Annotated in this window: 55 protein-coding genes and 1 riboswitch (1 of these 56 only partly in view); of the genes, 25 read left to right on the forward strand and 30 right to left on the reverse strand. The window is 67.7% G+C overall.

All coding sequences use genetic code 11. The features are described from left to right. Positions 1–205, reverse strand: a 205-nt coding sequence (locus tag ACAG26_RS12945; protein WP_370482760.1) for a hypothetical protein, incomplete at its 3' end; no start/stop codon positions are given. Positions 206–837: 632 nt separating this feature from the next. Then, positions 838–901, forward strand: a riboswitch (Fluoride riboswitch). A 683-nt stretch (positions 902–1,584) separates the two neighbouring features. Between ACAG26_RS12945 and usfY the strand changes: the two genes are divergently transcribed. Continuing rightward, positions 1,585–1,884, forward strand: coding sequence for a protein UsfY (usfY, locus tag ACAG26_RS12950; protein ID WP_370482763.1), 300 nt, complete (start codon positions 1,585–1,587; stop codon positions 1,882–1,884). A 138-nt stretch (positions 1,885–2,022) separates the two neighbouring features. Here the strand turns inward: usfY and ACAG26_RS12955 are convergent, their stop codons facing one another. The 3 genes from ACAG26_RS12955 to ACAG26_RS12965 form a co-directional block, all read right to left on the reverse strand. Then, entirely contained in the window at positions 2,023–2,205 is a 183-nt protein-coding gene (locus ACAG26_RS12955) for a hypothetical protein (protein WP_370482764.1), read from the reverse strand. 124 nt (positions 2,206–2,329) lie between these two features. Then, positions 2,330–2,614, reverse strand: coding sequence for a WXG100 family type VII secretion target (locus ACAG26_RS12960; RefSeq protein WP_071025891.1), 285 nt, complete (start codon positions 2,612–2,614; stop codon positions 2,330–2,332). Between the two features lie 11 nt (positions 2,615–2,625). Further along, positions 2,626–2,922: a WXG100 family type VII secretion target gene (locus tag ACAG26_RS12965; RefSeq protein ID WP_071023654.1), complete on the reverse strand. Its 297-nt coding sequence runs from the start codon at positions 2,920–2,922 to the stop codon at positions 2,626–2,628. 1,324 nt (positions 2,923–4,246) lie between these two features. Here ACAG26_RS12965 and ACAG26_RS12970 point away from each other — a divergent pair. From ACAG26_RS12970 to ACAG26_RS12995, 6 genes are all read left to right on the forward strand, one after another. Next, positions 4,247–4,615 (forward strand): YraN family protein, encoded by a 369-nt coding sequence (locus ACAG26_RS12970; protein ID WP_370482767.1) that lies wholly within the window; start codon positions 4,247–4,249, stop codon positions 4,613–4,615. Further along, the gene (locus tag ACAG26_RS12975; protein ID WP_370482768.1) at positions 4,615–6,123 is read left to right on the forward strand and encodes a YifB family Mg chelatase-like AAA ATPase; all 1,509 of its coding nucleotides are present in this window, start codon (positions 4,615–4,617) and stop codon (positions 6,121–6,123) included. Before ACAG26_RS12970 ends, ACAG26_RS12975 begins: the two co-directional genes overlap by 1 nt. Further along, the gene (gene dprA / locus ACAG26_RS12980) at positions 6,123–7,256 is read left to right on the forward strand and encodes a DNA-processing protein DprA (protein WP_370482770.1); all 1,134 of its coding nucleotides are present in this window, start codon (positions 6,123–6,125) and stop codon (positions 7,254–7,256) included. Before ACAG26_RS12975 ends, dprA begins: the two co-directional genes overlap by 1 nt. A gap of 65 nt (positions 7,257–7,321) precedes the next feature. After that, positions 7,322–8,170 (forward strand): siderophore-interacting protein, encoded by an 849-nt coding sequence (locus tag ACAG26_RS12985; RefSeq protein WP_370482772.1) that lies wholly within the window; start codon positions 7,322–7,324, stop codon positions 8,168–8,170. Positions 8,171–8,173: 3 nt separating this feature from the next. Then, entirely contained in the window at positions 8,174–9,334 is a 1,161-nt protein-coding gene (locus ACAG26_RS12990) for a lactate 2-monooxygenase (RefSeq protein ID WP_370482774.1), read from the forward strand. 32 nt (positions 9,335–9,366) lie between these two features. After that, a complete protein-coding gene (locus ACAG26_RS12995; protein ID WP_370482775.1) occupies positions 9,367–10,269 on the forward strand; it encodes a tyrosine recombinase XerC in 903 nt (300 codons plus the stop codon). Between the two features lie 86 nt (positions 10,270–10,355). Here the strand turns inward: ACAG26_RS12995 and ACAG26_RS13000 are convergent, their stop codons facing one another. Both ACAG26_RS13000 and ACAG26_RS13005 read right to left on the reverse strand, forming a co-directional pair. After that, positions 10,356–10,973, reverse strand: a complete 618-nt coding sequence (locus ACAG26_RS13000; RefSeq protein ID WP_370482779.1) for a Uma2 family endonuclease — start codon at positions 10,971–10,973, stop codon at positions 10,356–10,358. 19 nt (positions 10,974–10,992) lie between these two features. Then, positions 10,993–11,481, reverse strand: coding sequence for a M23 family metallopeptidase (locus tag ACAG26_RS13005; protein WP_370482783.1), 489 nt, complete (start codon positions 11,479–11,481; stop codon positions 10,993–10,995). 235 nt (positions 11,482–11,716) lie between these two features. Here ACAG26_RS13005 and rpsB point away from each other — a divergent pair, with 235 nt between their 5' ends. From rpsB to ACAG26_RS13020, 3 genes are all read left to right on the forward strand, one after another. Further along, positions 11,717–12,541, forward strand: a complete 825-nt coding sequence (gene rpsB / locus ACAG26_RS13010; protein WP_370482789.1) for a 30S ribosomal protein S2 — start codon at positions 11,717–11,719, stop codon at positions 12,539–12,541. Between the two features lie 14 nt (positions 12,542–12,555). Further along, a complete protein-coding gene (gene tsf, locus ACAG26_RS13015) occupies positions 12,556–13,371 on the forward strand; it encodes a translation elongation factor Ts (RefSeq protein WP_370482792.1) in 816 nt (271 codons plus the stop codon). Between the two features lie 101 nt (positions 13,372–13,472). Next, a complete protein-coding gene (locus tag ACAG26_RS13020; RefSeq protein WP_370482794.1) occupies positions 13,473–14,900 on the forward strand; it encodes an amidase in 1,428 nt (475 codons plus the stop codon). On the opposite strand, the gene ACAG26_RS13025 is transcribed toward ACAG26_RS13020, so the two are convergent. Then, positions 14,873–15,316, reverse strand: a complete 444-nt coding sequence (locus tag ACAG26_RS13025; protein WP_370482796.1) for a MarR family winged helix-turn-helix transcriptional regulator — start codon at positions 15,314–15,316, stop codon at positions 14,873–14,875. The genes ACAG26_RS13020 and ACAG26_RS13025 overlap by 28 nt on opposite strands. A 46-nt stretch (positions 15,317–15,362) precedes the next feature. Here ACAG26_RS13025 and ACAG26_RS13030 point away from each other — a divergent pair, with 46 nt between their 5' ends. The 4 genes from ACAG26_RS13030 (at position 15,363) to ACAG26_RS13045 (ending at position 18,474) form a co-directional block, all read left to right on the forward strand. Continuing rightward, positions 15,363–16,061, forward strand: a complete 699-nt coding sequence (locus ACAG26_RS13030; RefSeq protein ID WP_370482798.1) for a class I SAM-dependent methyltransferase — start codon at positions 15,363–15,365, stop codon at positions 16,059–16,061. Positions 16,062–16,146: 85 nt separating this feature from the next. Further along, positions 16,147–16,935, forward strand: a complete 789-nt coding sequence (pyrH, locus tag ACAG26_RS13035) for a UMP kinase (RefSeq protein WP_370482800.1) — start codon at positions 16,147–16,149, stop codon at positions 16,933–16,935. Positions 16,936–16,996: 61 nt separating this feature from the next. Next, on the forward strand, positions 16,997–17,554 hold the full coding sequence (frr, locus tag ACAG26_RS13040) for a ribosome recycling factor (RefSeq protein ID WP_071028093.1): 558 nt from the start codon (positions 16,997–16,999) through the stop codon (positions 17,552–17,554). After that, the gene (locus ACAG26_RS13045; protein ID WP_370482803.1) at positions 17,554–18,474 is read left to right on the forward strand and encodes a phosphatidate cytidylyltransferase; all 921 of its coding nucleotides are present in this window, start codon (positions 17,554–17,556) and stop codon (positions 18,472–18,474) included. The genes frr and ACAG26_RS13045 overlap by 1 nt, the downstream gene beginning before the upstream one ends. On the opposite strand, the gene ACAG26_RS13050 is transcribed toward ACAG26_RS13045, so the two are convergent. After that, positions 18,403–19,827, reverse strand: a complete 1,425-nt coding sequence (locus ACAG26_RS13050) for an FAD-dependent oxidoreductase (protein WP_370482805.1) — start codon at positions 19,825–19,827, stop codon at positions 18,403–18,405. The two genes, ACAG26_RS13045 and ACAG26_RS13050, sit on opposite strands and share 72 nt — an antisense overlap. Positions 19,828–19,943: 116 nt before the next feature. Between ACAG26_RS13050 and rlmN the strand changes: the two genes are divergently transcribed. Then, positions 19,944–21,029, forward strand: coding sequence for a 23S rRNA (adenine(2503)-C(2))-methyltransferase RlmN (rlmN, locus tag ACAG26_RS13055; RefSeq protein WP_370482807.1), 1,086 nt, complete (start codon positions 19,944–19,946; stop codon positions 21,027–21,029). Here the strand turns inward: rlmN and ACAG26_RS13060 are convergent. After that, positions 21,026–21,280, reverse strand: a complete 255-nt coding sequence (locus ACAG26_RS13060) for a DUF2631 domain-containing protein (RefSeq protein WP_370482809.1) — start codon at positions 21,278–21,280, stop codon at positions 21,026–21,028. The two genes, rlmN and ACAG26_RS13060, sit on opposite strands and share 4 nt — an antisense overlap. An 82-nt stretch (positions 21,281–21,362) precedes the next feature. After that, complete coding sequence (locus ACAG26_RS13065) at positions 21,363–21,683, reverse strand: hypothetical protein (RefSeq protein WP_370482811.1); 321 nt, start codon at positions 21,681–21,683, stop codon at positions 21,363–21,365. Between the two features lie 229 nt (positions 21,684–21,912). Between ACAG26_RS13065 and ACAG26_RS13070 the strand changes: the two genes are divergently transcribed. The 6 genes from ACAG26_RS13070 to ACAG26_RS13095 all read left to right on the forward strand — a co-directional run bounded on the left by ACAG26_RS13070 (position 21,913) and on the right by ACAG26_RS13095 (position 27,767). Next, on the forward strand, positions 21,913–22,794 hold the full coding sequence (locus tag ACAG26_RS13070) for a helix-turn-helix domain-containing protein (protein ID WP_370483089.1): 882 nt from the start codon (positions 21,913–21,915) through the stop codon (positions 22,792–22,794). A 73-nt stretch (positions 22,795–22,867) separates the two neighbouring features. Beyond that, on the forward strand, positions 22,868–23,269 hold the full coding sequence (locus ACAG26_RS13075; RefSeq protein ID WP_370482813.1) for a VOC family protein: 402 nt from the start codon (positions 22,868–22,870) through the stop codon (positions 23,267–23,269). A gap of 18 nt (positions 23,270–23,287) precedes the next feature. Further along, positions 23,288–24,445 (forward strand): 1-deoxy-D-xylulose-5-phosphate reductoisomerase, encoded by a 1,158-nt coding sequence (gene dxr / locus ACAG26_RS13080; protein ID WP_370482815.1) that lies wholly within the window; start codon positions 23,288–23,290, stop codon positions 24,443–24,445. Further along, complete coding sequence (locus ACAG26_RS13085) at positions 24,442–25,662, forward strand: RIP metalloprotease (RefSeq protein WP_370482817.1); 1,221 nt, start codon at positions 24,442–24,444, stop codon at positions 25,660–25,662. The genes dxr and ACAG26_RS13085 overlap by 4 nt, the downstream gene beginning before the upstream one ends. Positions 25,663–25,670: 8 nt before the next feature. Continuing rightward, positions 25,671–26,852: a flavodoxin-dependent (E)-4-hydroxy-3-methylbut-2-enyl-diphosphate synthase gene (gene ispG, locus ACAG26_RS13090; RefSeq protein ID WP_370482819.1), complete on the forward strand. Its 1,182-nt coding sequence runs from the start codon at positions 25,671–25,673 to the stop codon at positions 26,850–26,852. Positions 26,853–26,909: 57 nt separating this feature from the next. Next, on the forward strand, positions 26,910–27,767 hold the full coding sequence (locus ACAG26_RS13095) for a GNAT family N-acetyltransferase (protein WP_370482820.1): 858 nt from the start codon (positions 26,910–26,912) through the stop codon (positions 27,765–27,767). 137 nt (positions 27,768–27,904) lie between these two features. Here the strand turns inward: ACAG26_RS13095 and ACAG26_RS13100 are convergent, their stop codons facing one another. Continuing rightward, on the reverse strand, positions 27,905–29,731 hold the full coding sequence (locus ACAG26_RS13100; protein ID WP_370482821.1) for a serine/threonine-protein kinase PknH/PknJ: 1,827 nt from the start codon (positions 29,729–29,731) through the stop codon (positions 27,905–27,907). Positions 29,732–29,897: 166 nt separating this feature from the next. Between ACAG26_RS13100 and ACAG26_RS13105 the strand changes: the two genes are divergently transcribed. Beyond that, on the forward strand, positions 29,898–31,715 hold the full coding sequence (locus tag ACAG26_RS13105) for a penicillin-binding transpeptidase domain-containing protein (protein ID WP_370482822.1): 1,818 nt from the start codon (positions 29,898–29,900) through the stop codon (positions 31,713–31,715). Positions 31,716–31,749: 34 nt separating this feature from the next. Then, the gene (locus tag ACAG26_RS13110) at positions 31,750–32,346 is read left to right on the forward strand and encodes a DUF1707 domain-containing protein (RefSeq protein WP_370482823.1); all 597 of its coding nucleotides are present in this window, start codon (positions 31,750–31,752) and stop codon (positions 32,344–32,346) included. Here ACAG26_RS13110 and ACAG26_RS13115 read toward each other — a convergent pair. Continuing rightward, positions 32,343–32,789 carry a nuclear transport factor 2 family protein gene (locus ACAG26_RS13115; protein ID WP_370482824.1) on the reverse strand — a complete coding sequence of 149 codons (447 nt, stop codon included), beginning with the start codon at positions 32,787–32,789 and terminating at the stop codon, positions 32,343–32,345. The two genes, ACAG26_RS13110 and ACAG26_RS13115, sit on opposite strands and share 4 nt — an antisense overlap. Before the next feature lie 43 nt (positions 32,790–32,832). Here ACAG26_RS13115 and map point away from each other — a divergent pair, with 43 nt between their 5' ends. Both map and ACAG26_RS13125 read left to right on the forward strand, forming a co-directional pair. Beyond that, entirely contained in the window at positions 32,833–33,690 is an 858-nt protein-coding gene (gene map, locus ACAG26_RS13120) for a type I methionyl aminopeptidase (RefSeq protein WP_370482825.1), read from the forward strand. A gap of 79 nt (positions 33,691–33,769) precedes the next feature. Then, positions 33,770–35,275: a cobyric acid synthase gene (locus ACAG26_RS13125; protein ID WP_370482826.1), complete on the forward strand. Its 1,506-nt coding sequence runs from the start codon at positions 33,770–33,772 to the stop codon at positions 35,273–35,275. Between the two features lie 10 nt (positions 35,276–35,285). On the opposite strand, the gene ACAG26_RS13130 is transcribed toward ACAG26_RS13125, so the two are convergent. The 18 genes from ACAG26_RS13130 to ACAG26_RS13215 form a co-directional block, all read right to left on the reverse strand. Then, positions 35,286–36,185, reverse strand: a complete 900-nt coding sequence (locus ACAG26_RS13130) for an ABC transporter substrate-binding protein (RefSeq protein ID WP_370482827.1) — start codon at positions 36,183–36,185, stop codon at positions 35,286–35,288. Between the two features lie 24 nt (positions 36,186–36,209). Beyond that, entirely contained in the window at positions 36,210–36,926 is a 717-nt protein-coding gene (locus tag ACAG26_RS13135; RefSeq protein WP_370482829.1) for a class II aldolase/adducin family protein, read from the reverse strand. A 30-nt stretch (positions 36,927–36,956) separates the two neighbouring features. Beyond that, complete coding sequence (locus ACAG26_RS13140; RefSeq protein WP_370482831.1) at positions 36,957–38,126, reverse strand: LLM class flavin-dependent oxidoreductase; 1,170 nt, start codon at positions 38,124–38,126, stop codon at positions 36,957–36,959. Between the two features lie 20 nt (positions 38,127–38,146). Then, on the reverse strand, positions 38,147–39,235 hold the full coding sequence (locus ACAG26_RS13145; RefSeq protein WP_370482833.1) for an LLM class flavin-dependent oxidoreductase: 1,089 nt from the start codon (positions 39,233–39,235) through the stop codon (positions 38,147–38,149). Next, positions 39,235–40,314, reverse strand: coding sequence for an ABC transporter substrate-binding protein (locus ACAG26_RS13150; RefSeq protein ID WP_370482835.1), 1,080 nt, complete (start codon positions 40,312–40,314; stop codon positions 39,235–39,237). Before ACAG26_RS13150 ends, ACAG26_RS13145 begins: the two co-directional genes overlap by 1 nt. 19 nt (positions 40,315–40,333) lie before the next feature. Continuing rightward, positions 40,334–41,152 carry an ABC transporter ATP-binding protein gene (locus tag ACAG26_RS13155; RefSeq protein ID WP_370482837.1) on the reverse strand — a complete coding sequence of 273 codons (819 nt, stop codon included), beginning with the start codon at positions 41,150–41,152 and terminating at the stop codon, positions 40,334–40,336. Beyond that, entirely contained in the window at positions 41,149–42,009 is an 861-nt protein-coding gene (locus ACAG26_RS13160) for an ABC transporter permease (RefSeq protein ID WP_370482839.1), read from the reverse strand. The genes ACAG26_RS13155 and ACAG26_RS13160 overlap by 4 nt, the downstream gene beginning before the upstream one ends. After that, positions 42,006–43,031, reverse strand: coding sequence for an NrtA/SsuA/CpmA family ABC transporter substrate-binding protein (locus tag ACAG26_RS13165; protein ID WP_370482841.1), 1,026 nt, complete (start codon positions 43,029–43,031; stop codon positions 42,006–42,008). Before ACAG26_RS13165 ends, ACAG26_RS13160 begins: the two co-directional genes overlap by 4 nt. Positions 43,032–43,112: 81 nt before the next feature. Next, complete coding sequence (locus ACAG26_RS13170; RefSeq protein WP_370482843.1) at positions 43,113–46,754, reverse strand: ABC transporter ATP-binding protein; 3,642 nt, start codon at positions 46,752–46,754, stop codon at positions 43,113–43,115. Between the two features lie 111 nt (positions 46,755–46,865). Next, positions 46,866–47,210 carry a DUF732 domain-containing protein gene (locus tag ACAG26_RS13175; protein ID WP_370482845.1) on the reverse strand — a complete coding sequence of 115 codons (345 nt, stop codon included), beginning with the start codon at positions 47,208–47,210 and terminating at the stop codon, positions 46,866–46,868. 32 nt (positions 47,211–47,242) lie between these two features. Then, the gene (locus ACAG26_RS13180) at positions 47,243–48,550 is read right to left on the reverse strand and encodes a PPE family protein (protein WP_370483091.1); all 1,308 of its coding nucleotides are present in this window, start codon (positions 48,548–48,550) and stop codon (positions 47,243–47,245) included. Between the two features lie 85 nt (positions 48,551–48,635). Further along, entirely contained in the window at positions 48,636–49,925 is a 1,290-nt protein-coding gene (locus ACAG26_RS13185) for a PPE family protein (protein ID WP_370482847.1), read from the reverse strand. A gap of 662 nt (positions 49,926–50,587) precedes the next feature. Beyond that, complete coding sequence (locus ACAG26_RS13190; protein ID WP_370482849.1) at positions 50,588–51,607, reverse strand: ABC transporter substrate-binding protein; 1,020 nt, start codon at positions 51,605–51,607, stop codon at positions 50,588–50,590. 10 nt (positions 51,608–51,617) lie between these two features. Then, on the reverse strand, positions 51,618–51,974 hold the full coding sequence (locus tag ACAG26_RS13195) for a 4Fe-4S binding protein (RefSeq protein ID WP_370482852.1): 357 nt from the start codon (positions 51,972–51,974) through the stop codon (positions 51,618–51,620). Next, complete coding sequence (locus ACAG26_RS13200; RefSeq protein ID WP_370482854.1) at positions 51,971–53,575, reverse strand: FAD-binding protein; 1,605 nt, start codon at positions 53,573–53,575, stop codon at positions 51,971–51,973. The genes ACAG26_RS13195 and ACAG26_RS13200 overlap by 4 nt, the downstream gene beginning before the upstream one ends. Positions 53,576–53,600: 25 nt before the next feature. Further along, positions 53,601–54,392 (reverse strand): ABC transporter ATP-binding protein, encoded by a 792-nt coding sequence (locus ACAG26_RS13205; protein ID WP_370482855.1) that lies wholly within the window; start codon positions 54,390–54,392, stop codon positions 53,601–53,603. After that, complete coding sequence (locus ACAG26_RS13210; protein WP_370482857.1) at positions 54,389–55,117, reverse strand: ABC transporter permease; 729 nt, start codon at positions 55,115–55,117, stop codon at positions 54,389–54,391. The genes ACAG26_RS13205 and ACAG26_RS13210 overlap by 4 nt, the downstream gene beginning before the upstream one ends. Before the next feature lie 328 nt (positions 55,118–55,445). Then, positions 55,446–56,280 carry the 3' portion of a LysR family transcriptional regulator gene (locus ACAG26_RS13215; protein ID WP_370482859.1) on the reverse strand. The gene runs 71 nt beyond the window's last position, so 835 of the gene's 906 nt are visible here — the last part of the coding sequence; its start codon lies beyond the right edge, outside the window; the stop codon is at positions 55,446–55,448.

Genomic DNA, 56,280 nt, shown 5'->3' on the forward strand with positions numbered 1-56,280 from the left:
CGTGGGTGGAGCGCACCACCTTGCCGTGCCGCCACCGCTCCCGGTAGAACTCCTCGGCCGCCCGCCCGCCGCGACGGTGTACCTCGCGGTGGTCCGGGGTGGGCGTTCCCGCGGTGAAGAACTGCGCGCCGCGTAGCAGCGACTCAACCGGCTCACCGCCCGGCAGCAGCGGCGCTAACGATCGGGGCGTAGGGGTTTCGGTCATGCCGCCTCGGTTCCGTCGCGGTTCGCGCCACGCCGTGGGCGGCGCCCACGCTTGGGGCGAGAAGAACTCGTTGTCGTCGGCCGCAGGCCGGTTCGGCGTGATTCGAAACGCAGACCGCTGAGACTGTGCATGGACACCCGGGGCACCGGGCGCTTCTCTGCGTCAAGCGGATGAATGGATCGGTAGCGGCCGCATTGAAAATTGAGATCACGTCCGAGTGCTTTCACAGCACCTGTCTCCTACTCGTGACGACATCACCGAGTAGGGACCGTTGGCGGACCTAAGACCGCAATTCGCCGCGGCGGGCCCCACCGCCGCACGGCCATCCATGGTCAACTGGTACCACGGCCAGGATAGCCGCCATCAACCACATTAGCCGATTCGCGACCAGCGAGTCGAGCCCATAAGTCAACGGGTCAGCGGCACTGCAGTTGTCCCGGTATGCGCGTCCAGGACCTTGGCGCTGGCCAAGTACGTGAGGGTGGAAGACCGTACCCCTGGCGCGAGCATCACCAGCACCCGTTGAGCTGTCCGCACAGACTCATTGAGGCGGGCGGCCGGCGTGCACTCCACCATGACACGCCAAAAATTGCGAAAAGCATGCTCGCGGACACGTTTGCCTCAGGTATCATTGCGTTTTAGGCGATGAAGCCCGCCGTAAACCGCTGCACTTGAGCTGATGGCTTCTACCCGAGGAATGGACTCACGGTAGAAGGCAGGTGAGCGGCAGATGGTGGGCGAACTTCAGTTCGATCTCCCCGCGCTACTCCCACGGCAGTGGTACTTCGCGTCGACGTCCGTTGTGCTTCTTGGCGCCAGAGTTCTGCGGCTGAGTTGCGCGTGGCGATTGCCCCACGCGTCGTTAATGACTCGCACGCGTACACAAACCAACGCTGCAAACGCCGCATCGACCAGGTGAGGGGGCGGCATGGATCATGCGATGCATCCAACGATGGGGGCGCCTGCTGCCATGAGGGCAGTGGCTTCGCGGGGCGTTGTGCTTCTGGGATCGTGGGCGGTCGGAATGTTGGTGGGGGCGTGGGTGGTTCCTGGTGTTTCGGTATCGCCGACGGGGCTCGTCGTCGCCCTGGCTGTGTTCACAGGATCGCAGACGGCCCTGTCAGTGTTGGTAACCAAGCTGCCCCACGGATACGCCTCACTGCTGTTGGGAGGCAGCGGATTGGCGTTGACGTTCATCGCGATGGGTGTCGCGTCAGCAGTGACTCACCAACTCAGTATCCACGGCGTGACGTCCTGGATAGCCGCCGCGGTCGTCGTGTGGCTGGTGACGACGATTGGGACAATTTTGCTGCCTGAGGTGGCTTTCCACGATGAGGCTGCCCCGCCTGGCAGTAAGCATCGCGCGAGGGAGAGATGAAATGGGCGACACTCATCACGATCCGACGGATCATTCGCGGACCACCCAGCCCCACGCGGGTATCGCGATCAAAGACAACCTCTCGTGGCCCGGGCTGATTCTGTTCGCCCTCGCTCTGGGTTCGCTGATCACCACTGCGGCGGTGGCTGCCTATCGACATTACGAATGGCTCTCCACGACGGTGCTCGTCGCCGTACTCGCCACGGTCGCCGGAACGCTGTGGTTCGTGGTGGAGGTTCGTCGTATAACCCGCATAGACGAGCAGTGGGCACGTGAACGCGCCCACACGCTTGGGTCCTGACTGACTTTCGGCCATGCCCGCCAGTTCGAATCAGGGTGGTCACCGGCTGTTCGGCAGAGGCGAACGCGGTGTAGGTGTAGGGGTTTTGGCGACCTCGGCATCGCGCGGAGCGTCTCGAAACGCCCTTAGCCCTGCCCGTTACGGCTCATGGGCGATGCGGAACCCGAACAGCGCCACCCCGTTACAGTCGACAAATGCGCCGCGAGCGAGGACCGCGTTTTTGCCCGACTTCCGATACCGCGTGCTGACGGTGAGATGGTCCACGCCAGCAGTTGCCTCGGCGGCCGCGCACGCAGCATCGTAGCTGTCGAAAATCGACACCGTGTCCGCTCGTCCCGTGCCGGTGTCCGCGAAATTTTTGACGGTTAGAACGTACATCGCGGTGCCCTGATCTTCCCAGGATTCTTAGTCGTGTGCATGCCGCTCGTAGTCGCACCGCTCCAGACTAGGCCCAGCTGGCGGAGACGGCGCCGTCGGTGGAGGCCATGTTGCCGCCGGCGGTTTGGACTTTGTTGCCGTGGGTGGCGGCTTGTTCGTAGATGACTTGGAAGTTGCGGCCCAACTGGGTGATGAATTCTTGGCAGGCCACCGAGCCGGAGCCGCCCCAGAAGTCGCCGGCGGCGAGCACGTCGGCGATGATGGCTTGGTGTTCGGCTTCCAGGGAGGCGGCTTGGGCTTTGATCAGTGCGCCGTGGGCGTCGACGTCGCCGAATTGGTAGTTGATGCTCATGTCGTGGCTCCTTAGCTGCTGAGCGCGGTCTGGGAGGCGGCTTCTTGTTGTTCGTAGTTGTTGGCGTCGCGGATTAGGCCGTCGCGTACGCCGTGCAGCATGTTGACGATGTTGCGGAAGGCGGTTTGCATTTGGCCCATGGTGTCGTAGGAGGTGTTGGCGGCGGTCCCGCCCCAGCCGGCTCCGGTGATGTTGGTCGAGGACGCCCACATCTTGCGGGCCTCGTCTTCGACGGTTTGGGCGTGCACATCGAAGCGGCCCGCCATGGCCCGCATCTGGTGCGGATCGGTCATAAAACGCGTAGGCATGATCTCTCCTGGTCTAGCTAGCGGTGTTGTGTTAGTGGCTGAGCAAACGCCGTTTTTCTTCGGCGAATTCGTCGGCGGTCGAGATTCCCTGTGGTAGCGCCGGTGCCCGTCAACGTCTGCGACGCAATGTTGGTGCGGGTGATCGGCAGCGGCGAGGCAGCCAGGCGCAGGGGCCGGTGGTGGTCCGGCCGGGAGGACCAGACAGAGCACCGAGTGCTTTCGCGTGGCCGAGGTTCGTGTTGGCCGCGACCGTGCTACCGCTCAGCCCGACGGGGCTGATCTGGCCAACCCGTCCCTGGTATTCCAACGCAGAGCCAATCGCCTGCAGATCAACGGCAGCCGCTGACAGCATTTCCGGTTTTGTGACAACGAGAGATATGGAAATCCCTGCCGGCCAAAAAGAATCGATAAACATCGCCAGAGATTGCGAAGTCGACCCAGGCGTTCTACGACGCCCCGCGATTCCCCTTCTAACGCTTGTCGGCGTATCAAACATGCGCATCACAGTCAATGTCGGCACAGTGCGAATGCGGTGCGTGGGTGTCAGCGCGATTTCGGAGGGACTCACCGGCCGGCGGTCGGGTACAGAAGGAACTCTTCGTTGTGACCAGACTGGCTGATGCTTTCTGCCGACCAAGCCCAGTCGGTCTGTCCCGCGCGAAGAAATGGGATCGTGAGATGAGAACACAAACACTGCCGACCGCCCGCTTTCTACCACGTGATCCTTCGTTCCGGGGTAGAAGCCATTAGCCGGGTCGGCATTTAAAGGCGGTGCTCCATCGCCTACCGCGCAGGTTAGCATGTATAAGAATGCGGCGCCAGTACCCGACCGAATCAATTTTGTGTGCTGTCACTCATGGCTGTTGGCGTTGGCTTAAGGTCCGCAGGCTGCTCGCCTCCGCTGGGCGAGGGTGACGAGTCGTGGGGCGGTTGCGGGCTCGACGCCGACCGATCGGATCAGTTGATGGGCGCTGAGCCCGGCCCGCGCTGCACCCATCCGGCGCACAGTTGAGGCATCCGTTCGGCGGGGCGGTCGCGCCGGCATCGCTCATCGCGAAAGTACGCTACCTGCCGGCACAGTGTCCGCGACTCCCGATACAAATCTGAATCATGTTTTGGGACAGTCTTATTCATATTACCGAGGCGGTCGAACTTCTCTTGGCCGGGCGTCCTAGTTCGGAACTCCGAACCTTCTGACTTGGGCCGGGCGGCATCTCTCGGGCCGCCGTGGATGAAGGCCGAACTGGGGATAACCGGCCGCCTGGCGGGCTTTTCCGGCCTCTGACGACGCGTGCCGGTCGCCGGGGTCGCCGATCCTGGGCGCATGACGACGTGGACGCGCACCGAGCTGGGGGCACTCGGCGAACAGCTGGCCGCAGATTACCTGACCGGTCGCGGGTTACGGATCCTGGCCCGTAACTGGCGCTGCCGGTACGGCGAGCTGGATCTGATCGCCGTCGATCCGGCGTCGGACACGGCGGTGTTCGTGGAGGTCAAGACCCGCACCGGGGACGGCTTTGGCGGCCTGGCCGAGGCGGTGACCGACCAGAAGCTGCGGCGGCTGCGCCGGCTGGCCACGGTGTGGTTGTCCAGCCAAGACCGGTACTGGGCCGGGGTCCGCATCGACGTGATCCGGGTGCGGATCGGGCGCTGCCCCACCCCGGAGATCAGCCACCTGAAAGGGGTGGGCTGATGGCGTTGGGCCGGGCGTTTTCGGTGGCGGTGCGCGGGTTGGACGGCGAGATCGTGGAGATCGAGGCCGACATCACCTCGGGTCTGCCCGGTGTGCATCTGGTGGGGCTGCCGGATGCCGCGCTGCAGGAGTCGCGCGACCGGGTGCGGGCGGCGATCACCAACTGCGGTCACAGCTGGCCGATGTCGCGGCTCACCCTGGCGCTGTCGCCGGCCACCTTGCCCAAGATGGGCAGCGTCTACGACCTGGCGCTGGCCGCGGCGGTGCTCTCGGCGGACCGGAAAAATCCCTGGGAGCGGTTGCGCAGCACGGTGTTACTCGGGGAGCTGGCGTTAGACGGCCGGGTTCGGCCCGTGCATGGCGTGCTGCCCGCGGTGCTGGCGGCCAAACACGACGGCTGGCCGGCGGTGGTGGTTCCGGTGGCCAACCTCGCCGAGGCCAGCCTGGTCGACGGTATCGAGGTCAACGGGGTGCACACCCTGCGTCACCTGCGCGCGTGGTTGGACGGGGCGGCACCGGCCGCCGGGCGGATCCCCGCGGAGCCCCCGGTGCCGGAGCCGACGGCGGACCTGGCCGACGTGGTGGGCCAGGCGCAGGCCCGGTTCGCCGTGGAAGTGGCGGCGGCCGGGGCGCACCACCTGATGCTGACCGGACCACCCGGGGTCGGCAAAACAATGCTGGCCCAACGCCTTCCGGGTCTATTGCCACCGTTGACCGAGACTGAGTCGCTGGAGGTGACGGCGATCCACTCGGTGGCCGGGTTGCTGTCGCAGGCCACGCCATTGATCACCCGCCCACCGTTCGTCGCACCGCATCACAGCTCCACGGTGGCGGCGTTGGTCGGCGGTGGTTCCGGGATGGCCCGGCCGGGCGCGGTGAGCCGGGCCCACCGGGGGGTGTTGTTTCTCGATGAGTGCGCCGAAATCCGGGTCAGCGCCCTGGAGGCGTTGCGAACACCGTTGGAGGACGGGACAATTCGGCTCGCCCGCCGCGACGGGGTGGCGTGCTACCCGGCCCGGTTCCAGCTGGTGCTGGCCGCCAACCTGTGCCCGTGTGCGCAACCCGACCCGCGCGAGTGCATGTGCAAACCGATGGAAAAGCGGCGCTACCTGGGTCGATTGTCGGGTCCGCTGCTGGACCGGGTGGATCTGCGGGTCCAGATGCATCCGGTGCGTGCGGGTGCGTTTGCCGCGACGGACGGGGAGTCGACGATGCGGGTGCGCCGCCGGGTGGCGATGGCCCGCGCCGCCGCCGCCCAGCGTTGGCAGCCGCACGGATACCGCACCAACGCCGAGGTCAGCGGCGCGGTGTTGCGGCGCAACTTCGGGCTCACCCAGGCGGCGATGGCGCCGCTGCGCACCGCGGTCGATCGTGGGTTGCTGTCCGTCCGCGGCATCGACCGCACGCTGCGGGTCGCGTGGACGCTGGCCGACCTCGCCGGTCGGATCTCCCCGGGGTTCGACGAGGTGGCCACCGCGTTGAGCTTCCGGCACCCGGAGGCGTCGTGATGAGCGCCGCCGACACGTTGCGGGCTTGGGCGTACCTGTCGCGGGTGGCCGAACCGCCCTGTCCGGAGCTTGCCGCGCTGGTCAAGCGGGTCGGCCCGGTGGAGGCCGCCGAGCGGGTCCGGTGCGGGCAAGTCGATGCCGGGGTCGCGCAACACACCAAAGCCAGAAGCGAGATCGACCGGGCCGCAGAGGATCTCGCGTTGCTGGAGCGGCGCGGCGGCCGGTTGATCACCCCGGATGATGCCGAATGGCCGGTGCTGGCGTTCGCCGCGTTCGGCGGCGCCGCGGCGCGGGCCAAACCGCAGTGCCGGCCCCCGCTGGTGTTGTGGGCGCTGGGGCCGGCACGCCTTGACGAGATCGCGCAGCGCGCCGCCGCGATCGTCGGAACCCGGGCTGCCACCGGCTACGGCGAGCAGGTGTCCGCCGATCTGGCCGCCGGGCTGGTCGAACGCGACGTCGCCGTGGTCTCGGGCGGGGCGTTCGGCATCGACGGGGCCGCCCACCGCGCGACGTTGGCGTCCGACGGGCACACCGTGGCGGTGCTGGCCGGCGGGATCGACGTTCCCTACCCGGCAGGGCATTCCGCGTTGCTGCACCGCATCGGGCAACACGGCTTGCTGGTCAGCGAGTACCCGCCGGGGGTGCGCCCCTACCGGCACCGGTTTTTGACCCGCAACCGGATGGTGGCCGCGTTGGCGGGCGCGACGGTGGTGGTGGAGGCCGGGCTGCGCAGCGGCGCGGCGAACACCGCGGCGTGGGCGCGCACCCTGGGCCGGGTGGTCGCCGCGGTGCCCGGCCCGGTGACCTCGGCGGCCTCGGCGGGTTGTCACGCGCTGCTGCGCGGCGGCGCCGAGCTGGTCACCCGCGCCGAGGAAGTGGTGGAGCTGGCCGGCCGGATGGGGGAGTTGGCCGACGAACCCGCTCGGCCCGCCACCCCGCTGGACGGCCTCGGTGACGCCGAGCGGCGGGTCTACGAGGCGTTACCCGGCCGCGGCGCGGCCACCGTCGACCAGATCGCGGTGGCCTGCGGGCTGGTGCCCACCGCGGTGCTGGCGCCGTTGGCGATGCTGGAGGTGGCCGGGCTGGCCCAGCGGCACGACGGCCGGTGGCGCATCGTGCGTGTGCCTCGGTAGCGGCCTGTTGCACCGGCGTACCTCGTATAGTCGGCGAGGGCAGCTGACCTAAGGCAGGAGGTACCGTGGCGGGTCGACCAGTGCACACCTTCGAAGTGCTGCGCACCGAGCAACTCGCACCGCATATGGTTCGGGTGGTGCTGGGCGGCGCCGGCTTTGCCACCTTCGTCCCCAGCGGGTTCACCGACTCCTACGTCAAGCTGGTATTCGTCGGTGACGACGTCGACGTCGGCGCGCTGGCCCACCCGTTGACCCTGGACAGCTTCGACGCGCTGCCCGACGAGCAGCGTCCGGTCATCCGCACGTTGACGGTGCGCCGCGCCGACCCGGTGGCCCGCGAACTCAGCATCGACGTGGTGGTGCACGGCGACCACGGCACCGCCGGAAAATGGGCGGCCACCGCCCAACCAGGTCAGCCCGTCTACCTGATGGGTCCCAGCGGCGCCTACGCGCCCGACCCGGCCGCCGACTGGCACCTGCTGGCCGGTGACGAGAGCGCGCTCCCGGCCATCGCCGTCGCGGTAGAAGCCTTGCCGGCCACCGCCATCGGCAAGGTCTTCATCGAGGTCGCCGGGCCGGAACACGAGATCGCGTTGCCGGTGCCCGATGGGGTGCAGCTCAATTGGATCTACCGCGGCGGGCGCGCCGACCTGGTCGGCAACGACCGGGCCGGGGACCACGCCCCGCTGATCGAGGCGGTCACCACCGCTCAGTGGCTGCCCGGCCAGGTTCAGGTGTTCATCCACGGGGAGGCGCAAGCGGTGATGCACAACCTGCGGCCGTATATCCGCAAGGACCGCGGCGTGGACGCCAAGTGGGCGTCGATCTCCGGCTACTGGCGGCGTGGCCGCACCGAGGAGACGTTTCGGCAGTGGAAGAAGGAACTGGCCGCCGCGGAAGCCTCGGCGGGCTGAGCCATGGCCTTCGGCGACTACCAGTTCGAGATCTACCTGCAGGGCCTGGCCGGGGTCACCCCCGCGCTGCCGATGGTCTACGCCGACCTGGAGGCCAAGGCCGCCGCCGCGATGCCGCCGTCGGTGTGGTCGTATGTGGCCGGGGGCGCCGGGGATGAACACACCCAGGGGTCCAACGTCGCCGCATTCGGCCGTTGGGGGCTGATCCCGCGGATGTTCGTCGGCGCCGCTGAGCGCGACCTGTCGGTGGAGTTGTTCGGGATGCGGCTGCCGTCGCCGGTGTTTATGGCGCCGATCGGGGTGATCGGTATCTGCGCCCAGGACGGCCACGGCGACGTGGCCACCGCGCGCGCCGCCGCGGCCACCGGGGTGCCGATGATGGTGTCGACGCTGACCGCCGACCCGTTGGAGGACGTCGCCGCCGAATTCGGTGACACCCCCGGGTTCTTCCAGCTGTACACGCCCAAAGACCGCGACCTGGCCGCCAGCCTGGTGGGGCGCGCCGAGGCCGCCGGGTACAAGGCCATCGTGGTCACGCTGGACACTTGGGTGCCCGGCTGGCGGCCCCGCGACCTATCCACGGCGAACTTTCCGCAACTGCGCGGGCATTGCTTGGCCAACTACACGTCCGACCCGGTGTTTCGGGCCGGGCTGGCCCAACCGCCGGAGGAGAACCCGCAGGCCGCCGTGCTGGGCTGGGTGCAAACCTTCGGCAACCCGCTGACCTGGGACGACCTGCCGTGGCTGCGGTCGCTGACCGACCTGCCGCTGATCATCAAAGGCATTTGTCACCCCGACGATGCGCGCCGCGCCAAGGACGGCGGGGTGGACGGCATCTACTGCTCCACCCACGGCGGCCGGCAGGCCAACGGCGGGCTGCCCGCGCTGGACTGTCTGCCCGCCGTGGTGGAGGCCGCCGACGGGCTGCCGGTGCTGTTCGACTCCGGTGTTCGCAGCGGCGCCGACATCATCAAGGCCCTGGCGCTGGGGGCCACCGCGGTCGGTGTCGGCCGTCCGTACGCCTACGGTCTGGCGCTGGGCGGGGTCGACGGTGTGGTGCACGTGCTGCGCTCGCTGCTGGCCGAGGCCGACCTGATCATGGCCGTCGACGGCTATCCGACGCTGAAAGATCTCACCCCGGACACGCTGCGGCGCGTCGAGTAAGGCACCCGGGTCGGGTCTGCGACCGTGAAACGGTGGACGCGATCCTGGCCGAGTTCGACGACTACCTCGATCTGCAGCGGGGCCGGTCCGAGCACACCCGGCGCGCCTACCTGGGCGATTTGCGCTCGCTGTTCGCGTTTGTGGCCGAGCGGTCCCCGGAGGCCGGCCTGGCCGGGTTGAGCCTGCCGCTGCTGCGGTCCTGGCTGGCCGCGCAGGCCGGCGCCGGCGCGGCCCGCACCACGTTGGCGCGCCGCATCTCGGCGGTCAAAACGTTCACCGCCTGGGCGACCCGACGCGGCCTGTTGGCTTCGGATCCGGCGGTGCGGCTGCAGCTGCCCAAGGCCCGGCGGACCCTGCCCGCGGTGCTGCGCCAGGACCAGGCGATGGACGCCATGGCCGCCGCGAAATCCGGTGCGCAACAGGGTGACCCCTTGGCGTTGCGGGACCGGCTGATCGTGGAGTTGCTGTACGCCACCGGTATTCGGGTCTCGGAGTTGTGTGGCCTAGACGTCGATGACGTGGAGAGCGGACACCGGCTGCTGCGGGTGCTGGGCAAGGGCAACAAGCAGCGCACCGTGCCGTTCGGCGAGCCGGCCGGCGAGGCGTTGCGGGCGTGGCTGGCCGACGGGCGTCCCGCGCTGGCCGTCGGCGACTCCGGGCCCGCGCTGCTGCTGGGGGTGCGGGGTCGCCGGCTGGATCCGCGACAGGCCCGCACCGTCGTGCACCAAACCGTCGCCGCCGTGGACGGCGCCCCCCACATGGGGCCGCACGGGCTGCGGCACAGTGCGGCAACGCATCTGCTGGAGGGCGGGGCGGATCTGCGGATCGTGCAGGAGCTGCTGGGGCACACCAGCCTGGCCACCACCCAGCTCTACACCCACGTCACGGTGGCCCGGCTGCGGGCGGTCCACGACCAGGCCCACCCCCGGGCGTGAGGGTGCCCTCGCGTTGAGATTGCGCACCGGGTCGTGGATTTCGCGAAGACCGCTGCCCTCGACGCAATCTCAATGCCGCCCCTTGTTTAGGCCAGCAAACTGCTGATCGTCTCCAGGTTGATTGTGACCGGATACGGCGTCTCTGTGCTGTAGGAGCTGATTGCGTTGCCGTCATCGACGTAACCGGGTCCGTCCGTCCTCCGGCAGGCCCGCAGGCTCACCGCGTCCGTTGGCTGCAGATCCACGATCCAGTAGTGGGGGATACCAGCATCGGCGTACTCGGCGCGCTTGATCACGTAATCCGTGCGCCGCGACCCAGGCGACACGATCTCAATCACCAACACCACCTCGGAGGCACGTAGCAGGCCGCCCTCGGCCCGGACCCGCTGCACTGCGGCCCGCTTGACCACCACCAGATCGGGACGCCGCGACGTGCCGGGTTGGTCCCCGCGATCGAGCTGCAGATCGATATCAACGTCCTGAATCACCACGACCTCGTCCGGGAACTGGGTCTTCAGCTGGCCGCACAGTTCATATGACGCGAGCATGTGATCGGGTGACGGTGACGGCGACATCACCAGGTTGCCCTCTTGCAGTTCCCAGCGGTAGCGGTCATCCGCACCGAGTTCCGTGTACTCGGCGATGGTCAGCAACCGGCCGGGCGGCTCGACTTGAGCGGTCACGATCGGCGTCTGTTCCGGCACATTGGTAGTGTCCCACGCCTCACCCGCCCAGCGGTTTGAGCCGAATCGGCGTCGACGCCAGCAACCCCAGCGGGTCGACGTAGTCGGCGCGCGACGCCGGCCCCCACATCGCCCCCCAGTGCAGGCACGCCCCCGCACAACCCGGATGCCCGGCCACCAACAAGCCGAGCACCGCCCCGGCGCCCACCCGCTGACCGACCCGCACGCTCGCCCGCACCGGCTCATAACTGGTGTGCAATCCGCCGGGATGCGCGATCGCCACCACCGGCCGCCCGGCCAGCGGCCCGGCGTACACCACCGTTCCGCCACCGGCGGCATATACCGGCTGGTCAACGGCCCCGGCCAGGTCCACCCCGCGGTGTCCGGGGGTCCAATTTGGGGTCGGGGCGTCAAATGTCCGCAGCACCGCCGGGCGGGGCCGCAACGGCCAAGCCAGCCGCACCGCCTCCCCGCGGGCGGGTGCCGCGCACACCAGACCGGTGAGCAGGATGACCAGCGTGCAGCGCATCTGCCCAGTGCAATGCGCGCCCGGCCCCGCGGCCAGTCAGCGCTGTGGACAAAGCACCTGCTCCGAGCGTGTAAACTCACATCCCGCAGCTCGTGCAAGCGGGCTGACTTCGCGTGTCTGCGCCACAACCGGATGCCGGACGGTCCCTTGGATAAGGGTTTCGGTATCTCAGCAGGCACCAGGGCCCGGCCTCACCCGACGCCGGGCGACAACCGACACACAAAAAGGCATAAGCATGGCCGTAGTCACCATGAAACAGCTGCTGGATAGCGGCACCCACTTCGGGCATCAGACCCGCCGGTGGAACCCCAAGATGAAGCGGTTCATCTTCACCGACCGCAACGGCATCTACATCATCGACCTGCAGCAGACGCTGACCTTCATCGACAAGGCGTACGAGTTCGTCAAGGAAACCGTCGCCCACGGCGGGTCGGTGCTGTTCGTCGGCACCAAGAAGCAGGCGCAGGAATCCATCGCCGCCGAGGCGACCCGGGTCGGCATGCCGTATGTCAACCAGCGCTGGCTGGGCGGCATGCTCACCAACTTCTCCACCGTGCACAAGCGGCTGCAGCGCCTCAAGGAACTTGAAGCCATGGAGCAGACCGGCGGCTTCGAGGGGCGCACCAAGAAAGAGATCTTGGGCCTGACCCGCGAGAAGAACAAGCTGGAGCGCAGCCTCGGCGGTATCCGCGACATGAACAAGGTGCCGTCGGCGGTCTGGGTGGTCGACACCAACAAGGAGCACATCGCCGTCGGCGAGGCCCGCAAACTGGGCATCCCGGTGATCGCGATCCTGGACACCAACTGCGACCCGGACCTGGTCGACTACCCGATCCCGGGCAACGACGACGCGATCCGCTCGGCGGCGCTGCTGACCAAGGTGATCGCCTCGGCGGTGGCCGAAGGGCTGCAGGCCCGCGCCGGCCTCGGTAACGGCGAAGGCAAGCCCGAAGCCGAGTCGGCCGAGCCGCTGGCCGAATGGGAGCAGGAGCTGCTGGCTTCGGCAACCCCGGCGGCCGGCACCGAGACCACCACCGACACCACCACTGACGCATCGTAAGGAAGGCTGGAACATTGGCGAACTTCACCGCCGCCGACGTCAAGCGGCTTCGGGAGTTGACCGGCGCCGGCATGCTCGACTGCAAGAACGCGTTGGCCGAATCGGACGGCGACTTCGACAAGGCCGTCGAGGTGCTGCGGATCAAGGGCGCCAAGGACGTCGGCAAGCGCGCCGAGCGGGCCACCGCCGAGGGCCTGGTCGCCGCCAAGGACGGCGCCCTGATCGAGCTGAACTCCGAAACCGACTTCGTCGCCAAAAACGCCGAATTCCAGCAGCTGGCCGCCGACATCGTGGCGGCGGCCGCGGCCTCCAAGGCCGCCGACGTCGACGCCCTCAAGGCCGCGAAGGCCGGCGATAAGACCGTCGAGCAAGCGATCGCGGAGCTGTCGGCCAAGATCGGCGAGAAGCTGGAGCTGCGCCGAGCCGCCTACTTCGACGGCACCGTGGAGACCTACCTGCACAAGCGGGCGTCGGACCTGCCGCCGGCGGTGGGGGTGCTGGTCGAGTACGAAGGCGCAAGCACCGAGGCCGCCCACGCGGTCGCGCTGCAGATCGCCGCGCTCAAGGCCAAGTACCTGTCCCGCGACGACGTGCCCGCCGACGTGGTGGCCAACGAGCGGCGCATCGCCGAGGAGACCGCCAAGGAAGAGGGCAAGCCCGAGCAGGCGTTGCCCAAGATCGTCGAGGGCCGGGTCAACGGCTTCTTCAAGGACACCGTGCTGCTGGAGCAGGCGTCGGTGTCCGACTCGAAGAAGACCGTCAAGGCACTGCTCGACGAGGCCGGGGTCACGGTGACCCGCTTCGTCCGGTTTGAGGTCGGCCAGGCCTAACGCCTGCGCGCCGAACGTGCGTCCACGGCGGGATTCGGCTCGATTTTCCGCCCTGGACGCACGTTCGGCGATGAGGGCGGACTTCTTGCTAGCGTCGGTGCATGCCACCTGTGCACGCCTTCGGTGACGACGCCCTCGGTGACCTCGACGCGGTCGCGCTGACCGAGGCCATCAAAACCGGCGCGGTCTCGCGATCCGACGTTGTCGAGGCGGCGATCGCCCGACTGGAGGCGGTCAACCCGAAGCTGAACGGGCTGGCCTACCCGGCCTTCGACCGGGCCCGGGCGCGGGCCGGCGCCGTCCGTCCGCACGGCGGGTACTTCGACGGGGTTCCGACGTTTATCAAAGACAACGTCGACGTCGCGGGCATGCCGACCATGCAGGGCACCGACGCGTGGGATCCACACCCGGCCGCCGCCGATGGTGAGTTCGCCCGGCTGTACCTGTCCACCGGGCTCAACCCGCTGGGCAAAACCCAGCTCAGCGAGTTCGGATTCTCCGCGGCCGCCGAGCATCCCCGGCTCGGCCCGGTGCGCAACCCGTGGAACACCGACTACACCGCCGGCGCGTCGTCGTCGGGCTCGGCGGCGTTCGTGGCCGCGGGCGTGGTGCCGATCGCGCACGCCAACGACGGTGGCGGGTCGATTCGGATTCCGGCGGCCGTCAACGGCCTGGTGGGCCTCAAGCCGTCCCGCGGCCGGTTGCCGCTGGACAAGGACTTTCGGCAGATGCCGGTGCGCATCGTCTACAACGGCGTGGTGACCCGCTCGGTGCGCGACACCGCGGCGTTCTACCGCGAGACCGAGCGCACCTGGCGCAACCGCAAGCTGCCGGCCGTCGGCGACGTCACCGGCCCCAGCAAGCGACGCTTGACGATTGCCGTCGTCACACGGTCGGTCGGCCGCGATGCCAGTCCCGAGGTGCGCGAGCTGACGTTGAAGACCGCGGCGTTGTTGGAGGAGCTCGGCCACCGGGTCGAGCACATCGAGAACCCGCCGGTGCCGGCCTATTTCGCCGACGACTTCCTGCTGTACTGGGCGTTTCTCGCGACGGCGCTGGTGCGCCGGGGCCGCCAGATGTTCGGCCCGACGTTCGACCGCAGCAAGCTCGATAACCTCACGCTGGGACTAGACCGTCACGCCGTCCGTCACCTGCACCGGTTGCCGCTGGCCGTCGCCCGGTTGGGCGCATCGGGTCGGCGCAGCGCACGGTTCTTCCGCAGTTACGACGCGCTGCTGACGCCGACGGTCGCCACCGAGACCCCGCGGGTCGGGCACCTGGACCCGACCGCGGATTATCAGCAGATCATCGACCGGCTGATGGACTGGGTCGCGTTCACCCCGCTGCAGAACGCCACCGGCGATCCGGCGATCTCGCTGCCGTTGGCCCGCACCGCCGCCGGGCTGCCGCAGGGGATGATGTTCGCCGCCGAGCGCGGCGCGGAAGCCCGGCTGCTGGCATTGGCCTACGAACTCGAAGAGGCCCGGCCGTGGGCCCGTATTCAGGCCAGCACGTCGCAGGAATCCTGATCGGAGCCGACCAACTCCAGCATCCGGCGGAACTCGCGCTGCTCGGCGCTGCTCAGCTTGGCCAGGATCCGGCCGTCGGCCACCGACACCGCGGCCTCGGCGCGTTTCAGCAACGCCTTACCGTCGCGGGTCAGCGTCGCCGGTAGCGCCCGCCCGGATGGCACCGACGCGGGCCGCGATACCGCGCCCAGCTCTTCCAGTCGCCGCAACACGGTGTTCATCGCCTGCGGAGTGACATTGCCTAGCCGGGACAGTTCCGCGCTGGATACCCCCGGCCGCAGGGAAAGCATTCGCATGCAGACAAATTCGGCCAGCGACAGGTTCAGCGGTCGCAGCGCCGCGGCCACCTCCGGGCGCAGCGCGGCCCCGACCCGGTGCAGCAAATAGCCGAGCGGCGCGTTGTCGGTCTCTCCCACATCAACCATCTTGACATATATCAGGCAGGTTGATACAACCGATGGCATGACCGAAGCGCAGAAGTTTGATTTCGATTTCGATCCGGCCTACCGCGGCGACGCCCCGCAATTTGGGCCGGGCCAACGCCCGCCGTGGAGCATCGGCGAACCGCAGCCCGAAATCGCCGCCCTGATCGCGCAGGGCAAGGTCCACGGCGACGTCCTCGACGCCGGCTGCGGTGAGGCCGCCGTGTCGCTGTATCTGGCCGAACGCGGCCACACCACCGTCGGGCTCGACGCCTCACCCACCGCGATCGAGCTGGCCAAGGCCGAGGCGGCCAAACGCGGGCTGACCAACGCCGCGTTCGCGGTCGCCGACATCACCGACTTCACCAGCTATCCGACCGGTTCCGAAGGCCGGTTCGACACCATCATCGATTCCACCCTGTTCCACTCGATGCCGGTCGAGCTGCGGGACGGCTATCAGCAGTCGATCGTGCGCGCCGCCGCACCCGGGGCGTCGTATTTCGTGCTGGTCTTCGACCGAGCCGGGATGCCGGACAGTCCTGGCCCCAACCCGGTCACCGAAGACGAGTTGCGTGCGGTGGTGTCCAAGTACTGGGTGATCGACGAGATCCGCCCGGCCCGCATTCACGCCAACTTCCCCGACGAGCGGCCCGCCGAGTTCCCGGTGGTGGATCTGCGCGACGAGGGCAACGGGCGCAAGTCGGTGCCGGCCTGGCTGCTGTCGGCGCATCTGGGCTGACGCCACACCCCGGGCATTCCCCGGCCCGCATGATGAGGCAGGATAGAGCCTGCCGTCGTGGGTGATTGCCTGCGATGGCGCTGTCATGCGAGGACCGTGGAGCCTGAGGAGCCTGATGACGGAGCCGACCAGCACCGGCGGCGGTCAGGCCGTCCCCCCGCCGGGTCGCCCCAAGTACACCCGAGTTTTGCTCAAGCTCGGCGGCGAGATGTTCGGCGGGGGACAGGTCGGGCTGGATCCCGATGTGGTCGCGCAGGTGGCCCGCCAGATCGCCGAGGTGGTGCGCGACGGGGTGCAGGTGGCCGTCGTGATCGGCGGCGGCAACTTCTTCCGCGGCGCCCAGCTGCAGGAGCGCGGCATGGATCGGATGCGCTCGGACTACATGGGGATGCTCGGCACCGTGATGAACAGCCTTGCGCTGCAAGACTTTCTGGAAAAGGAAGGGATCGTCACCCGGGTCCAGACCGCCATCACCATGGGGCAGGTGGCCGAGCCCTACATCCCGCTGCGCGCGCAACGCCACCTGGAGAAGGGGCGGGTGGTGATCTTCGGTGCCGGCATGGGGTTGCCGTACTTCTCCACCGACACCACCGCCGCCCAGCGGGCCCTGGAGATCGGCGCCGACGTGGTGTTGATGGCCAAGGCCGTCGACGGGGTGTTCGCCGAGGATCCGCGGGTGAACCCCGACGCCGAACTGCTCACCGCGATCAGCCACCGCGAAGTCATCGACCGTGGGCTGCGGGTGGCCGACGCCACCGCCTTTAGCCTGTGCATGGACAATGGCATGCCGATCCTGGTGTTCAACCTGCTCACCGACGGCAATATCGCGCGGGCGGTCGCAGGTGAGAAGATCGGAACACTGGTCACCACCTGACCGCGCATGCCGTGGCCGCCGGCGACGATGCAGAGCGAAGCGATGAGAAGGAGCGGCGCAGATGATTGACGAGGCTCTCTTCGACGCCGAAGAGAAAATGGAAAAGGCCGTATCGGTGGCGCGGGACGATTTGGCGACCATCCGCACCGGCCGGGCCAACCCGGGCATGTTCTCCCGGATTGTCATCGACTACTACGGCGCGACCACCCCGATCACCCAGCTGGCCAGCATCAACGTCCCCGAGGCGCGGCTGGTGGTCATCAAACCGTACGAAGCGGCGCAACTGCACGCGATCGAGACCGCGATCCGCAACTCCGATCTGGGCGTCAACCCCAGCAATGACGGCACGCTGATCCGGGTGGCGGTGCCGCAGCTGACCGAGGAACGGCGCAAGGAACTGGTCAAGCAGGCCAAGGCCAAGGGGGAGGACGCCAAGGTCTCGGTGCGCAACATCCGTCGTAAAGCGATGGAGGAACTGCACCGGATCCGCAAAGACGGTGACGCCGGGGAGGACGAGGTCGGCCGGGCGGAAAAGGATCTGGACAAGACCACCCAGCAGTACGTCAGCCAGATCGACGAGCTGGTCAAACACAAGGAAGGCGAGCTGCTGGAGGTCTAATGGCCGCGCAGCAATCAATATCCGTGGCAGACACTGAGACCGGCGCGGCCGGCACCCCAGCCGACGAGCCGAGCCCGGCGCAGCAGGCTAAGAAGGGGTCGCGGGCCGGGCGCAACCTGCCCGCCGCGATCATCGTCGGGGCGCTACTGGCCGGGATGCTGGTGGGCACGCTGGTGTTCCGCCGGGACCTGTGGGTGGTGATCATCGCGGTAGCCGCCCCGTTGGCCACCCACGAGGTGACCCGACGGTTGCGGGAAGCCGGCTACGACGTGCCGTTCCTGCCGCTGCTGGCCGGGGGGCAGGCGATGGTGTGGCTGGCCTGGCTGTCCGGCGCCAAGGGAATGCTGGGTGCTTTCGGCGCCACCGTCGTGGTGTGCATGATCTGGCGGTTGGTCAACCAGGGGTTGTCGCACACCCCGGTCAACTATCTCCGCGACATGTCGGCCACGATCTTCCTCGCCGCCTGGGTGCCGTTGTGCATAAGCTTTTCCGTGCTGCTGGTTTTCCAGCAGAACGGCGCGGCGCGGGTGTTCTGCCTGCTGGTCGCCGTCGTGCTCTCCGACGTCGGCGGATATACCGCGGGCGTGCTGTTCGGCAAGCATCCGATTGCCCCGGCGATCAGCCCGAAAAAGTCGTGGGAGGGGCTGGCCGGTTCGTTGCTGTTCGGCGTCACCGGGACGGCACTGGCGGTGGCGTTCCTGCTGCCGGGAAAATCCCCCTGGCTGGTGGGGGTGCCGCTGGGGGTGTTGCTGGTGGTTACCGGTACACTTGGCGACCTGGTGGAATCCCAGATCAAACGCGACCTCGGCATCAAGGACATGGGTCGGCTGCTACCTGGACACGGCGGGCTAATGGATCGGCTCGACGGCCTGCTGCCGGCCGCCGCGACGACGTGGATCGTGCTGACCCTGCTGTCCTGACCCGCGGGTGCAGCGGCGCCGCAGATTGCCGACGAGCACCCGCGCTATCAGCGACGGGTCCTGCAGCCGGGTGGGCGGATCCACCAGGCTGGTCACCCGATAGAGCCGTTCGGTGAGCACAATGTCGTGCTCGGCGGCCCGCAGCGCCTGGTTGGTGGTCCAACTCCGCAGCCGCGCGGGCAGTGAGCGACGTGCCTGGTGGGGGGCCTGCGCCCGGTCGCTGGCCTGATTCATCGCCCACACCGGGCCGATGAGCCCGGCGGCGGCGCGGAAAAATCGCTGCGGCAGGTGGCGGTCGCCGCCGCGCAGCTGGTCGCGCAGCGCAGCGGCTTGCAGCGCCGCCATCGCCATGCCCTGGCCGTGGATCGGGTTGAAGCTGCACAGTGCGTCCCCGATGACCACCAGACCCGCCGGGAAACGCGGCATCCGGTCGTAGCGGCGCCAGGCCCCGGCCGGGAGCCGGGTGACGGCCACCTCGCCGAGGGGTTCCGCGGCGCGCAGGCCCGCCAGAATCGACGGCGGCGCGAACTGCTCGGCCAGCGCGAGCATGCCGGCCAGGTCGGCGGGCGGCTCGGGATCGATGCCCAGCTGGCCGACGGTCAGCATCCAGGAGCCGTGCTCATACGCCAGCAGGCCACCGATCGGCAGGCCCCGCCCGGGGCGGACCAGCACCATCTTCTCGTCGATCATGCCGTCCGGGACGCGCAGCAGCTGGGAGAAATACGTGCCCGGGGCCGCGGCGCGCTGTTCGGCGGGACGGCCATAGCCCAGGTCGTCGAGGAAGGCCGGGGTGCGCGCGGCGCGACCCATCGCGTCGACCACCAGGTCGGCGTGCAGCGCGGATTCGGTACCGGTGGCGCGGTCGACCACCCGCACGCCGGTCACCCGGTCGGCCGTCGCGGCGATCGGCGCGACCACGTCATGGCCGTCGAGGAACCGGATCCCGCCCAGGGCGGCGACCCGGCGTCGCAGGTGGAACTCCAAAAACGGCCGGCTCGCCAGGTGGACGACCAGCGCCGCCGGGTCGGCGACCCGCTGGGTGCGGTTCAACCCATACCGGCCCAGGCGCACGTAGATGCGGGACAGGTCGCCGTCGTCGATGACCTGGGCACCGTCGGCGACGAGCTCGTCGAGAAACCCCGGAAACAGCTCCTCGAGGATCTGCCAGCCGCGACTCAGCATGCTGTGCAGGTGGCGCCCCTGCGGGATCCCGCGCCGGTGCACCGGGGCGTTGGGCAACCTGTCCCGCTCGACCAGGGTGACCCGCGGGTAGGACTCCGACAGCGCCCGGGCGGCCAGCAGCCCGGCCATGCCGGCGCCCAGGACGACAGCGTGTTTGTGTGACTCGGTCATCGTGCCGACCCTACCCCAGAAAATAAGAAAAATAAGGGTTTAGTAAAGAATATTTAAGATCGTGTCGGGCCGCTGGGTTCGGAACGGCGGCGCCGACGGCCCATACTGGACCGGACATGAAACAGCAGCTGGTGTTTGAGGCGCCGCGGCGGGCACTACCGCCGCGGCATTTGGCCGATCTGGACGCGACCGGGTGCGCGGCCGCGGTGTCCGAGCTGGGCTTGCCGGCGTTTCGCGCCAAGCAGCTTGCCCACCAGTACTACGGCCGGCTGATCGCTGACCCGCAGCAGATGACCGACCTGCCGGCCGCGGTGCGCGCCTCGGTCGCCGACGCGTTGTTCCCGACGCTGCTGACCGCGACCCGCGAGATCGAATGCGACGCCGGTCAGACCCGCAAGATGGTGTGGCGGGCCGTCGACGGCACCAGCTTCGAGTCGGTGCTGATGCGCTACCCGCGGCGCAACACGGTGTGCATCTCGTCGCAGGCCGGCTGCGGGATGGCCTGCCCGTTTTGCGCCACCGGGCAGGGCGGCTTGACCCGTAACCTGTCAACCGCCGAGATCGTCGAACAGGTGCGCGCGGCGGCGGTCGAATTGCGCGACCGCGACCATGGTCGGCTGTCCAACATCGTGTTCATGGGGATGGGGGAGCCGCTGGCCAACTACGCGCGGGTGCTGGCCGCGGTGCGCCGGATCACCGAACCGGCCGGTTTCGGCATCTCCGCGCGGGCGGTGACGGTGTCGACGGTCGGGCTGGCCCCGGCGATCCGCAAGCTCGCCGACGAGCGTCTCGGGGTGACGTTGGCGCTGTCGCTGCACGCCCCCGACGATGAACTGCGTGACACCTTGGTGCCGGTGAACAACCGGTGGAAGATCGCCGAGGCGCTGGACGCGGCCCGCTACTACGCCGCGGGGACCGGTCGCCGGGTGTCGGTGGAATACGCACTGATCCGCGACGTCAACGATCAGCCCTGGCGGGCCGATCTCCTGGGCAAGCGGCTGCACGGTGCGCTCGGGCAGCTGGTGCACGTCAACCTGATCCCGCTGAACCCAACCCCGGGCAGCGACTGGGACGCCAGCCCCAAGCCGGTGGAGCGGGAGTTTGTGCGCCGGGTCCGCGCCCACGGCGTGTCCTGCACGGTGCGTGATACCCGCGGCCGCGAGATCGCCGCCGCCTGCGGACAATTAGCCGCCGAGGCTTAGCGGATCCAGCCGCGGCGCCGACCCCACACGTCGCGCACCACGACGAACAGCGACAACGCCGCGAACGAGATCAGGAACCAGTCCTCGATGTGGCCGACGTGGTTGCCGCGCAGCATCAACAGCAGGAAGCCCACGATCCCCAGACCGACGAAGTGCCAGGTGCGGTGGTTGATCTTGCTCCAGCCCCACTCCGCGGACGGCACGTCGGCGGTGTCCACCCCGGTGTGGCGCTCCACTTCGGTACTGACCACGTTTGCTCCTATTGGCTTGCACTGGCAACGTTGCCGCCATTCTGGCACACCCGCCGGCCACCGCCGAGGCGCCCTCGACCCGCTATCCCGCCAGTCCCACCGCGGAGAGCACGGTGGCGGTGGTTTCCAGCATGGCCACCGGTGTCTCGGGGAACAGCGACGGGAAGGAGTTCAGGGCCGACGCGCTGTTCTCGAGTATCTGCGCGGCATTGAGCTTTTCGACCTGGACCTCTTCGGCGGCGACGGACTGCTCCAAGGCGGCGGTCTCGTCCGCGTTGCTGGTGTCCGGACCCGGCGGCGGCGTCGGGTCGGCCGCCGCGGTGGGGTGCGGTGCGGCCATGGCCAAGAACAATCCCGCGGCCACGCTCGCGGTCAGGGTGGCAGGGTGCTTGGTCAACGTCATGGTTCTCCTCATCTGAGACTCATCTGGGACGGTTTGGTTGCATCTGCGGTGATTGCCTGGGCCGCGGAGGTCGAGTTAAGGCCAGTTGCGGCAGTGGCTCAAGCGACAGCAGTGGTGCTTGATGGAACTGATACGAGCGTGAAGCCATTTAGTGACAACGCGTTTGGCGCCCCACGGCAAAGCCTTTCGGATCGCCGCTGGCCGCGCCGCGCTGGGATTACCGTGGAATTTGATGGCCACCGACGCGCGGATCTCGGACTTCGCCGTCGCGCCGCCGCACAGCGCGCCCGGTGTGACGTCGATGGTGGGCTACCGCGCCCTTGAGGTGCCCGAGCCCGCCGTTCACCGGGGCATGCCGTCGTCGAGGTTGACGTTCATCGTCAGCCTCGACGACGGGGTGGAAGCCGCGGACACCGCCGACGCACTGCCGGCCGCCCGGCCGAATCCGATCATCCTGGGTGGGCTGCACGTGCAGGCCAGCCATGTGCGGCAGCGCCGCGGCCAAGCCGGCGTGCAGATGGCGGTGCACCCGTTGGCGGCGCGCGCGCTGTTCGGGGTGCCCGCCGCCGAACTCAGCGTGACCGACTTCGACGCCGCCCCGGTGCTGGGCCGCGCGGCGACGCAACTCCACGAACGGACCACCGAAGCACACCGGTGGCCGGATGTCTTCGCGCTGGTGGCGAACTACCTGGTGGACGCCCGCCAACGGCGCGACGGGGTGACTGTGCGCCCCGAGGTGGCCTACGCCTGGCGCCTGCTGGAACGCAGCCGGGGCCGGGCCCCGGTGGGTGCGCTCGCCGAGCGGGTCGGCGTGAGCGCGCGGCATCTGACCACGCTGTTTCGCTGCGAAGTGGGTCGGGGCCCAAAAACGGTCGCGATGCTGATGCGCTTCGAATACGCGGCCGCCCGGATTGCCGACGCGGTACGCCGGCAGCGGCCGGTCGACCTGGCCGGCATCGCCGCCGAGGCCGGATACGCCGACCAAGCCCATCTGACCCGCGAGTTCGTTCGGTTCGCCGGTGTGCCGCCGCGAGCCTGGCTGGCCGAAGAGTTCCAGAACATTCACGACGGCGGCCATCAGCGGAGCATTTTCGTCGGCCACGACGAGTAACGACCAGCGCCGGCGCGGTGGCGGTTCCGAAACATTCAAGACGGTGCCGATGCCTGCGGGTCAGAGTCGAACCATGACCAATTCGAATCCGACCGTCTGGTTGACCCTGCGGGCGCATAACGCGCCCAAACTCATCGACTACTACGTCGACACCTTCGGCTTCGTTCTCACGGCCCGCTACGGCGAGGGCGACGTCGTCGATCATGCCCAGCTGAACTGGCCCGAAGGCACCGGCGCCATCATGATGGGCAGCCACAGACCCGGCACCGACTGGTCCCGGGAACCGGGCACCGCCGGCGGCTACGTCGTCACCAGCGACCCCGACGCGCTCTACGAACGGGTGCTGCAACGCAAGGCCGACATCGTGCGACCCCTGGCCGACACCGACTACGGCGCCCGCGAGTTCGCGGTGCGTGATCCGGAGGGCAACTTGTGGGCGTTCGGCGACTATGCCGGAGCGCCGCAGCAAGCCTGAGCGGGGCACAATGAGCAGGTGACCAACCGCCGCCGCGTGCTGATCCTGGGTTCCACCGGCTCGATCGGCACCCAGGCGCTGCAGGTCATCGCCGCCAACCCGGACCGCTTCGAGGTGGTCGGGCTGGCCGCCGGCGGCGGGCGCCCCGACCTGATCGCGCAGCAGCGCGCCGAGACCGGGGTGACCAACATCGCCGTCACCGACGAGCACGCCGCCGACGCCCTCGACGTCCCCTACCGCGGCCCCGACGCCGTCACCCGGCTGGTGCACGACACCGGCGCCGACGTGGTGCTCAATGCGCTGGTGGGGGCGTGGGGGCTGCAACCCACCCTGGCCGCGCTGGACACCGGTGCGACGCTGGCCCTGGCCAATAAGGAGTCCCTGGTGGCCGGGGGCCCGCTGGTGTTGGCGTCCGCGGCGCCCGGCCAGATCGTGCCGGTGGACTCCGAGCATTCGGCGATGGCGCAGTGCCTGCGCGGCGGCACCGCCGACGAGGTCGCCAAGATCGTGCTCACCGCCTCCGGCGGCCCGTTCCGCGGCTGGAAAGCCGCCGACCTGGAGCACGTCACCCCCGAACAAGCCGGCGCGCATCCAACCTGGTCGATGGGCCCGATGAACACCCTGAACTCGGCGTCGCTGGTCAACAAGGGCCTCGAGCTCATCGAAACGCACCTGCTGTTTTCGGTGCCCTATGACCGCATCGAGGTCGTCGTGCACCCACAGTCCATCGTGCATTCGATGGTCACCTTCACCGACGGTTCGACGATCGCCCAAGCCAGCCCCCCGGATATGCGGCTGCCGATCGCGTTGGCGCTGGGCTGGCCGGAACGGGTGCCCCTGGCGGCCCCGGCCTGTGACTTCAGCACCGCCTCCACCTGGGAGTTTGAGCCGCTGGACGCCGAGGTGTTTCCGGCCGTGGAGCTGGCCCGACACGCCGGGCGGGCCGGTGGCTGCCTGACCGCGGTGTACAACGCGGCCAACGAAGAGGCGGCCGAGGCGTTCCTGGCGGGCCGGATCGGCTTCCCCGCCATCGTGCGCACCATCGCCGATGTGCTGCACGCCGCAGACCAGTGGGCCGCGCAACCCGCTACCGTGGATGACGTACTTGACGCGCAGCGCTGGGCTCGGGAACGGGCGCGTCGCGTCACCGCACAGGAGGGTGTCCACACCGGATGATGTTTGGCATCGGCATCGCGCTGTTCGCGCTGGCCATCCTGGTGTCGGTGGCGCTGCACGAGTGCGGCCACATGTGGGTGGCCCGCGCTACCGGGATGAAGGTGCGGCGCTACTTCGTCGGCTTCGGCCCAACGCTGTGGTCGACCCGGCGCGGCGACACCGAGTACGGGCTCAAGGCGGCCCCGCTGGGCGGCTTCTGCGACATCGCCGGGATGACCGCGGTCGAGGAGCTGGCGCCCGACGAGGTTGACCGCGCCATGTACAAGCAGGAAACCTGGAAACGGGTTGCGGTGCTGGCCGCCGGGCCGGGGATGAACTTCGTCATCGGCCTGGCGTTGATCTATGTGATCGCGGTGATCTGGGGCCTGCCCAACCTGAACCCGCCCACCTCCGCCGTCATCGGCGAAACCGCGTGTGTCGCACCCGAAGTCGCCAAGGGCGAAGTGGGGAAGTGCACGGGTTCCGGCCCGGCGGCCAGCGCCGGGATCCGCCCCGGCGACGTGGTGGTCAAGGTCGGCGACACCGAGGTGTCCACCTTCGAGGAGATGGCCGCCGCGGTGCGCAAACAGCACGGCACGGTGCCGATCGTCGTCGAGCGCGACGGCACCACGATGACCAAGTACGTCGCCGTGACCCCCACCCAGCGCTGGATCCCCACCAAGGACGGCGCGGCCACCGGGCCGTCCACCGTCGGCGCGATCGGGGTGGGTGCCGCGCAGTTCGGCCCCACCCACTACAACGTGCTCACCGCCGTGCCGGCCACGTTCACCTTCACCGGTGACCTGTCGGTGCTGCTGGGCAAGTCGCTGGCCGCCATCCCGACCAAGGTCGGCGCCCTGGTGCACTCGATCAGCCACCGGAACGAAGTGCGCGACCCGGAAACCCCGATCAGCGTGGTCGGGGCGTCCATCATCGGCGGGGACACCGTCGAGGCCGGGGTGTGGGTGGCGTTCTGGTTCTTTTTGGCGCAGCTGAACTTCATCCTGGGCGCGCTGAACCTGGTGCCGTTGCTGCCGTTCGACGGTGGGCACATCGCGATCGCGGTGTTCGAAAAGATCCGCAACATGATCCGGTCGGCACGCGGGCTGGTGGCCGCGGCGCCGGTGAACTATCTCAAGCTGATGCCGGCAACCTACGTAATCTTGATCGTGGTGGTTGGCTACATGCTGCTGACCGTCACCGCCGACGTGGTCAACCCGATCAGGCTGTTCCAATAGGAGACCAAATGACAACCGGCCTGGGTATGCCGACAGCCCCGGCGCCCACGCTGTCGCCGCGACGCAAAACCCGCCAACTGATGGTCCGTGACGTCGGGGTGGGCAGCGACTACCCGATTTCGGTGCAGTCGATGTGCACCACCAAAACCCACGACATCAACTCGACGCTGCAGCAGATCGCCGAGTTGACCGCCGCCGGGTGCGACATCGTGCGGGTGGCCTGCCCGCGGCAGGAGGACGCCGACGCGCTGCCGGCGATCGCCAAGAAAAGCCAGATCCCGGTGATCGCCGACATCCACTTTCAGCCCAAGTACATCTTCGCCGCCATCGACGCCGGCTGCGCGGCGGTGCGGGTCAACCCCGGCAACATCAAGGAGTTCGACGGCCGGGTCGCCGAGGTGGCCAAGGCCGCCGGGGACGCCGGCATCCCGATCCGCATCGGCGTCAACGCCGGGTCGCTGGACAAACGGTTTTTGGAGAAGTACGGCAAGGCCACCCCGGAGGCGCTGGTGGAATCGGCGCTGTGGGAGGCGTCGCTGTTCGAGGAACACGGCTTCTCCGACATCAAGATCAGCGTCAAGCACAACGACCCGGTCGTGATGGTGGCCGCCTACGAACAGTTGGCCGCCGCCTGCGACTACCCGCTGCATCTGGGTGTCACCGAGGCCGGCCCGGCGTTTCAGGGCACCATCAAATCCGCGGTCGCGTTCGGGGCGCTGCTCTCCCGCGGGATCGGCGACACCATCCGGGTGTCCCTGTCGGCGCCGCCGGTCGAGGAAGTCAAGGTCGGCACCCAAATCCTGGAATCGCTGAACCTGCGGCCGCGCGGGCTGGAGATCGTGTCCTGCCCGTCGTGCGGACGCGCCCAGGTCGACGTCTACACGCTGGCCAACGAGGTCACCGCCGGTCTGGAAGGGCTCGACGTGCCGCTGCGGGTGGCGGTGATGGGCTGCGTCGTCAACGGCCCGGGGGAAGCGCGCGAAGCCGATCTGGGCGTGGCGTCGGGCAACGGCAAGGGCCAGATCTTCGTGCGCGGCGAGGTGATCAAGACGGTGCCGGAGGCGCAGATCGTCGAGACGCTGATCGAAGAGGCCATCCGACTGGCCGCCGAGATGGGCACCGCCGAACTCGGCGCAGAACACGGTCCGGATACAAGTTCGAGCGGTTCGCCCATTGTGACCGTAAGCTGAGCACAGCCGTGTGCGGCCGCCCGGCCGTCGGTTCGTAGTCCGCAGAAGGTCTGAAGTATGTCGGCTCCGCCCATCTTTCGTTTGGTCGATGAGCGACGGGTGTCGGTGGTGCGCGACCCCGCCGCGGCGTGGCGGGTCTTCGACGCCGACCCGGTGGGGTCGTGCATGGTGGCCGCCCGCGTTGCCGACCACGGGGGCGTGGACCCCGGTGCCATTGGCGGCGAACTGTGGACCCGCCGCGGTGCCGACGAGTCGTTGTGCTACGCCGGGGGCAATCTGATTCCGCTGCGTGGGGCCGCCGCCGACCTCAACGCGTTCGCCGACAAGGCGATGAGCATGTCACGGCGCTGCTCGTCACTGGTGGGGCGGGCCGAACTGGTGCTGCCGATGTGGCAGCGGCTGGAGTCGGGCTGGGGCGCGGCGCGTGACGTGCGCGACCGCCAACCGCTGATGGCGCTGCGGTCGATGCCGACGTGCCCGATGGACTCCGCGGTGCGTCAGGTGCAGCCCAGCGAACTGGACGCCTACCTGGTGGCCGCGGTGGATATGTTCATCGGCGAGGTCGGTGTCGATCCGCGGCTCGGCGACGGCGGCCGTGGTTATCGCCGCCGGGTGGCCAACCTGATCGCGGCGGGTCGGGCCTGGGCCCGGTTCGAGCACGGTGAGGTGGTCTTCAAGGCCGAGGTGGGGGCGCAATCGCCGGCGGTCAGCCAGATCCAGGGGGTCTGGGTGCACCCGGAGCGACGCGGGCAGGGTCTGGGTAGCGCCGGCACCGCCATGCTGGCCGCGGTGATCGTGGGGACCGGTCGGATCGCCAGCCTGTACGTCAACGACTTCAACGCCGTCGCCCGCGCGACGTATCAGCGGATCGGCTTCGTTGAGGTCGGTACCTTCGCGACGGTCCTGCTGGACTGAGGGGTTCGCGCGCTGTCGCCCTCGTCTGGCCGGTCGGTGGCCCGGCGTTGAGATTGCGTTGAGGGCTGCGGATTTGCCTCCACCCACGACCCTGGACGCAGTTTCAACTCAACTCGCTGACCTGACGCCGCAGGCTACTACTGGATCTTGGCGGCGATCTTGTTCGCGATATCGACGTTCTGGGTGGTCAGACCCGGCCCGCAGGCCAGGATGTCGATGATGACGTTGGCGCGCAGCATCAGGGCGCGCCCGCACACGTTGCTACCGCCTTGTTTGGTCATGGTCATGGTGTACAGGCCGGGGGCGGGCATCGCTTGTTGTCCGAAGGTCCACGGCTGCGGCCCGTTGGGGGTGTCGACGGTGAAGGTGCGCCCGGCGCACGCCTTCCACTGATCGGGCAGGCTCAACACGGTGGGTCGGGCGGCGTCCTGATTGGGATAGGCGATGACGCCCTGGGCCACCGACACCGCGTCATGGGTGACGCCGGCTTGTTTGACGACCTGTGACCGCACATCGGACCAACCGCTGCCGTCGTAGGTGGCGGCCTGGACCGGCATCCATGCACTCAGACAGCCCTTGTCGGAGATCGCATCGCGGTCGTTCCACAGTTGATCCTTGACCGGGTCGGCCTGCAGCGTCGTGCCCATGATGGTGCTGACTTCGTCGGCGCTGAGCAACAATCCGGGCAACTCCGCGGCCGCCACCGCGGTCGGCGGCGCGGCGGCGGCGGTCGTTGGGGCGGTGGTCGTCGGTGTCGCTGCGGGGGTGGTGGTCGTCGCGGCGGCGGTGGACGTGGTCGTTTCCGCCGGGCCGGATTTGTCCGACGGCCAGGCGATGGCCGTAATGCCCGCCGCGGCAATCACAACGACGCCGGCCACCGCGGCAATGATCGCCATGCGGCGATTGCGTCGCGGTGGCGGGGCGGGCGGCGCCGGCTGCTGCGCCGCTGTCGGGCTCGGCGGAATCGGGTGGAACGGCGGCGGCGTGTGCTGCCCCGTGGGCACGTGTTGGGCCGGGGAGGTGAAGCGGGCCGGCGGTGGGTTGGGAGGTCGGTAGGCGTGCGGCGGGGTGGGTTGCGGACGCGATATCAGCGGCGCGATGCGCTGGGTCGTCTCGCTGTTCGGAGTGGGTTGGCGCAGAGCCGCTTTGGCCGCCGCGGCGAGTTCACTGCAGCTGCCGAAACGCCGGCCCGGGTCTTTGGCCAGGGCGGTGGCGAGCACGCCGTCCAGCGCCGGTGGCAGCCACTGGGCCAGCTCGCTGACCCGCGGCGGCGGCTGCTGCAGGTGCGCCTTCATCACCGCGGCCTGCCCGCCGGCATCGCCGAACGGGGTCTTGCCGGTCAGCATCCGAAACAGCGCGCAGCCCAACGAATACTGGTCGGCGCGACGATCCACGGTGCCGCCGCTGAGCGCCTCCGGGGGCGCGTAGGAGACGGTGGCCATCACCTGGCCGGTGCCGGTCAGGCTGGCGTCGTCGAAGGCACGGGCGATACCGAAGTCCCCTAACAGCACGCGCTCCTCGGGGCCAACCTCGCCCGACAGCAGGAAATTCGCGGGTTTGACGTCGCGGTGCAGCACGTTGTGCCGGTGGGCGTAATCGAGTGCTTTGGCGACCTCGCCGGCGATGTGCACGGCCCGGTCCGGGGTCATCTGCCCGCTGCGCAATGCGGCGTCGGCGTCGGTGCCGTCGACGAACTGCATGGCGATCCACAGCTGCCCGTCTTCGGTTTGGCCACGCCGATGAATCGACACGATGTTGGGATGATCCAGCTGGGAGGCCACGTCGGCCTCGCGGATGAACCGGGCCCGGAATCCCTTATCCCGCGACAACTCGGCCGACAGCAGTTTCATTGCCTCACGGCGGGGAAGTTCGGGGTTGGCCACCAGGTAGACCGCGCCCATGCCGCCCTCCCCGAGGACCCGCTCGATGCGGTACCCGGCGATCAGTGATCCGACGGTGAGCATGCGCTACCGGGGGGACGGCGACGGGCGAAGGGCAGTCATCGGGCAAATATATCGTCGCCAACCGGTGCCGGTTGGACGGCTAGGAGCCCCCTGTCGCCACACGTAACGGTTCGGTCTCGGTGCGCCTCCCGAGGTCGCGCCGCCCCGCCTTCTAACATCAGCCACAATGACAACAGAAACCTCATGGGCATCACGGGTCGCAGGTCTGGTGGTTGTGCTGGTGACGGTGGCCGCCGCCGCGGCTTGCACCCCGCGCCCGGACGGCCCCGCGCCGGCCGCCGAGCAGTTCTTTGCCGCCTTGGCCACCGGCGACACCGCGACCGCGGCCCAGCTCAGCGATGACCCCGGCGCGGCCCGCGAAGCGCTCAACGCGGCGTGGGCCGGGCTGCAGGCCAACCGGCTGGACGCGCAGGTGCTGGGCGCGAAATACAGCGAGGACACCGGCAGCGTCGACTACCGCTACACCTGGCAACTGCCCAAGAACCGGACCTGGACCTACGACGGCCAGCTCAAGATGGTGCGCAACGAGGGGCGCTGGCAGGTGCGCTGGTCCACCACCGGGTTGCATCCCCGGCTGGGGGAGCGCCAGACGTTTGCCTTGCGGGCCGACCCGCCGCGGCGGGCCTCGGTCAACGAGGTTGGCGGCACCGACGTGCTGGTGCCGGGCTACCTGTACCACTACCAACTGGACGCCACCCGGGCGGGCCGCACCCTGATGCACACCGCCCGGGCGGTCGTCGAGGTCCTGCACCCGTTCGACGACGCCTTCAACGACCCGCAGCGGCTCGCCGAAGAGGCCAGTTCGTCGACCCAGCCGGTGGACCTGATCACGTTGCGCACCGACGACAACAACCGGGTGGCCCCGGCGATCGGTCAGTTGCCCGGCGTGGTGGTTACCCCGCAAGAAGCGATGTTGGCCACCGACGACCACTTCGCACCCACCGTGGTCAACCAGGTCAAGGAGCAGGTGGCCGCCGAACTCGACGGGGAAGCGGGTTGGCGGGTGGTCAGCGTCAACCAGAACGGTGTCGACGTGGCGGTGTTGCACGAGGTGGCGCCATCACCCGCGCCGTCGATCACCATCAGCCTGGATCGCGCCGTGCAGAACGCCGCCCAGCACGCGGTCGACACCCGCGGCGGCAAGGCGATGATGGTGGTGCTTCGCCCGTCGACCGGGGAGATCTTGGCCGTCGCCCAGAACGCCGGCGCCGACGTCGACGGCCCGCTGGCCACCACCGGCCTGTTCCCGCCGGGGTCGACGTTCAAGATGGTCACCGCGGGGGCGGCGATGGAGCGTGATATGGCCACCCCGAACACGCTGCTGGGCTGCCCCGGCGAGATCGACATCGGCCAGCGCACGATTCCCAATTACGGCGGCTTCGACCTGGGGGTGGTGCCGATGGCGCGCGCCTTCGCCAGTTCCTGCAACACCACGTTCGCCGAATTGGCCAGCCGGATGCCGCCGCGGGCGTTGTCGCTGGCCGCCGCGCAGTACGGGCTGGGGCTCGACTACCAGGTGGACGGCATCACCACGGTGACCGGGTCGGCGCCGCCGACGGTGGATCTGGCCGAACGCACCGAGGACGGCTTCGGTCAGGGCAAGGTGCTGGCCAGCCCGTTCGGGGTGGCGCTGATGGCCGCCACGGTCGCGGCCGGCAAGACCCCGGTGCCGCAGCTCATCGAGGGGCGGCCGACGGCGCTCACCGGGGAGGCCACGCCGATCAGCGACAAAATCCTCGACGGGCTGCGGCCGATGATGCGGCTGGTGGTGACCAACGGCACCGCCAAGGACATCGCCGACTGCGGTGAGGTGTACGGGAAGACCGGTGAAGCCGAATTCGACGGCGGTTCGCATTCCTGGTTCGCCGGATACCGCGGTGATATGGCGTTCGCGGCGCTGATCGTGGGGGGTGGCAGTTCGGAGTACGCGGTCCGGATGACCAAGGTGATGTTGCAAAGCCTGCCCGGCGACTACCTGGCTTAACGCGGGGCCGGGCCGCGGGTACCTTGGAAAGGCCATGACAGCATTCGACGGGGATTCGGCCCCCGCGTTGCGCATCTCCGACGCCGACCGCAACGGCACGCTGCGCCGGCTGCACAATGCGGTTGCGCTCGGGCTGATCGATATCGGTGAATTCGAGGAACGCTCGGCGCAGGTTTCGCAGGCCCGGATGCGCGCCGAACTCGACACCCTGGTCGGGGATCTGCCCGGACCGCGTTCCATCGTCACCTCGGCCGCCGACCGGGTGGAGCTGCGCGGCTGGGCCGGCTCGCTCAAACGGCACGGCGAGTGGATTGTCCCGACCCGGTTGGCGCTGGTGCGCCGGCTGGGCTCGGTGGAGTTGGACCTGGTCAACGCCCGCTTCGCCGGCCCGGTGGTCGTCATCGAACTCGATATGCGGTTCGGTTCGGTGGAGATCCGGCTGCCCGACGGGGCCAGCGCCTCGATCGACGACGTCGAGGTCTATTGGGGCAGCGCCCGCGAGCACCGCACGAACGCGCCGGCCGACGGCACCCCGCACGTGGTGCTGACCGGGCGCGTGGTGGGCGGCTCGGTCGACATCAGGGGCCCACGTCGGCGGTCCTGGCTCAGGCGGCGCCGCCCTCGCCGCTAGCGCCCGAACAGTGCGGTTCCGGCGCGCACCAGCCGGTCCCACCCGCTGGGCCGGCTCAGCAGCTTGACCACCAGCGGCGCGGAGTCGAAGTAGGACACCCGTTCGGCGATGCGACCGCCGGTGAAGGTGAACCGATCGACCGCATCCCACGCGATCGGCTTGCCCCCGTAGGTTCCGCTCAGCGTGAACTCGATGAACACCCGGTGTTCGTCGTGGCCGACGGCGTGCACATCGGCGTGTAGGTCGGGGACCAGGGCGAATAGCCGCTGAAACGCGTCCCGGCAGGCCTGCTTGCCGCGCAGTGTGCCCATCAGCGGCTGGATCAGCACGATGTCGTCGTCCCACAACGCTTCGTGCTTGGCCAGGTCGGGGGTGCGCCAGGTGTCGGCGAACCGCTCGGCGAACCGGGCGGCGAAGTCGGCGTCGACGTCGTCACGGGCCATGGAGGTGAATCTAGTCCGTAGCGGTGCCTATTAAGCTGGCAGAATGCCCACCCGTTCTGCGCTGTCACCCGGCGTGCTGTCCCCGACGCTGCCGGTGCCCAACTCGATCGAACGCCCGGAATACGTCGGCAAACCCACCGCCCGCGAGGGCAGCGAGCCCTGGGTGCAGACACCCGAGGTGATCGAGAAGATGCGGGTGGCCGGGCGGATCGCCGCGGGCGCCCTGGCCGAGGCGGGCAAGGCCGTCGCGCCGGGGGTGACCACCGACGAGCTCGACCGGATCGCCCACGATTACATGGTCGACCACGGCGCCTATCCGTCGACGCTGGGCTACAAGGGCTTCCCCAAGTCGTGCTGCACTTCGCTGAACGAGATCATCTGCCACGGCATCCCCGACTCGACGGTGATCGAGGACGGCGACATCGTCAACATCGACGTCACCGCCTACATCGACGGGGTACACGGTGACACCAACGCGACGTTTTTGGCCGGTGACGTGTCCGAGGAGCACCGGCTGCTGGTCGAGCGCACCCATGACGCGACGATGCGCGCGATCAAGGCGGTCAAACCCGGACGTTCGTTGTCGGTCATCGGGCGGGTCATCGAGTCGTACGCGAACCGGTTCGGCTACAACGTGGTTCGTGATTTCACCGGTCACGGGATCGGTACCACGTTCCACAACGGGCTGGTGATTCTGCATTACGATCAGCCGGCGGTCACCACGGTCATCGAGCCGGGCATGACGTTCACCATCGAGCCGATGATCAACCTCGGCGCGCTGGACTACGAGATCTGGGACGACGGCTGGACGGTCGCCACCACCGACGGCAAGTGGACCGCCCAGTTCGAGCACACCCTGGTGGTGACCGACGACGGTGCAGAGATCCTGACCCTGCCGTGACGCTTTCCCCGCGAGCAGACGTAAAAGCCCCCATTTCGCCCCGAAATACGGGGCTTTTACGTCTGCTCGCCGTGCCAACGTGACCGCCGGCGCGCTGCTGGTGGCCGGCACCAGCTCCGACGCCGGCAAGTCGCTGGTGGTCGCGGGGCTGTGTCGGCTGTTGGCGCGCAAGGGGGTTCGGGTCGCGCCGTTCAAGGCGCAGAATATGTCCAACAACTCCGTGGTCACCGTCGACGGCGGCGAGATCGGCCGCGCGCAGGCGATGCAGGCCCGGGCCGCCGGACTGCAGCCCAGCATCCGGTTCAACCCGATCCTGCTCAAACCGGGCAGCGACCGCACCTCCCAGCTGGTGGTCCGCGGACGCGTCGCCGACTCGGTCAGCGCCGCCGACTACCACACCCATCGGGCCGGGCTGGCCGACGTCGTCGCCGACGAGTTGGCGTCGCTGCGCACCGAGTTCGATGCGGTGATCTGTGAAGGCGCCGGATCTCCGGCCGAAATCAACCTGCGGGCAACCGATCTGGCCAACATGGGGCTGGCGCAGGCCGCTGAACTGCCGGTGGTGCTGGTCGGTGACATCGACCGCGGCGGGTTGTTGGCGCATCTGTTCGGCACCGTCGCGATCCTGCACCCCGCGGACCAGCGGCTGATCGCCGGGTTCATCGTGAACAAATTCCGCGGCGACCCGGGCCTGTTGGCGCCCGGTCTGCGCCAGCTCGCCGAGCTCACCGGCCGCCCCACCTACGGGGTGCTGCCCCACGCCGAGGAGCTGTGGCTGGACGCCGAGGACTCGGTGTCGGTGCGCGCGCACCGGGTGCTGGGCACCCCGCAGCCGCCGCGCGGCCGGCAGTGGCTGCGGGTGGCCGCACTGCGGCTGCCGCGGATCTCCAACTCGACCGACGTGGAGGCGCTGGCCTGCGAACCGGGGGTGCTGGTGCGGTGGGTGACCGATCCCGCCGACCTCGCCGACGCCGACGTGGTCGTGCTGCCGGGCAGCAAGGCCACCGTCGCCGACCTGCGGTGGCTGTACGAGACGGGCCTGGCCGAACCGGTCGTGGCGCACGCGGCGGCGGGCCGGCCGGTGCTGGGTATCTGCGGCGGCTTCCAGATGCTGTGCCGGTCCATCGACGATCCGGTGGAAACCCGCGCCGGCCGGGTCGACGGGCTGGGCCTGCTGGACGCCGACATCGTATTCACCGACGACAAGGTGCTGCGGCATTGGCAGCACCCGTTCACCGGCTACGAGATCCACCACGGCCGGCTAGCCCGCTGCGCCGAGCCGGAGTGGTTCGCAGCGGCCGGGTCCCCGCAGGGCTATCGCCGCGGCGCGGTGTTCGGCACGCATTGGCACGGGCTGTTCGACAACGACGCGTTTCGGCGGAACTGGTTAACCGCCGCAGCCGTCGCCGCGGGCCGGGACGGCTTCGTGGTCGCCGACGACGTCGACGTGGCCGCGCGCCGGGACGCGCAGTTGGACGTGATGGCCGACCTGCTGATCGCCCACCTCGATATCGACGCGATCACCGCGTTGCTCGAAACTGGGCCACCGGCGCGGCCGACCGTGGTTGCCCGCCTGGACGGGTAACGCGGTACACCTACTGCAGGACGGACTCGCGTACGCTCACCGCGCGGGGGAGCAGCCCATTCGCGAACAGCAGATCGGCGGCCCGTTGCTGTTCGTCGAGAAATTCGGCACTGACCGGGTTCACCCCCCATGGCCGATTGCGGAGCGCGGATTCCCAGGCATCGAGGCTGGCGTCGCCGCCGCGTGACACCACGTCATCGACGAAGAACTGGGCAGCTGCGCGCGGATCCTCGGCGATCAAACGGTCGGATTCACGCAGGGCATCGACGATGATCTGCAAGTCCGTCGGTCGTTTTTCGGCGAAGTCGCGCCGGGTGAACCACAGCGAGGGATGACTGAACAGGCCGCCGGTGTCGACGAGCGTCCGCACCTCGAGGTCGGCTTCGACCGTCGCCAGCCCCGGATAGGCGCCCACCCACGCGTCGATCTCGCCGGCGCGGAACTGATCGTCGCCGCCGGTGTCCGAAGTGTTCACCGGCGCGATATCCGACCAGGACAATCCGGCATTGTCCAGGGCGAATAGCACCAGGGTGGTCTGCCAGGACCCGTGCGCAATGCCGACCCGTTTGCCTCGGAGGTCGGCCACCGAGCCAATACCGGAGTCGGCCTTGACCACCAGCCGGCCGTTGTTGACCCGCGGCCCTGAGATACCCACGTACACAATGTCCCTACCGTGCGCGAGGCCGGTGATCGGTGGCGTGAAACCGGTACCGATGAAATCGTAGCCACCCTCGGTGTACAGCCAGTCGGAGTGCAAGGTCGGCAGACCCAACCTCGGGTCGGGCTCCGGCGGGGCCGGCAGCGAGCGCAAATCAACCCACTCGACGTCGAGTCGGCGCTCCAGGATGCCGCGGTGCCGCAGCACGAACAGCGAGTTGTTGTTGGGAAAATAGCCGACACGAACGGTCATCGATTTCTCCTGTCTTGGCGGTGATCAGATCTCGGGAATCAGGCCCAACTTGCGGGCATCCGACAGCAGACCGGTTCGACCCCACTGGGCCTCCAGGTTGGTCGGATCGAATTCCACCGAGCCGCCGAGTGTTTCGGCGATCGCCTGGAACTGAGCGCCCTCCTCGAGCAAAACGATGAACTTGGCGGTCTCCAGCAGGCCGTTGCGGCCCAGCACGTTGCTGCCCCCGTTGGCTTCGAAGACGGCCGCCAGATACGGGTCGGACTGCAGCTTCTCCAGAATGAATTCCGACGCCGGTTGACGCCGATTGATGTGCGGGGGGATCTCCCGCGACAAAGTCAGGCGCTGCGAGGCGGCATACCGGATGGGCAGCGTGCGATGGGTCTGTGCCCACGCGCCGAGCCACGGGGTGTGGATATGCACCCCGGTGGTGATTTCCGGGTGCGCGCGGAACACTGTGCCGTAGGTTTTGACGAATCCTGCCTGACCCGAGCCGGAGATCACCGTGCCGTCGAAGCGCGCGACAACCGGAACCACGGTGTCATCATCGGACCACGGCCCGGGATCGTTGAGCTGCACGGCGATCTCTTCGCCGGGTACCCGCTCAACGAAATTCACCGTCCCGTTGGCCGAGACGGTTCTCGTGTCACGAAACACCCGAAAGGCCTGCTGCGCATCGCGGGCCGCCGCCTCGGCAAATTCGGCGACGGCGGCGCTGATCGCGGGTTCGGTCGTGGTCATGGATTCCTCTTTTCGTTGGTGGTTGGTAACTCAGGCGGTCGCGTGGGCCCGCAACCCGGAATTCGGTCGGGTCAGGCGCGTCCGACCGAGCAGCGGCAGAACTTCCTCACCGACCCGGTACGCCTCTTCGAGATGGGGGTTGCCGGCGAGGATGAAGGCGTCGACGCCCAGATCGATCAGTTCGTCGAGACGTTGGGCTACTTGCTCGTAGCTACCCACCAGTCCGAAGGCCGGACCGCCGCGCAGCAGGCTGAAGCCACACCACACGTTGGGTTGGACTTCCAGGTCCTGGTATTCGGTGATGGTTTCGGGAACCCAGCCCTTAATCCGGCCGGTCCCCACCGCGGCGCCTCGTGCGTGCGCGGTTGCGACCTCGGGCTCGACATACTGCCAGCCCTCGGCGATCTCGGCCCAGGCCGCCTCGGCGGTGTGCCGGGCCAGGACGTCGATGCGGACCGCGAACCGTGGTGTGCGACCGAGTTTCGCCGCGTGTTCGCGGACACCGTCGAACTTCGCCTTGAGGTCCCCGTAGGGTTCCAGCCAAGACAGGTAGTAGTCCGCGTGCAGGCCGGCGGCGTTGACGGCCGCCGCCGAGGAACCGGACAGGTACACCTCGGGAAACGGTGCGGCCGCGAGCTCCGGCGGCAACGCCGCACCTTCGGTGTGGAAAAACCGGCCGTGGTAGTCGAAACCGTCGCCGCGCCAGACCCCCTTGAGCACCTCGAGGAACTCCGTGGTGCGACGGTAACGGTCATCGTGGGCGACCTTATCCCCCCACCACAGCTGGGGTGCACCACCGCCACCGGTGATGATGTTATAGACAAGTCGGCCGCCGGTGGCCCGCTGCAGGCTCGCCGACATCCGAGCGGCCTGCAGGGGATGCAGGAAACCAGGCTGGAACGCGACCATGAACCGGTAGGTGGAGGTCTCCCGGGCCAGTGCTGACGCGCTGGCCCACGGATCATCGGTGAACGGAAAGTTCGGCAGCAGGCCGCCGACGAATCCGGCGCTTTCGGAGGCCTTGGCCACGGCCGCCATATGGTCGATGTAGCCGTAGCCGTCGGTCTTGCCATCGCGAATCGCCGGGGCGATGTTGCCCGGACCGATACCGCCCCAGTCGCCGCGATTGTCACGGCGCGGTGTCCGGAGCGTGGCGTAGTCGCCGCGCATGCCGATGCGCCAGTAGATGTCAATGCTCATGGTTTCTTCCTCTTCGACATTTAGGCAAGGACGCGTGAGTTGCGGTCGGCGCGGTAGAGCAGATGTTCGGCGTTGCGATGCAGCTCTTCGAGGTGCGGAACGCCGGACAGCACAAACACCTCAACCCCGGAATCCGACAACTCCGAAATCCGCTGCGCCACCGCCTCGTAGCTGCCCACCAACCCGACCGAAGCACGATGCCCAAGGTGTTGGAATCCGGTGAAGGTGAGATCGTCGATCCGACCGGACTCCAGATCGCGTTCCGCGTGATCCGGGAAAGCCTCACCCCACTGGCGCCGCAACCGGGCCCAGGCTTCGCCTGCATTCACCCGGGCGATGACCGGAAGACGCAGGCCGGCCCGGACCACACGGCCGAAAGCGTGGGCACGCTCGGACAGTTCGGTGACAGGTGGGGGGCTGGCATCGGGCGGCAGTTCGAACAGGTGGACATCGCCGTGCCTGCCCGACAAGTCCAGGGCAGCCTCGGAAGCGCCCGAGATATAGACGGTGGGGAATCGGTGCCCGTCCACCGCTTCGTCGAGTCCGCCGTCGATCACGTCGTAGAACCGCCCCGCATGGTTGAACTCGCCGCCCGCAGACCCGCCGCCGCGCGTGCCGGCGCCGGTCCACACACCTTTGGCGACGGCGAGGAACTCGTCGGCACGCCGGTATTTGTCCGGCGTGGACAACCCGTCGCCGCGGCTACGATCGTCGGCGTCCGTGGTGTCGACGATCAGATGCCAGTCGAGCCGGTCACCGGAGAGCCGCTGCAGGGTGGCCGACAGCTTTGTGGCGTAGACGGGGGTACCGAAACCGGGATGGAACTCCACACCGACCCGGGTGTGGCGGGTGTGGCGCAGGGCGTTTCCGGCGACGATCCACGACTCCTCCCCACCCGGGTCATACGGGGCGATCAGGCCGTCGTAGCCGGTGATCTCGACCGCCGCGATGATCTGGTCCAGCGCGTCGAACGGGCCGAATCGCCCCGGCCTGATGTCGGTGGCGACGGCCGATGACGGGCCGGGCCCCCAACCGCCCCGATGCCGCGGTGCGGCCCCGACGTGTCGGCTGTCACCACGTGTCGGCAGCTCCCAGGCGAAGTCGACCATCAGCTGTCCTCCCGTGCCGCCGCGCGGTCGCGGGCCACCTCGGCGCGCGCCAGTTCCAGGGGTTCGCGGGCCACCCAGGACTCGATATCGAAGTCGCCGGGTAAGAAACCGTGGGTGTACAAGAACTGCTTTTGAATCCCGATCAACTCGACTCGCTCGTCGCTCAACGACGGATGCAGCGCGGTGTGGAACCGATCGCCGTACGCCGCCGCCACTCCATGCGGCCCAGAGAACGTTTCGCGTGCCAGCACCTCGCGCACGGAATCCAGGTTGGTCGCCGACCAGTCAGCGGCGCGCAGGCTCTCGGCTAGGAAGCCGACCACGGCTTCGGGTCGTTGTTCGAGCAGGTCGGCGTGCACGGTGATTGGGCGCGGTGTTCCGTTGTTGACCCGCAGCCGTTTGGATTCGGTTCGGTCGAGATCGACGAGCACGCGAAGGTTGTGCTCGGTGGCCACCTCGGCGGCCCGGGCGCCTTTCACGTAGATGGCGTCGACCGTGCCGTCGAGCAACTCGGCGACGCCGAAGCTCGTCGCCCGGATACGGTCGGCCGCGTCGGTGCGTACCTGCGGGTCGGCGTCGACCGCAGTCTCGCGGACCACGACGTCGGCGAACGTCAGACCTGCGATCCGCAGCGCCGACGCGAACCCGTGTAACGCCATCGCCCGCGGGAAGCTGCGCGGTTGATCGGCCGCCCAGCCCGGGATTCCGATTCGTCGGCCTTTGAGCTCAGCTGGACTGCCGATCGGCGAGTTTCCTGCCACCAGAATTCGTTGCGACTCATCGATCCAGGTCAGCCCGATCAGCCGAGTGGGCGACCCGGACGCGCGGGCGGCGAGGGCAGGCACGTTGCCGCCCTCGCGAATCAGCCCGGGTAGTCGGTGGTCGTAGTGGTGCGCCGCGATGGGCGGCGCGGCGTCTTGCAGGATGGCGAAACCCAGGTCCAGTTGCGCGGCCCGCCGCGCCAGCCAGCCCAGGCTGTGGGCCAGTCCACTGGCGGTTGGAACGGGGCAACGGGTGTACCACAACGTGTCGAGCGCGGTCTCGGTCTGCGGCTGTGATGATGCGGCGGCGACGGTCATGACGAATTCCCTATCTGTGTCAGTGGGGGACAACCGGGTCAGGCGGTGATGGCGGCTCGGTGCGGCCGACACCGAGTTCGCTGAGGAACGCGGCGCGGTACCGAAGTGAACGTGGATCTGTCCGGTCGCGGGGCCGGGGCAAGTCGATGTCCGCGTCGACCCGAAACGTTCCGTCGGAGAGGATGAGGACGCGGTCAGCCAGTCGGACGGCCTCATCGACGTCGTGGGTCACCAACAACACCGCGGGACGGTGCCGCGCCACCAAGTCGCCCACCAGGTCCTGCATCTGCAGCCGGGTGAGGGCATCGAGCGCCGCGAACGGTTCGTCGAGCAACAGCAGTTCAGGTTCGCGGACCAGGGCCCGGGCCAGTGCAACACGTTGTGCCTCACCGCCACTGAGTGTCGCCGGCCAAGAATGCTCTTTGTCCACGAGGTTAACCTCGGCTAAGGCCTGTCGTCCGCGCTGCTTGGTCAGCTTGCCGCGCCGCTGACCGATCGTGACGTTCGCCAGGATTCGCTTCGACGGGATGAGCCGCGGCTCCTGGTAGACCGTGGTGCGCTCAGCCGGCACGAGTATCTCCCCAGAATCGGGTCTTTCCAGACCGGTCAGCAGCCGCAGCAATGTGGTTTTGCCGGTACCACTGGGCCCGAGCAGGACGACGAACTCACCGCTGCGGATCGTCAAATCGATTTCGTCGAGAACCACCTTGCGGCCGAAGCTCTTCGCCACCTGCGACAGGGATACGGCAACGGGCTGGCCGACGCGTCTGTCCCGAGCGCTGTCCGGTGTGGGCTGGCGATCGAGTAGTGGCGGCAGCGGGGTTTCGATACCGTTCATCGGATGGCAACCCCTTGGCGCCAGGGCATCGAAAACCTTTCGAGCAGTCGAACGACGGCATCGAAGATTAGGCCGAGCAGGGCGTAGAGCACGACACACAGCACCATGTAGTCGGTACGGTTGTACTCCTGCGCGAGCGAGACCAGATAGCCGATACCTTTCCTGGTGCCCACCTGCTCGGCCGCGATCAGGGCGGTGATCGAGATGGACAGGCAGATGCGCAGGGCCATGAGGATTCCCGGCAAGGCCGACGGGATAATGGCACCGAAAATGAGCCGCCACCCCGCCAACCCGAAACTCTGGGCGGCCTCGATCATCTTACGGTCGACGTTGCGAACCCCGAGGTAGCTGTAACCGTACATCGGAGAAACCGTGGCGACGGCGATCAACAGCACCTTGAACGTCTCGTCGATCCCGAACCAGGCGATGAATAGCGGGACCAACGCAAGGAAGGGGATCGCGCGGTTGATCTGCATGGTGGCGTCGATCAGCTCTTCGCCCAGCGTGTAGAGCCCCGACAGCACACCGAGAATCAAACCGACGCTTACCCCGAGCGCCACCCCGAGGATCACGCGCTGCAACGAGGCGACGGTGAAGTCGACGAGTTGGCCGGCCTGATAGAGCTCGACGATGGCGTTCCACACCGCGGCTGGCCCGGCGAGGACCTGCGGTGATATGGCGCCGGTCGCCGAGCCTATCCACCACACGGCGACCAGCGCGGCCGGAACCGAAATACGCACCGGAAGGGTGGACCAGAGTCGGCGCGTGCGCGGCCTGCGGTGCTGCGGTGTCACCAGACGCAACTCGGCCGGGCCGGTCACTGACGTGTTCGGCACGGGAGAAGTCGGTACTGTCATTTCTGGCCGCTCTGGTATTTCTGGACCTGCGCCGCGAGATCGAAAAAGATGTCGTCGGCCGTGATCGGCTGCGGGATCACTCCGGCAGCCACGAACAACGCGGATACCGATTCCAAATCCCGGGCATCTTGTTCGGTTGGTTCGTGGAAGGGCGTTGTCTGTGCGGCAAGCCGCAATGCCCGCTGCAAGCGTTGCCCCTTCAGCGCGCGGGGCCCGGATTTTTCGAACACGTTCTGGAAGCCTTCGGGGTTGGCGCGCTGTTGATCGGTGAGCCGTTTCAGGGTTTCGAGATATTGCTGGGCGACGTCTGGCCGTTGTTGCAGGACCGTGGTGCGGAATGCGACGATTCTGCTGTCAACTGATCCGATACTCTCCTCGGTTGCGATCTCGACGGCACCGTTTGCCTTCGCCTCCTGGTAGGGATCCAGAAATGACGCCCACGCCTCAACCTGCCCGGTGGAGAAGGCGGACGTCGCATCCGCCTGCTGCAGCGGCACACGTTCGACTTTGTCGAACGGTATATTGGCCTGCCGCAACGCTTTCAGGGTGATGTACTCACCTTTTCCCGCCGGATTAACGGCGATCCGCTTGCCGATCAGCCCGCTCACCGAGGTGATGCCGGAGGTCTTGGTGACCAGGATGCCGTTCTGGTCCTTGCCGACCGGGTCTGCGACACCGACGATCTTGACGCCCACATCTTTTGACAGCGCACCCACAACCGGGCTGTAGGCGCCTTCGGATGCGTCGAGTTGGCCGGCATTGAACAGTTTGAGGTTGGAGGAGAAGCCGGGAGTCGTCCTGACCCATTCGACTTTCGCGTGCAACGGGGCGAGATCGTGGTCGAAGGTGCCGTCGCGTTTACCGACCGCCCCCGGCCCGGCGTTACCCGGGTCGGCGACCCGAAGCACAAAGGGTTGGCCGGCGCTGCTTGATTGCGTGCCCCCACCGCACGCGGCAGCGAACGGTAACAACAATATGGCTGTGAATAGTGCGGCGCGGCGAAAGATCACGGATCGTGACATGGGGACTCCTGTTCCACGGCCGAAATCCGCGGCCGTTGTTCATGATAGGTCTGTCGGCTGACGTCGCCGAGTAATCAGCTTTCATATATTGGAAAGGTTGACAGCGGCGGGTTCATGTGATGTCGATGCCGAATAGCCTTGCCACAGACTGTAATACAGACCGCCCGCGGCGATTAATTCGCGGTGACCACCTACCTCGGCCACCCGGCCGGAGCGCATCACGACGATCTGATCAGCACGGGCGGCGGTTATGAGGCGATGCGCGACCAGCAGGGTGGTGCGACGATGAGTTATCGCATCGAGCGCCGCCTGAACCCGGCGTTCGGTCGCCAGGTCGATGTTCGCGGTGGCCTCGTCGAGGACCAGCACCTGGGGTTCAATTAGTTCAGCGCGCGCCAGACAGACCAACTGCTCCTGGCCGGCAGACAACATGGAGCGGCCGCCGCCCACCGGGGTGTCGTAGCCGAGCGGGAGATCGGTGATCATGTCGTGCGCACCGACAGCGCGTGCCGCGCGCTCGATTTCAGGTGCCGTGGCGTCGGGTCGGCCGAAGGCAATGTTCGTGGCGATGGTGCCGCTGAACAGATACGGATCTTGGGGCACGTAGCCGATCTGGCGGCGGAACGCGGCAAGGTCGAGGTCGTCAATGGGGGTACCGCCGAGGCGGATCGTTCCCCTGCTTGGACGATAGAAACGCAGCAGCAACTTGGCCACGGTGCTCTTGCCCGCACCCGTGGTGCCGACCAAGGCGACAGTCTGGCCGTCGGCGATCCGCAGGGTCACCGAGTCGAGTGCGGGGGCACGGTTCGGCCGGTAGCCGAACGTGACGTCGTCGAAGACGATCTCGGCGGAGCTCATCCGTGATGGCGGAGACATGACCGACTGGGCCGGGCAGGAGTCGACATCGGTTCGCAGGAAGTCGGTCATGCGGGCGGTGGCGACCTTGGCTTGGAACCATAAATCCAGGACGAGCGAGAGTTGCTGCAGGGGGGTGAAGAACTGGTCGACGTAGAGCAGCGTTGCCACCAGTACACCGGTGGTGAGGGAGCCGGCGTCGATCAACCGCCCCGCGACGAGCAGGATGAGGGTCTTGGCGGCGATCGCCAGCAGGTTCATGAACGGAAAGAACAGCGAGATGTAAAGCCCGGTCCGACGACGGGAGTCCCGATACCTGATGGACTGTCGGGCGAAGGCTTGACTGAGATGGCCTTCGGCGGCATACGACTGGGTGATCCTGATCCGCCCGAGGTGTTCGGTCAGCAGTGCAGTCACCGCCGCAATCTTGGACCGGGCCTGCAGGTATCCGGCTTGTGAGCCGCGCATAAAGACGCGGGAAGCCAACGCGAGTACCGGCATGAGCGCAAGCATGGCGAGCGCCAAGCGCCAGTCCAGGGTGACCAGCACCACCAATACCCCGGCGCACGTGGCGACACTGACGACGGAGTTGACCAAGCCTTGCTGCAGCAGCTGATTGATCGCATCGACATCGCCGGTCAACCTGGTGATGACGTTGCCGGTCGAATGGCGATCGAAGTAGTCGATCGGTAACCGCTGCAAATGGCCGAACAGTCGGCACCGCAGGGCGAACAGGACTCGTTCGGAGACATGCGCCGACCGGAACAACAGGATGCGGGAGTTGATCCACGAGAGCACCTGCACCAGGCACAGCGCCGCGCAAGTCCACCAGAACACGGATTCGACGTGCACGGTGATGCCGTGGTCGATGCCGAACCGGAAGGCAATCGGTGCCATCAGTGTGGTTAGCGCATCAACGGGCACCAGTGCGGCGCACACTGCGATGGCCGGCACGAAGTGGCGCAGTGAGCGGAACGCGAACGGGCGTGGATCGGCGAGAGGGTGGTCGGGCGTTGTGTTCGGATCGTCGCCGACACCGGGTCGATCAGTGAGCGGCGGAAGAGTCAGTACCGCTCGCCGCAGCGTCGGATCGATATGTCGGATCTGCTCGCCACTCATCGTTGAATCCAGCCCGATGCGGCTGAGCAATTCGGTATCGAGCGTCGATTGCTCGAGAACGGGCCGGCGGCGGGTCGTCGCGGCGGTGACGGGGCAGGCCGAGCGATCCTGCGCGGCAGCGATCAAATCAGCGACAAAGGCGGAACTTGCGGTGACGGCCGCGGCTGGCCCGTCGTGGGTGATTCGGCCCGACTCCATGACGATGATGTGGTCGGCGAGTTCCAACGTCGAGGGACGATGTGCGATCAGAATTGTGGTCCGGCCGGCCATGAGGTGCTGCAGGCTATCGAATATGGCGCGTTCGGTGCGCGTGTCGACGGCCGAGGTGGCGTCGTCGAGGATCAGGACCGCCGGGTTGGCGAGGAATGCCCGGGCCAGCGCGATCCGCTGACGCTGCCCGCCGGACAGTGCGATCCCGTTGGGTCCGGTTTCGGTGCTGTATCCCTGCGGCAGACCGCTGATGAACTCGTGTGCGCACGCCGCCGTTGCGGCCTGCAGCACTTCGGCGTCGGTTGCGTCGGGCCGCCCGAGCGTGATGTTGTCGCGGACCGTCCCAGTGAACAGCAGGCTGTCGTTGAAAACCATGGTGACCGCGGCGCGTATCGAATCCAGCGACGCGTCCTTCAGATCGGTTCCGCCGATCCGCACGCCGCCTTGGTCCGGATCGTAGAACCGGCTGATCAACATCCCCAGCATCGTCTTGCCCGAACCGGATGGCCCGACCACCGCTACCCGTCGACCGGGCGGGATCCGGGTGGAGACACAGCGCAGCACTCGGGTGCCGTCCACGGTCAGATCGGCATGGTCGACCTCCACCAGGCCATGGGGATTCGGTAGCGGGCAGTCCGACGAGGTCAGGGTGGGCCTGGTGTCCAGCAGCGTGAAGACGCGGTGAGCGCCGGACCGTGCGAGCTGCGTGGTCGACACCATGGCGGCGAGCAGGCGTGTGGGGGCGGCGAACTGCAGAACGTACGACGCGAACGCTAAGAACACCCCTAGCGAAATGTGGTGTTGTAGAGCAAGCCACCCTCCGAATGCCAGTACGCCCAACTGGGTGAAACCGGGGACCGCGGTCATCGCGGCACTCCAGCGCGCCGAGATTCGCGCGCACCGGACTCGTGACGCGAAGAGCGTCGTGACCCGATCGGTGAATCGAGCCAGCTGATGCTCTTCGCGAGCAAATGCCCGCACCAGACGCAAGCCGCTGACTTCTTCTTCAACTGCGCTGGAAACCTGGCCGAGCTGCACTTGGTCGGAAAAGGACGCGGGATACAGATCTCGGCGCAGTCGCCATGTCACGTAGGCGAGGATCACCACGCTGAAGGCGATGATCACGAACAGTAGTGGCGACAGCGACGCCATCACGATGAGCCCGACGAGCAGCAGGGTGATGTTTGCGACGAACAACGGAACTTGGGCGATGAATACTTGAATGAGGTTGAGATCGGCGATGGTTCGCGAGACCACATCGCCGGTGGCGAGGTCGCGATAGCGCCGCGCATCAAGCGTGTGGAGGTGGCGGTGGACGGCGACGCGCAGGTCGTGTTGGACGTCGACGGCGACGCGGCTGCCCAAATAGCGGCGGCTGGCATGCGCGGCAAACCCCACCACCCCGATGCTGCAGAGCACCGAGATCCAGCGGAGAAGGTGTGCTGATCCGCTGCCGACCGCCTCGTCGACGATCACCTGCTGCACGAGCGGCACAACCGCCAGTAGGCCTTGGCCCACGATCGCGAGCAGCAGCGACAACGCAACCTGCCCTCGATACCGTCGCGACCACTGCCAAAGCCTCCGCAGCCAACCGACGTCTGTTCTGTCCGCCACATCACCCTTTCGTTCGGCGGCGTGCCGCTTCGTCGTCTATTTACTGCCGCCACCGCTTGGCGTGAGTTGGTGTGGGCAGTACGCCCTCGCCGCGATCGCGGCGAACTGGGCCGCGCCGTCGGTGGTGAGTGCGGGATTGGTGGATTTGAGGTCCTTGAGGAGTTCAAGACCCGATTCGCCGTTACCGATCAATCCGCACACCGCTCTGGCAGCCGAGATGGCTTGGTCCTCGTTGTTGTAGGAGATGCCCGCTTGTCGCAGAGAACTGAGGAAACCCGCGTTGTCCACGGCGGCAGCCTCTTCAGCGTCGGGCTCGCCGTACGCGGGCACCGCGAGACCGATCATCGTGATAGCGCTGAGCAGCGCGAGCAGTGGTTTCACGGGTCCTCACTTCCTGTGTCGCATCGTGGTGGTTACTGGTGGGCGGGTGCAGCCTTGTCGCCGGCGGATAGATGCACGGTGTGGATGCCGGGTTTTAGCGACAGTTCCGCGAGCACCTTCTCAAGATCGGCCGGATCGGCATGCCAGTGTTGAACCGCGTTGGGCTGTTCGGTCAGCTGCGCGATGACCTCATCAAGCCTGACCGGCTCGCCGTTCTGCTGGCCGGCTGTCGTGCGTCCCAGGATGCGGGTTCCGCTGATGACCCGTGGAGCCGAACCGCCGACAGCGCCTCCGGTCAAACTGCCCAGGGACATCGGAGTCAGCAGGTTTGCCGGGAGATCGGCCATGGGCGCTGCGGCCAGGCTGGTCCCTGGCAACATGGTGGACGCCAATCTGATCGCCGGGGTCGCCGTTGCCCAGCCCGGCGGTACCGACAACCGCCCGACGACGGATGCTTCCCCCACGCCGGCCGATACGGCCTTGGCCAGGCCGGCGGAGCCCGCAAGTCGCGCGCCTCCGAGTCCAGCGCCCAGTGAGGATTTCGGGATCGCGGCAGCGGCCGGCAGGTGATAGAACGTCTTGAACTGTCCGATGCCGAAGTTGATAGTGCCCCCGACCGTGTTCGTCCAAATCGCGTTCTTACCAACGGTTCCCGCGAAGGTGTTCACCTGCTCCCACAGCGATGACGCCCAGGATATTCCGGTCATGCTGCCGATCATGTTCTCCCACGCCTTGGTGTACTGCGTGCCGAGGGAGGCAAGGTCTTTCAGCAGGTCCGGGACGATGCCGAAGATGTCTTCGATGCCGCCCAGCGATGAGGCCGACTGCGTGGTGGCCGCCGCCGAGGCGGTTGAGTCATTGGTGGTCTGTGGCGCAGCGCTAAACGGTGTCACCTTGGTGGCCGCCGATGACGATCCGGCATAGCCGAACATCGCCACGGCGTCTTGTGCCCACATCTGCCCGTACTGGGCCTCGGTGGCTGCGATCGCCGAGGAATTCTGCCCAAAAATGTTGGACGCCAACAACGATGCCAGCTGGCTGCGGTTGGCCGCGATCGTCGGTGGAGGCACGGTGGCCGCCAGCGCCGTCTCGTAGGCACTGGCCGCCGCCCTGGCCTGGGTGGCGGCTTGGGTGGCTTGGGTTGCGGTGGTTGATATCCACGACACGTACGGTGCGGCCGCCGCCGCCATGGACTCCGCTGCCGGGCCCTGCCACGACCCGCTGATCAGTACCGACACCACCTTCTCGTAGGAGGCTGCCGCTATGTGCAATTCGGCGGCCAGCGCATCCCAGGCTGTTGCGGCATCGAGCAGCGTGCCCGCGCCAGGACCCGAATACATCCGGCCGGAGGTGATCTCCGGTGGCAGCGCGCCAAAATCCCCGAAACTCACTACTACGTCCCTCCTAAGCCGCGGTTGCCGATAGTCATTCCGCGATGGGCGGTGGCACGACGATGATGGTGGCGGTGGTAGGGGAGGCCTTGGTGACCACGCCACCAGTGATGCGGGCGGCGACACCACCGACGGCGCGTCCCGCGGTTGCGCCGAAAGCGCGGCCGGCCAGGCTCGATGCCGCCATCTCGCTGAACAATGCTTCTTGGCCCTCGGCGGCGATCGCCGGGGCGGCGTCAAGACCGGCGCTCGCCGACACCTTGGCCATCGTTTGGACCGCTGGGGTGGCGGCGGCCCAGTTGGTCGGCACCGACAGCGATCCCACCAGGCCGGCGCGGCTCATCGCTCCCGAAACTGCCCCGCCACCCAGGCCCGCCGGCTGCAGCGCAGGCGCTCCGGAAAGCTCGGCCGATGCTAGCGGTCCCAAGGCCCCGGTGACCGTTTTTGCGGTAAGTGTGGACGGCACACTTTGCACGGCTCCACCCAGGCCCGGGATCATGCTACTAATCGACCACCAGGTCCTGAAAAAGTTTCCCGCGATCCCGATCGGCGTGTATGGCCCTGCGACAGTGTTGATTATGGAGCTGAGGCTTGACAGGCTGGACTCAAGATCCGATTCCAATGCCGAGATCAACGATTCCAATGGCGACGAGGCCGAGGTTGACGTCGCGTTCGTGGTGAGGCTTTGCAGTGTGTTCGGCACCTGCGAGATCAGCTGCGACAGCTGCGTCTGCACATTCGAGCTAGCCGAGGTGCCGGTCGCTTGGGCGACCGCGACCGACTGAGTTTCGACCCCGCTGTCGTTGGTGGTTTGCGGCGGTGAGGTGAACGGCGTCAACTGGGTCGCCGCCGCCGCAGCATCGGCGTAGCCGAACATGGCGGCGGCATCCTGGGCCCACATCTCGGCGTAGTGGGCCTCGGTGGCCGCGATCGCCGGGGTGTTCTGCCCGAGAATATTGGTCGCCACCAGCGTCGCCAACAGGCTGCGATTGGCCGCGATCACCGGTGGCGGCACTGTCGCCGCAAACGCGGCCTCGTAGGCGCCGGCCGCCGCCTTGGCCTGGAGCGCCGTTTGTTCGGCCTGCGCGGCGGTGCCGACCATCCAGGACGCATAGGGAGCGGCCGCGCCCGCCATCGCCGCCGACGAGGGACCCACCCATTGGCTGGTCAAGGCGGAGAGCACCGACCCGTACGACGCGGCAGTGGAATACAGCTCGGTAGCCAATCCGTCCCAGGCGCTTGCTGCGGCCAGCATCGGCCCCGACCCCGGGCCGGAATACATTTTGGCCGAGTTCACTTCCGGCGGCAATGTCGCAAAGTCCATTTCATCTAACCTTTTAATTGCATGTCTGCTGTGATCACAGTTCGCGGCCTTGCCGGTGTCGTTGGCGGCAGACGCAGATGTTCACGCGGCTGCTACGCCACCTGCGGTACCGACGAATTCCATTGGCAGGCAGGAGGTGGCTGCGGTTCGAGGCGCAGTGCGTGTATGTGTTGGTGCCTTAACCGCGCCGTGAGTGTCCGCGGCTGCGGTACGACTAACAGATCGGGGTCAACGCAATGCCAAGACCCGGACAGCGGGTGTTGCAGTTAGTACCGCTGCGGCCGGGCTGCCGTCGCGATTGCGGCGCAGCCCAATCGGCGCCGGTGACCCGCACTTGACCACGCGCCCCGGTAGGCTGCCGACGTTCACTCACATCTCGGAATCTATCGGGTTGCTGCTGCAGAAGCTGCACAGTCTGGCTACAGGAAATGGATAGCAAAACCGCCCTAGTCGGCGCGACCTTCCCCGTGTATTGGTGGTCGATCCTGTTCCAACTGGCCTGCAGCTGAACCATACCCGGATTTGTGGCCGCGTTGCGCATCCTTGGGAAGGTTTTCTCGAGTGGGCCCTGATCTCGGGCCGTGGGACGTCGACGGTGATGGCCTAGGCGCGCACCGAATGACCGGCGCAGCGTACACCGCGCCGGTCTTTCTCAGGGATGCTCAGGTCCGGTTTTCGCCGTGGTACATCCAGTCGTCGAGCGAGAAATCGCGCTTCAGGTTCCCCTGATCAGCGAGGAATTTCTTCGTGCCCTTAAGCAGCGACAATCCTGCGTCCGGAAACGGCTCTTCGGCGAAGCTGTCCGGGTTCGCCGCTGCGCGGACCGCATCCGCTGGTGCCTTCGAATTGCCGATCTCGAAGTTCAGATAGTCGGTCCAGTGCGTCCTGGCATATCGGGCGGACTCTGCCTCTAGCCGCTGCCAGGCCGCACCGAATTCGGGATGCGCCGACAGGAATTCCGCACTGGACACCGTCAGGCTCGTGCCGGCGAGTCCGATATGGTCGCGACGCACCGAATCGACCAAATGGAATCCCTTGCGCTGGAACGTTTGCAACGAAGCAGCAGGCAGCGTGTCGGGGACCGCCGCGGCGTCGATGTCACCGGAACTGAGCGGCGCCTCCTGATCCTGGGTATACAGGTGGATCAGCGTGGCGGAGATGTTGCGCTCCTGCAGCGCCCCTTGCAGATAGCGGTCGATGTAGGAGCCCTTCTGCACGGCGATGCGTTTACCCGACAGGTCGGCGAGCGATCTGATCGACGGGGCTTTGGCCACCACACCCGCATCGAGGTTGAACCGGTTGATGGCGAGCAACCGGGTGTTGAGTCCACTGCCCCGGGCGACCAGCGCCGGCGTGTCCCCATAGCTGGCGACATCGAGGCGTCCGCCGATCAACGCCTGGTTGAGGTCTGGCCCGTTGGGAAAGCTGAACACCTCGACCGAGTTGACTCCCAACGGTTTCAACGCCTTGATGAGCTCGCCACGTTGATTGGCCAGCCCGATCGGGCCGGTGAGGATGTTGCCGGATCCGATCAAGCCGATACGGAGGGTGTCGATCGGGCCGCGACTGACGGTGCCGCGATGATCGTCTCCGCATCCGCTCACCGTGATCAGGATGGCCAACCCGATCAGCAACCCGGCGAGCCGGCCGCCATGGTGGCGCCTGACGGCGGTCGAAAACATGGGCCTCTCCTCAGTGCGGTGCGCTGCGGGTGTCGACACGGGGCGGCGGGTCACCCTGCGGCAGTTCGGGTCCGACCGCGGTGCGGCTACCCGGCTGCCGGCCTTTCCCCCATCCGATGCGGGCCCGGTAGCTTCCGATCACGCCGTTGGGTGGCTGGTAGTTGTCGAGCTGCAGTGGGGCGGACTCGGGACTGACATAGAGCGCGTCGGTCGGGCAGTACGCCTCGCACATGAAACAGGTTTGGCAGTCCGACTGCCGCGCAATGAGGGGTATCCCGCTCGCTGTGCTGTCGAATACGTTGGTCGGGCAGGCCTCGACACATTTATCGCATCCTATGCATGCCTCGGCGATGACGATCTCGATCATGCGGCGCCGGGCTTCACCGGTGTCGACCACGACGAGGCCGGCGCGCGTCGAACCCACACCCGGTCGAGACCGCCGGCGTGCAGATGCTCCCGCTGGGAGTCGTCCTGGTACGGGTAGTCGTCCCGCTTGCTCATCCCGCGCGACTCGGTACGGGTCAATGCCGACGAGTAGATCCACCGTCCCACGGCGGTGATGGCGGCGGCTTGACGGGCCAGCAGCCGGCCGGCCTGGTCCCGAGCCCCGAACCCGCTGTCGGCGAGTACGTTCCACACGTCGTCGAGTTGCCCCAGCGCGACCCGCATTCGATCGCCATGGCGCAGGTAGTTCTTCTCGAACGGCAGCAGTTGCCGCTGAGCGGTGCGCACCACCTCGTCAGGACCCGGTGCGCCAGATCCGTTGCCTAACCCGACCCGGCCGGCGCCGTGCAGTTCGTGGGCCGCGCGACGGCCTGAGGCCAGGGCGTGGCGGGCCGCGGCGGTGCCGGCAAAGGTGCCCGACGACATCGCCCAGGCGGAGTTGTGGCTGCCGCCACCGGTGAAGCCGCCACAGATCCGTTCCCGGGTGGCCGCATCACCGGCAGCGTAGAGTCCCTGGATCCCGGTCGAGCAGTGATCGTCGACCAGGTTGATGCCGCCGGTGCCGCGCACGGTGCCTTCGGCGAGGAGGTCCACCTCGAATCGTTGGGTGAACGGGTCGATGCCGCGGCGGTCGAACGGCAGGAAGAAATTGGGCTGTCCCCGGCGCATCTGTGCGGCCACTGCCGCGTCGGCGCGGTCGATTTGGGCGTACACCTTCTCGTTTAACAGGGTCCGTGCAATCACGGACCGTCCCTTGCGCGATCCGGCGCCCTCCACGACGCGGCCGTCGGCGTGGTAAAAGGTGGCGTAGGCGTAGTACGCGGTCTTGGTGATAGTTGTCCCCTTGGGTGCGATCGCGTAGGCGTTGGCGAACTCCATCCCGGAGAAGTGGGCACCGACCTCGGCCGCCATCAGCGCGCCATCGCCGGTATCGACGTTGGTGCCGAGGGCTCCGGACAAAAACGCGCAGCCGCCGGTCGCCAGCACCACCGCGGCGGCGGTGATCCGGTAGTTCTGGCCGGACTGGCGCTGATATCCGGCCGCACCGCCGACGGAACCGTCGGAGGCGACGAGCAGTTCCAGTGCCGGTGCGTGGTCGAGGATCCGGACGCCGCGACGCTGCACCCAGGCCCGCATCCGCCGCATATATTCCGGTCCCTGCACCCCCGTGCGGATCGGCTCGCCGGTCGTGGCGTCGATGGGGAACGGGTACCGGCCTTCGGCGCCCAGCCGGTGCATATTCGTATAGGTTTGGTCCAGCACGCGATCCATCCACGCGTGGTCGGCGAGGTTGCCGCCGAGCGTCTCCCGGCTCGCCTTGGCGGCGGCCCGCTTGGCCGGGTCAGGGGCGATGTACCACACCCCGGTGCCGGCGGAGGCGCTGGCACCGGACGTCCCGCAGTAGCCCTTGTCCACCATGATCACATCGGCCCCGTTATCCCGCGCGCCGATGGCGGCCCATGCGGCCGCCGGTCCTCCACCGATGATCAAGACGTCGGTGCTTAGGGCGAGTTCGTCGGTCATGTGAATGCTCTTTCCTGGTCGCGGGTCAGTCAGCCACAGGTGCTTGCGGTGATTGGTGGGGCTGCTCGCCGACCCCCAGCATTGACAGCAGCCGCATGCGGAGGGCGACGAAGTGGGCGTCGGTGACCGACCGTGGTCGGTCGATGCCGACCCGGGTTTCCTCGGCGATGCGGCCGTCGCGCAGGATCAGGACACGCCCGGCGAGCAGCAGGGCCTCTTCGACGTCATGGGTCACCAGCAAGGTCGTCGTCTGGTGTCGTTGCCAGAGCCGGGCCACCAGGGCTTGGGCATGGATTCTGGTGAGCGCGTCCAGCGCACCGAACGGTTCATCGAGAAGCAGCAGTTCGGGTTCACGCACCAGCGCGCGGGCCAACGCCACGCGTTGCGACTCTCCGCCGGATAGCGTTGTCGGCCAGGCGTCGGCCTTGGCGGCCAGCCCTACCTCGTCGAGTGCGGCGAGGGCTCGTTCATGGGGACGCTCGCCGCGCAATCCCAGGGCAACGTTGCGCCACACCGACGTCCAGGGCAGCAGGCGATGCTCCTGGAACACGATCGCGGTGGCGGTAGACGCCTCGATGGTGCCCGTGAAACCGGCGTCGAGACCGCCGATACCGCGCAAAAGTGTGCTCTTTCCTGATCCGCTGGCCCCGAGCAGCGCGACGAACTCCCCGGGCTCGAGGACGAGGTGCACGTCGTGGAGGACCTGGCGGTCGTCAAACCGACGGCCAGCGCCGACCACCCGCACCGGTGTGCCGCCACGCTCGGGCCCGCGCACCCGGGGCCGGCCGTCCGGCAGGGATTGTGCGGCGATGCTCATTGCCCCTCGAATCCGTTGCGCCAGGAAAGGAACCGCTTGTCCAGCCCACGCACGAACAAGTCGGTGAATAGGCCGAGCACCGCATAGATGACCAGCACCAAGAAAATCTGGTCGGTACGCAGATACTCCTTCGCGTCGTTCATCAGGAACCCCAAGCCAACGGGGGTCGTCTGCATCTCGGCCACGACCAGGACCAGCCAGCCGATACCCAGCGCCTGCCGCAGTCCGACGAGTATCTGCGGCAGCGCCCCGGGCAGCATGACGTAGCGGATCAGCTCCCAGCGAGACAGATCCAGCGACACGGCGGCTTCAACCAGTCGCTGGTCCACACCGCGGATCCCGGAGAGCACGTGCAGATACATCGGAAAAATCGGCGCCACCAGGATGAGCGCTATCTTGAATTTGTCGTCGATGCCGAACCAGATGATGAATACCGGCACCAACGCTACCGCGGGCATCATCCGAAGTGCCTGGACCGGCGCGTTAATGAGATCCTCGGCGACCCGCAGCAGCCCAGCCGCGGCCCCAAGGATGACGCCGACCGTAATCCCGATAGCCAGGCCAAGGGCGACCCGGCGCGTGGAGGCGGCGAGATGGGTCCATAGCTCACCGGTCCGGGCCAGCTCCCATCCCGCGTGGACAACCTCGGTGGGTGCCGGGGTGGTGGTGCCGAGCCAGGACCGGGCGCCCAGTTGCCAAACTACGATAACCACGGCCAGCCCCACCGACTGTCGGAAAGCGCGGCGTACCCGCTGCGGGACGAATGGCCCACCCAGACGGGTAGTCTCGGCGCTGGGCCGGCCCGCTGCGGACTCCTTGGGCGCATCGTCGGCGACCGAGGCACGTGCTCGGGTTCCGGATACTCGATCGAGCCGCAGAGTCACGTTGGATCCTCGCCGGGTTGAAGCAGACAAACTTGAATAAAGTTACGGCCGTGGTGGTCTGGTGCCCATCGTTGTGCTCACGCTGAACCTAGGGGCATGTCTTGTCGAGCCGAAGTTGCGGCGGCGGTCCCGCCCAGTACCTGCCGTCCCACCCGTTTAGTTCCGTGGTTCACTCCGGTTGCGCCTCGGCGGCGATTGTCCGCAACGTGCGCAGGACCAGCCTGATGTTCGGGTCGCGTTGCCGGGCGCTGCGAACGACGGCGCTGATGGTGCGGACACCGAGCTTGACGTCGGGGACGATCAGTCCCGTCAGGCTCGCGGGGACCGACAGTCGCGGCACGATCGCCGAGGCGACCTCGGTCGCGGCCAGATGGCAGATGTTCGGGGGGCCGATCAGGCGGTGTTTGATCTGCGGGGTGAAACCGGCGCTTTCGCCGGCGCGCATCACCGCGACCCCAAGCCCGGAGTCGTGCGGGCCGGTCACCCAGGGCGCATCGGCCAGCGCCGCCAGCCCATGATCGCGGATCGCGTGGTGGGTGTCCGGTGGCGCCAGCAGAACAAGCGGTTCGAACAGCAGCGGATCGGTGGCCAGTCCGCCGGACGACTCCTGCCCGAAGAAGTCGTAGTGGCACGTGATCGCGACGTCGACCTCCCCCTGGCGTAGCAGGCGTAACGCGTCGCGGCTCCGCTCTTGCTGCACCTGCACGCGCAGGTCAGGCTGCTCGAGCCTCAGGCGGCGCACCATGGGTGCGGCCAGTGTCGCAAGGCCCATGTTGAAGGTCGCGACCGCGACCTGTCCCGCGACCCGATCGCGGGTCTCGGCCACCGCGCTCATGGCTTCGTCGACCGCGATCAGGATGCGGCGGACGTGTTCGGCGAGGACTTGGCCGCTGCGGGTGAGTCCCAGCGTCCGCCCGTCTCGACGGAACAAGATCGCCGCGGACTCCTCCTCCAGCATCCGCAGTTGTTGTGACACGGCGGAGCGTGTGATATTGCGGCGCTCC

Source organism: Mycobacterium sp. pUA109, assembly GCF_041287095.1.
Lineage (GTDB): Bacteria > Actinomycetota > Actinomycetes > Mycobacteriales > Mycobacteriaceae > Mycobacterium.

What these genes read in the sequence shown, in the direction of transcription:
- ACAG26_RS13150 (WP_370482835.1), bottom strand. Translation starts at nt 40,314, where the DNA reads ATGACCGTCGCCGCCGCATCATCACAGCCGCAGACCGAGACCGCGCTC.
- ACAG26_RS13095 (WP_370482820.1), top strand. Translation starts at nt 26,910, where the DNA reads ATGTCGGCTCCGCCCATCTTTCGTTTGGTCGATGAGCGACGGGTGTCG.
- ACAG26_RS12970 (WP_370482767.1), top strand. Translation starts at nt 4,247, where the DNA reads ATGACGACGTGGACGCGCACCGAGCTGGGGGCACTCGGCGAACAGCTG.
- ACAG26_RS13110 (WP_370482823.1), top strand. Translation starts at nt 31,750, where the DNA reads ATGACAGCATTCGACGGGGATTCGGCCCCCGCGTTGCGCATCTCCGAC.
- ACAG26_RS13165 (WP_370482841.1), bottom strand. Translation starts at nt 43,031, where the DNA reads ATGTCACGATCCGTGATCTTTCGCCGCGCCGCACTATTCACAGCCATA.
- ACAG26_RS12975 (WP_370482768.1), top strand. Translation starts at nt 4,615, where the DNA reads ATGGCGTTGGGCCGGGCGTTTTCGGTGGCGGTGCGCGGGTTGGACGGC.
- ACAG26_RS13020 (WP_370482794.1), top strand. Translation starts at nt 13,473, where the DNA reads ATGCCACCTGTGCACGCCTTCGGTGACGACGCCCTCGGTGACCTCGAC.
- dprA (WP_370482770.1), top strand. Translation starts at nt 6,123, where the DNA reads ATGAGCGCCGCCGACACGTTGCGGGCTTGGGCGTACCTGTCGCGGGTG.
- ACAG26_RS13140 (WP_370482831.1), bottom strand. Translation starts at nt 38,126, where the DNA reads ATGAGCATTGACATCTACTGGCGCATCGGCATGCGCGGCGACTACGCC.
- ACAG26_RS13105 (WP_370482822.1), top strand. Translation starts at nt 29,898, where the DNA reads ATGACAACAGAAACCTCATGGGCATCACGGGTCGCAGGTCTGGTGGTT.
- ACAG26_RS13200 (WP_370482854.1), bottom strand. Translation starts at nt 53,575, where the DNA reads ATGACCGACGAACTCGCCCTAAGCACCGACGTCTTGATCATCGGTGGA.
- ACAG26_RS13045 (WP_370482803.1), top strand. Translation starts at nt 17,554, where the DNA reads ATGGCCGCGCAGCAATCAATATCCGTGGCAGACACTGAGACCGGCGCG.
- ACAG26_RS13195 (WP_370482852.1), bottom strand. Translation starts at nt 51,974, where the DNA reads ATGATCGAGATCGTCATCGCCGAGGCATGCATAGGATGCGATAAATGT.
- ACAG26_RS13160 (WP_370482839.1), bottom strand. Translation starts at nt 42,009, where the DNA reads ATGACAGTACCGACTTCTCCCGTGCCGAACACGTCAGTGACCGGCCCG.
- ACAG26_RS13205 (WP_370482855.1), bottom strand. Translation starts at nt 54,392, where the DNA reads ATGAGCATCGCCGCACAATCCCTGCCGGACGGCCGGCCCCGGGTGCGC.
- ACAG26_RS13065 (WP_370482811.1), bottom strand. Translation starts at nt 21,683, where the DNA reads ATGACGTTGACCAAGCACCCTGCCACCCTGACCGCGAGCGTGGCCGCG.
- rlmN (WP_370482807.1), top strand. Translation starts at nt 19,944, where the DNA reads ATGAAACAGCAGCTGGTGTTTGAGGCGCCGCGGCGGGCACTACCGCCG.
- ACAG26_RS13155 (WP_370482837.1), bottom strand. Translation starts at nt 41,152, where the DNA reads ATGAACGGTATCGAAACCCCGCTGCCGCCACTACTCGATCGCCAGCCC.
- ACAG26_RS13135 (WP_370482829.1), bottom strand. Translation starts at nt 36,926, where the DNA reads ATGACCACGACCGAACCCGCGATCAGCGCCGCCGTCGCCGAATTTGCC.
- ACAG26_RS13130 (WP_370482827.1), bottom strand. Translation starts at nt 36,185, where the DNA reads ATGACCGTTCGTGTCGGCTATTTTCCCAACAACAACTCGCTGTTCGTG.
- ispG (WP_370482819.1), top strand. Translation starts at nt 25,671, where the DNA reads ATGACAACCGGCCTGGGTATGCCGACAGCCCCGGCGCCCACGCTGTCG.
- ACAG26_RS12965 (WP_071023654.1), bottom strand. Translation starts at nt 2,922, where the DNA reads ATGCCTACGCGTTTTATGACCGATCCGCACCAGATGCGGGCCATGGCG.
- ACAG26_RS13180 (WP_370483091.1), bottom strand. Translation starts at nt 48,550, where the DNA reads ATGTATTCGGGTCCTGGCGCGGGCACGCTGCTCGATGCCGCAACAGCC.
- frr (WP_071028093.1), top strand. Translation starts at nt 16,997, where the DNA reads ATGATTGACGAGGCTCTCTTCGACGCCGAAGAGAAAATGGAAAAGGCC.
- ACAG26_RS13085 (WP_370482817.1), top strand. Translation starts at nt 24,442, where the DNA reads ATGATGTTTGGCATCGGCATCGCGCTGTTCGCGCTGGCCATCCTGGTG.
- ACAG26_RS13075 (WP_370482813.1), top strand. Translation starts at nt 22,868, where the DNA reads ATGACCAATTCGAATCCGACCGTCTGGTTGACCCTGCGGGCGCATAAC.
- ACAG26_RS13185 (WP_370482847.1), bottom strand. Translation starts at nt 49,925, where the DNA reads ATGGACTTTGCGACATTGCCGCCGGAAGTGAACTCGGCCAAAATGTAT.
- ACAG26_RS13050 (WP_370482805.1), bottom strand. Translation starts at nt 19,827, where the DNA reads ATGACCGAGTCACACAAACACGCTGTCGTCCTGGGCGCCGGCATGGCC.
- ACAG26_RS13005 (WP_370482783.1), bottom strand. Translation starts at nt 11,481, where the DNA reads ATGCGCTGCACGCTGGTCATCCTGCTCACCGGTCTGGTGTGCGCGGCA.
- usfY (WP_370482763.1), top strand. Translation starts at nt 1,585, where the DNA reads ATGGGCGACACTCATCACGATCCGACGGATCATTCGCGGACCACCCAG.
- map (WP_370482825.1), top strand. Translation starts at nt 32,833, where the DNA reads ATGCCCACCCGTTCTGCGCTGTCACCCGGCGTGCTGTCCCCGACGCTG.
- ACAG26_RS13145 (WP_370482833.1), bottom strand. Translation starts at nt 39,235, where the DNA reads ATGGTCGACTTCGCCTGGGAGCTGCCGACACGTGGTGACAGCCGACAC.
- pyrH (WP_370482800.1), top strand. Translation starts at nt 16,147, where the DNA reads ATGCGAGGACCGTGGAGCCTGAGGAGCCTGATGACGGAGCCGACCAGC.
- ACAG26_RS13030 (WP_370482798.1), top strand. Translation starts at nt 15,363, where the DNA reads ATGACCGAAGCGCAGAAGTTTGATTTCGATTTCGATCCGGCCTACCGC.
- ACAG26_RS13100 (WP_370482821.1), bottom strand. Translation starts at nt 29,731, where the DNA reads ATGCTCACCGTCGGATCACTGATCGCCGGGTACCGCATCGAGCGGGTC.
- rpsB (WP_370482789.1), top strand. Translation starts at nt 11,717, where the DNA reads ATGGCCGTAGTCACCATGAAACAGCTGCTGGATAGCGGCACCCACTTC.
- ACAG26_RS12990 (WP_370482774.1), top strand. Translation starts at nt 8,174, where the DNA reads ATGGCCTTCGGCGACTACCAGTTCGAGATCTACCTGCAGGGCCTGGCC.
- ACAG26_RS13190 (WP_370482849.1), bottom strand. Translation starts at nt 51,607, where the DNA reads ATGTTTTCGACCGCCGTCAGGCGCCACCATGGCGGCCGGCTCGCCGGG.
- ACAG26_RS12960 (WP_071025891.1), bottom strand. Translation starts at nt 2,614, where the DNA reads ATGAGCATCAACTACCAATTCGGCGACGTCGACGCCCACGGCGCACTG.
- ACAG26_RS13115 (WP_370482824.1), bottom strand. Translation starts at nt 32,789, where the DNA reads ATGGCCCGTGACGACGTCGACGCCGACTTCGCCGCCCGGTTCGCCGAG.